The sequence below is a fragment of the Methylobacterium sp. Leaf89 genome (genome assembly GCF_001422215.1).
Classification (GTDB): domain Bacteria; phylum Pseudomonadota; class Alphaproteobacteria; order Rhizobiales; family Beijerinckiaceae; genus Methylobacterium.
Genome location: NZ_LMML01000011.1, coordinates 78257 through 125929, shown reverse-complemented (window position 1 = coordinate 125929; position 47673 = coordinate 78257). Strand labels below are relative to the sequence as shown.

Genomic DNA, 47673 nt, shown 5'->3' with positions numbered 1-47673 from the left:
CGCCGACGCTGGCTCTTTCGAGCGGCACCCTGGCCAAGGACGGGACCCTCACCGCCACCTTCAGGGGTGACGCGCCGGCCGGTGCGATCGTCAAGATCTACGACGGTGCGCAGCTCGTCGGGCAGGCTGTGAGCGGCGCCGACGGCGCCTACGCCCTCAAGATCCCGGGCGTCACCGCGGGCAGCAATGTCTTCACCGCGACGGCCACCGACGCCGCGGGCCACCTGAGCAAGGTGTCGACGGAGGTCGTCGTCGAGGTCGGTACCGCGGCGGACATCCTCGGGCGCATCGATGCCATCGCGGCGAAGACGGACCTGGCGGGCGTCTACCTGACGGACAAGCACGTGTTCACCGTGTCCTCGGTCGCGCAGATGCAGAGCATGAACGCCCTCGACAAGGAGGTGCTCGCCAAGATCGACGGCGGATACCAGTTCCAGTTCTGGAGCGGGACGGCCGACAATCGGACCATGACGCGCTACGACGCCGACGGCACGCTGGTGAACAGCTACACGGCCTTGACCAAGGACGGAGTTCTCGTCCGCGAAACCTTCGTCGATGCGACCGAGGCGGCCAGCTACGCACGCGAAGTCTACCAATACGGCATCACCGGCAAGAGCTACACCACCATCTACCAGGCCTACGACAAGGCCGGCAACGTCGTGCTCACGACCCGCAGCCACGCGGACGGCACCCTGGACTACTGGTCGAAGGTGGATGCCAGCGGAACGCTGACCAAGGTCTACGACGCCGCCGGCAAGCTCAAGTCCACGAATCTCGCCGGCAGCGACGGCGTCACGGTCGCTTCCAACTACAACGCCGCCGGCGACCTCGCGAACAAGACCACGACCTACGCCGACAAGTCGACCGACACGCAGATCTTCACCAACGGTGTCCTGACGAACGAGTTCGTGACGCATGCCGCCGGCAGCCTGGTCATGAAGGAGACGTTTACCTACAACATCGTGGGGCAGTCCTACGTCGCCCTGCACCAGAGCTACTCGGCCGCCAACCAGCTCCTGACCGAATTCAAGACCCGGGCGGACGGCTCGTACGACACCATCACCTGGCTGGCCACCGACGGCTCGACCCGCACGCGCATCTACGACGTCGCCCAGCGTCTCACCTCCGAGAAGATCGTGCTGGCCGACAAGTCGACCGATGTGAAGACCTACGTCGCCGGCGTGCAGACCCGCGAGGTCATCACCCGCGCCGACGGCACGAAGGAGGCCTGGGACTTCGGCATCTCCGGCAAGGCCTATGGCAGCATCCACCGCTGGTACGACGCCTCGGGCAAGCAGACCAAGCTCGAATACGTGGCCGAGAAGTGGGTCGACACCAAGTTCGCCCCGGTCCTGGGGCTGGGCACCGAGCCGGCGCCGACCCTGGCCATGGTGCAGGGCCGCGGCGCCCATGCGGGAATCGGCCCCGTGATGGGCCCTGCGCCGACGGCGGAGACCCAGATGGTCGGCGGGGCGCTCGTGGCGGTGCTGAAGGGCGAGGCGCTCGCGGGCTCGGCCGTGATGATCTACGACAACGGTCAGCCCATCGGCACGACGACGGCCGCGGCCAACGGCAGCTACAGCTTCAAGACGGCCGGACTCAGTGCCGGTCCGCACGTGCTCAGCGCCGCGACGCTCACCGAGGCCGGCCTCCTGAGCAAGAACTCCGACACGGTCGCCGCCTACGTCATGACCTCCGCGGAATTCGTGAAGCAGATCGGGGCGATCGGCGCCACGGCGGGGCTGGCCGGCGTCTGGCTCACGGACGGCAACGTCCTCACCGTGCCGGCCGGGCGCGTGGCCCAGTATGTCGAGCGCTACGGCGCCGCCCTCAAGGCGATCAAGGGCGATGGCTACAGCTTCGCGGTGAAGAGCGGCACGCCCGACAACCAGACCGTCTCGTCCTACGATTCCGCCGGCACCCTCCAGGACGTGGTGACGCGCTCCTACAAGGATGGACGCCTCGTCAAGGAGACGGTGGTCCACAACGAGGCCGACGCGGCCTATGCCCGAGAGGTCCACCAGTACGGGTTCACCGGGAAAAGCTACGTCGAGACCTATCAGGGCTACGACACGGCCGGAAACCTCGTGCTCTCGACCCGCAGCCACGCCGACGGCAGCCTGGACTACCAGGCGGTGCGCGAGGCGGACGGCACGACGACGATGCGCTTCTTCGACGCCAAGGGTGTCCTGGCCTCGACCACCGTCGCCGGCACCGACGGCAGTTCGAAGACCGTCACGGTCGACGCCGCCGGCCACGTCACCTCGGTCAACGAGGTCCACGCGGACAAGTCGGCGGTCGCGACGGTCTATGACGGCGCGGCGGTCAAGTCGACGACGGTCACGCACGCCCCGGGCGAAGCCATCGGCAAGGAGGTCTTCGAGTCCGGCATCAAGGGCCTCGCCTACACGGCCACCCACACCTCCTACGATGCGGCCGGAAAGGTCGTCGCGATCGAGCGGACCGACGCCGACGGACACCTCGTCTCGACGCTGAAGACCGGCGCGGACGGCACGACGACCACGGAAAGCTACATCGGCGGCGTGCTGGACGAGCAGATCGTCAAGTACGCGGCCGGCGCCTCGATCGCCAAGATGGTGTTCGACTTCACGCCGCAGGACGCGACGCACGCCTCGCTGGGCACGGCCTTCGACGCCGCCGGGCGCACGCTCTACACCGACGCGCTGCACCGCGACGGCAGCCACGACGTGACGGTCCTGGCGCGCGGCGTCACGGTCGGGTCCTCCCCGTCGGACGACCACTTCACCAGTGCCGGCGCCGACACCTTCGTCTTCAAGGGCGGGTTCGGCCACGACACGATCTCGGGCTTCAACGCCGGCACGAGCTCGCTCCACGACGTCCTCCAGTTCGATGCGGGGGCCTTCCTCCACGACAACCCGATCTGGTCGGCGCGGGACGTCGGCAACGACGTGGTGCTGACCACCATCAGCCACGACACCGTGACGCTGCTCGGCGTCCACAAGGACCAGCTCGTGTTGAACGACTTCCTCATCGCCTGAGGCGTCGCGGCCGGGCTCGGGGGGCATCCGCGAGGCCGGTTTGCCCGGCCTCCGGGCGCTGGCCGGGCCGGACCCTACGGCGCCCCCGCCACGGCGGGGGCCGAACGCCGCCGCGCTACCGTCCGTCCCGGGCGCCGGCCCGAGTCGGCGCCCTGCCTCGGCGATCCCGGCCGGAGCCGCGCGACACGGAAGGGGGCGTCGGGATCGCTCGCGGCCCCCTGCCCCCGGCGTTGCGGCTGAGGGGCCGGGAAAGCGGAAATCCGCGCCGGGCGCGGAACGGATGTCGGGCTCAGGGATCGCCCCGCCGCTCGATTCCAACCGCTCACGCCCCCCCCGCGAAACCCCGGAGGCCTCCCGGCCGACGTCCGCGCCGGCGCCCGGGAAGGTCAGGCGCGGCGCGCGGGGGACGCCTCCGTGATCGACCGTGTCCCGGACGGTCCCGACCCGATCCGATCCGATCCGACCTGGGCCCCGTGACCACGAGCCCGAAGACCGGGACGAACCCGCCGCCGGCCGGCAGGGCCAGGGTCGGGCGGTGCGTCAGGGGTCTGCCGCCGAGCAGGTCCGGGGCCGTTCGGATCTCACGCGCGCGGCGCGGACTCCCGGTGCCCCAGGCCGTCCGGCCGCGGGGCCGTCGACGCACCGGGGCGCGTCGGGGCCCCGCCGGGGTGGAGCACCCGGAGGGCGACGCAGGCGAGCACGGCCAGGGCCAGCCCGAGCCCGAGGGGCACCCCCGTCAGGTCGGCGACGAGGCGCGGCAGGGCGAACAGGGGCGTCGCGCACAGGAGGGCCCGCTCCGGCCAGCGCAGGCCGCCGGCGTCCCGGGCCGCCAGGACGAGGAACAGGGTCGCGGGCACCAGGGGCGCGAGGTCGTAGACCGGCAGGTAGGGCGAGAGCAGCGGCACCGCGGCGAGGAGAGCGGCGGCGCGCAGGGGCGCGGGCGTCGGCCCGCGCCAGCTGCGCAGCGCCAGCGCCAGCGCCGCCAGGGCGACGAGGCCCTGGAAGGCCCAGGCGGCGGCCATCGTGCCGCCCGCGAGCCGCACCGCGCCGAAAGCGCTGGCGTTGACGTCGAGGCCCGCCCCGGCGTCCCGGAGGATGATCTGGTTGGTGGTGCCGAGAGTCTGGAGGAAGCCGATCCAGGGCGCCGGGCCGAACGCCGCCAGGGCGGCGGCGGCGAGGGCGAGCATGGTGGCGAGGCAGGCGCCCAGGCAGGCCCGACGGCCGGTGGCCAGGAGCAGGAGCGGCGCCAGCACCGCGAAGTGCGGCTTGTAGCAGAGCAGCCCGAAGCACAGCCCCGCGAGCCAGGGGCGCCGGTCCACCAGGGTCGCGCCCAGGGTCAGGAGCGCGGCGGTGAACAGGGCGTTCTGGCCGTAGACGAGCGTGCAGAAGACGAGCGGATGCGCGAGCGCGATCCCGGCCCCGTCGCGGCACCCGGCCGCGAGTCCCATCGCGAGGGCGAACAGGCCGACGGACAGCGCGGTCCAGAGCCAGAAGGCGGCCTGCGGCTCCCACACCGCCAGGGCGGCGGCCGGCAGCAGGAACACCGGCGGGTAGTGCCAGGCGAAGCGGCAATCCGGCCCGAACGCCGCCTTCAGGTTCGCGAGGTGCACCGGCAGGTCGTAGGGCTCGCCGGCGCGGCCCTCCAGCGCGGCCCGGCCCGCGACCCAGATCTGGCTGAAATCCACGCCGAGCACGTCGCCCCGCCAGTTCCGCCGCGGCTCGGGGCCGGTGCCGTACAGCACCGCCACCACTCCGAGGGTCAGGGGCACGAGGATCCAGGCGGCGCGCCGGGCAAAGGCCAGGAGGCGCGCATCGGAGCCCACCAGGTCCGCGAACGCGGCGCGCCAGGCGCCGCGCGGCGCAGGCGCGGTTGCGTGCCGTCCCGTCATGGCCATTCCGATCACACGCACCAGGAACGCTCCGGGGCACGGGCGGCCGCGACGACGGTCCCGACCCGGGCGGCCGGAGGCTGTGTCCGCCCGGCTTCAGTAAGGCCGAAAGCGCTTAACAAACCGCGCCTGGCCCGGGTGGATGCGGTCCGGCCGGCGCCCCAGCGGGCCGCCAGGGTTCCGTCGGTCAGGTGGACCGTTGCGTCGCCGAGCCCGGTGGCGAGGCCGGTGGGCAGGGCGCCCGCGAGGGTGCGCCGGATGCAGAGAAGGCTCGTCGGGCCGATGGGCGCGGCGATGGACAGGCCCCGGCTCGCGCCGGCCGGCAGGGCCGTGGCGATGACGCTCACGGCGCCCGCCACGGGCGCCTCATCGACCTCCGTGTGGTCGTGGGCGACGAATCCCGCCCGTGGCGCGACCGTCGCGAGGGTCGCCTCCGGGGAGCCGATCGGCCCGCGCTTCAGGGCCGAGGAAGCCCGGGCTCAGGCGAGATCGGGCCCGTCGTTCCGTTCGTCGGCCCGCGTCGCGGTGCAGGACAGGACGACGACGGCGCTGGCGCAGAAGGTCCTGATGGCGGGATCCTCCGAAACGCGGACAGTCTCGGCAGGTCCGGAAGGCACGGCCGCGGCCGTTCCGGTCGCTGCCGGCTCCGGCCGGTGCCCCGGCCCCGTCGAAAAAGCACCGTCTCGCCAGGGGTTCGCCGCGTACCGCGCGACCGGCCGGGGACCGCCCGCCGCACCGTCCTCCGCGGGCGGAGGGACCTGCCGCCGGCCCCGCGCCCGGCTCGGGCCGGCGACATCCCCCATTCGGAGGATACCGCCGCCGGTTTTGGACTGATATTGGTCTTATCAAGATCAGACACATCATCAGTGGGGCGGGCCGATGCGGGAAACTCTGATCGACCGGATCTATGAAGCGGCCGGCACGCCCGAATTCTGGCCGGACGTCCTCCAATGCTTCGGAGAGACGGCGCATTCGGATGGCGGCGTGCTCATGGTCCTGCCGCCCGCGGGCACGCCGCGCTGGATCGCCTCCCCGTCCCTCGAGCGCCGCCTGCGGCATCACACCGACGCCGCGTCCTGGCGGGGCAGCGGGCGCACGGCGCAGTGGCGCGCCCTCGCCCAGGGGAGCTTCGTCCGCGACGTCGACCTGCTGCCGGGTTCCTATGACGGCCGGTCCTCCCGGGTCGACGAACCGTTCTGGCAAGTGGGGACGACGATCCCCCTCCCCACCGGCGACGTGGCGATCGTCACGGCCGAGCGCCGGGCCGAGGCCGGTCCGCACGAGGCCGGCCTCCTGCCGCGCCTCGATGCCCTGCGGCCGCATCTCGTCCGCGCCTGCCGGCTCGGGGCGCGATTCGGCTCCGGGCGGGCCCGCACCACCACCACGGCCCTCAACCGGATCGGGCTGCCGGCCGCGGTCCTGTCGGCCTCGGGGCGGGTCCTGGCCATGAATGCCCGCCTGGAGCAGCAGGACGAGATCCTGCCCTCGGGCCAGCATGGCGGCCTCCTGTTCAAGAGCCTGGCCAACAGCAAGCTCCTGCAGGACGCGGTCGCCGACGTGGTCGCCGGCCGGCGCGCGGCCCAGACCATGCCGGTGCGCGGCTACGCCGACCGCCGCGCCCACATCGCCCACATCCTGCGCTTCGACCGGCACCCCGGCGACGTCTTCGACGCCTCGGCGGTGCTCCTCATCCTGGTGCAGGTCGGCGCCCGGGCGGCGCCGGATGACGGCCTCCTCCACCTGCTGTTCGACCTGACCCCGGCGGAGGCGCGCCTGCTCCAGGCCCTGGCCGGGGGCCTTCGCCTGCAGAGCTATGCCGAGAGCGTCGGCGTCCAGACCAGCACGGTGCGGACCCAGCTCACCTCGATCTTCAACAAGACGGGCACCAAGCGGCAGGCGGAACTCCTCAGCATCGTGGCCTCGCTCTCGATGTTCAGCGGGCCGTCGGCCCCGTGCTGAGGCCCGCGTCGCCGGAGGCGGCGTCCGGCCCGGCCCCGTCCAGGAAGGCCTCCAGCGCGGCGGCGGTGGGGAAGGCGTCGAAGGCGCCGAACTGCGCGGTGGCCAGCGCCCCGCAGGCCGCCGCCCGCCGCAGGGCCGCGCCGAGGGGCGCCTTCGCCAGCAGGGCCGCCATCAGGCCGGCCGCGAAGGCATCGCCCGCCCCGACCGTATCGACGGCCGCCACCGGGAAGGCCGGCTGGCGCAGGGGCGGCAGGCCGGGGCGGAACGCGACCGCGCCGCGCTCCCCCAGGGTGACCACGAGGTGGTCGAGGCCCCCGTCGAGGAGGGCGGCGATGGCGGGCGTCGGGCGCCGCGTCTCGGCCAGGGCCTCGGCCGGGCCGAGGCCGAGCGCGGCCGCCTCGATCCCGTTGACGACGAGGAGCGTGGTGTCGGCCAGGATCGCGGGGTCGAGGGGGCGCATCGGCGACGGGTTGAGCAGGGTGGGCAGTCCCCGCGCCCGGGCCAGGGCGAAGGCCTCGCGGATGGGGGCATCCGGGGATTCGAAGGTCGCCGCCACGAGGTCGGCGGCCGCGACGCGGTCGGCCGCGGCCCGGACATCCGCCGCCGTCAGGGCGAGGTTGGCCCCGAGGCAGACCGCGAGGCAGTTCTCGCCCGCCGGATCGACGAAGGCGACGCCGGCGCCGGTCGAGCCCGCATGCGGCACCAGCATGGTCTCGGGAAAGCCCACCTGCGCGAAGGTCGAGCGGACCACCGGGGAGAACACGTCCGCGCCGACGGCGAAGAGCCCGTCCACCCCGACGCCGAGCCGGTGCGCGGCCAGCGCGAGGTTGAAGCCCTTGCCGCCGGGCTCCGCGCGGAAGGCCGAGCCCCCGAGGGATTCGCCCGCCTGCGGCAGCCGCGGGACCTTGACCGAGCAGGCGATCACGAAGCTGCCGATGACGAAGACCCGCATGGAGCACCCCGGCCCGATCCGATATAAGTATTCGTACCGGAGGTCGGACGGACGTGCGCCCCAGAAATCCAACGATACACGGCGATGTCGCGCCGGATCCGGCGGCCGGTGATCGCCCCTCGGTGCTGTCCCTCCTGCGGCTGCGCGCGGACACCGCCATGCCGCTCTACCGGCAGATCGAGGGCCAGCTGCGCGAGCTGATCCTGTCGGGCTCCCTGCCGCCGGGCGTCATCCTGCCGGCCGAACGGCAACTGGCCGACAGCCTCGGCGTCAGCCGCGTCACGGTCCAGCGCGCCTATGCCGAGCTCAGCGACGAGGAGCTCCTCGTTCCCCGCGGACGCTCCGGCTTCCTCGTGCGCCACCGCCCCGAGCCGGTGCGCCCGGGCATGGACCGCCTCAAGGGCTTCACCGAGGAGATGCGGGAGCTGGGCAAGATCCCCTCCTCCCGCATCCTGGAGCGGGTGGTCGCCGAGGACCGCTCGATCGCCTCGATCTTCGGCCTGCCCTCCACGGCCCCGTTCCTGCGGCTGACCCGCGTGCGCTCCGGCGACGGCGTGCCGATGTCCCGGGAGGTGGCCTGGTACAACATCCGGGCCGTGCCCAGCCTGGAGACCGGCGACCTCTCCGGCTCGGTCTACGCCTTCCTGGCCGAGCACCCGGGCGGCCGCCTCGTGCGTTGCGAGCAGACCGTGGAGGCGACGATGCCGAATGCGGCCGAATGCGAGATCTTCGCCTTCGCCCAGCCCCTCCCCTGCCTGCTGATCAAGCGCCACAGCTACAACCGCGACGCGGTCATGATCGAGTATGTCGAGGGCCTGTTCCGCGGCGACGCCTACCGCTACCGCCTGAACCTGAGCACCTGATCCGGGCTCCGCTCGATCGAGGCGGTGCCCGGATCGGCAAGCCTGCGCGGCCCTTGAGCGAAGCCCAGATCCGGTCTCCCGAGGGGATCGAACGGATGGGCCGGGTCCCTCCTCCGGTTGGTTCCTGCGGCGCCCCTCACCCCAACCCTCCCGCACACGGGAGGGGGGCCGTTCCGCACGTGCCAACCGAAGCGATCAACCGGACGCGGTCGGCGGCGCGGCCGAAGGGCCGTGCGCCGCGTCCGCAGCCTCGGACGCCTGTCCGCCAGAATTCGCGCGAAGCATCTAATCATTTTTCGTTATTCAAAGAACCAAAGGTTTGATTTTACTCGTTGTCCCGCTGCGGTACGTAAAATTGAACGAAAAAACGGCAGCGTTATCGTCTAGTGGCGAACGGTTGTTCTGGCGGCCTGATCTTTACTGACGCTCGTCTGGCTTCTCCGGAGCGCGCATCGGACCCTGTCCGCGTCGATAGATAAGCTGTGGTCGTCGTTGTTCGTATTTTTCTGTCGTAGGGAGACAGGGACGCCATGTATACGATTGACGGTAATCTCGGGGAATGGGCGCCTTCCGACCGTCTGAATCCCATCGACGGCGGGCCGATGGATTACGGCCTCTACGGGCACATCGAGAGCGGCGTGGCGACCTTCGCCATCACGGCACCCGCCGGGACCGCCATCGGAACCTTCACCACGATCTGGCTCGACACCGATGCCAACACGGCGACCGGATACCAGATCTTTGACCTCTACGGCGGCTACGACTTCAACATCAACATCGCGCCGGACGGGCAACCGTATCTCTATACGGGCGTCGACGGGGGGACACTCGTTTCGGTCACGCCCCTCACCCACGCCTACAACGCCGATCGCTCGGTGCTGGAACTCAGCCTCCCGACGGCCCAGATCGGCGGGCCGACCAGCCTGAACGTTTTCGCGGACGTCAACAACGCGGTCTTCATTCCGGGCGATTACGCGGCCGGCCCCTACACGATCGCTGAGACCAATCAGCCCGGAGACCTGACGCTGTCCGGGCTGACCGACGGCAATGCGTCCGAAGGCACGCCCATCGTGGCGACCCTCACCGATGCCGATGGCCTCGTGCCCGGTGGGCCGGCGCTCTACACCTTCTTGGACATCGTCGCGAATCAGGTGCTGCAGGCCACCGATTCCAACAGCTACACGCCGACCTACGGCGACAGCGGCAAGATCATCGCCGTCACGGTCACCTACACCGACGCCCTGGGGCACGCCGACTCGGCCTCGGCCTCGGCCGGCAGCGTCACGGACGTGGACCGCGCCGGCAGCGTCCTCCTGTCGGGCTCGGTGGCGGAGGGCCAGACCATCAGCGCCAGCCTGTCGGACCCCGACGGTCTCCCGGCACCGGGGGGCGTGACTTACGCCTTCCAACTCGACGGCGGCACGGTCGAGACCAACAGTTCCGGCCAGTACACCCTGGGCTATGGTGATGCCGGCAAGGGGCTCTCGGTGGTCGCCACCTACACCGATGGGCAGGGACATGCCGGCATCGCCTCGGCTGTCGGCGGCACCGTCACGGACGTGGACCGCGCCGGCAGCGTTCTCCTGTCCGGCTTGGTGACGGAAGGCCAGACGATCAGCGCCAGCCTGTCGGATCCCGACGGGCTCCCGGCACCGGGCGGCGTGACTTACGCGTTCCAGTTCGACGGCAGCACGGTGGAGACCAACACCTCCGGCGCGTTCACCCTCGGCTACGGCGATGCGGGCAAGGTGCTCTCGGTGGTGGCGAGCTACACGGATGCGCAAGGGCACGCCGGCATCGCCTCCGCCGTGGGCGGCAGCGTGGCGGACGTGGATCGCGCCGGCAGCGTCCTCCTGTCGGGCTCGGTGACGGAAGGCCAGACCGTCAGCGCCAGCCTGTCGGATCCCGACGGGCTCCCGGCGCCGGGCGGCGTGACTTACGCCTTCCAGCTCGATGGCAGCACGGTCGAGACCAACACGTCCGGCGCGTACACGCTCGGCTACGCCGATGCCGGCAAGGTGCTTTCGGTGGTCGCGAGCTACACCGATGGCCAGGGCCACGCGGACATCGCCTCGGCCGTGGGCGGGAGCGTCACGGACGTGGACCGCGCCGGCAGCCTACTCCTGTCGGGCTCGGTGGCGGAGGGCCAGACCGTCAGCGCCAGCCTGTCGGACCCGGATGGGGTCCCGGCGCCGGGCGGCGTGACTTACGCCTTCCAGCTCGACGGCAGCACGGTCGAGACCAACACCTCCGGCCAGTACACGCTCGGCTTCGGCGATGCGGGCAAGGTGCTCTCGGTGGTCGCGAGTTACACCGATGGGCAGGGACATGCCGGCATCGCCTCGGTCGCCGGCGGCAGCGTGGCGGACGCGAACCAGGCCGGCAGCGTCCTGCTGTCGGGCTCGGTGACGGAAGGCCAGACCGTCAGCGCCAGCCTGTCGGACCCGGACGGGGTCCCGGCACCGGGGGGCGTGACTTACGCCTTCCAGCTCGACGGCAGCACGGTCGAGACGAATACGTCCGGCCAGTACACCCTCGGCTACGCCGATGCCGGTAAGGTCCTCTCGGTGGTCGCGAGCTACACCGATGGCCAGGGCCACGCCGGCATCGTCTCGGTTGTGGGTGGCACCGTCACGGACGTGGACCGCGCTGGCAGCGTCCTGCTGTCTGGCCTGGTGACGGAAGGCCAGACGATCAGCGCCAGCCTGTCGGACCCGGACGGGGGCCCGGCACCGGGGGGCGTGACTTACGCCTTCCAACTCGACGGCAGTACGGTGGAGACCAACACGTCCGGCGCGTACACGCTCGGCTACGCCGATGCCGGCAAGGTGATATCGGTGGTCGCGAGCTACACCGATGGCCAGGGCCACGCGGACATCGCCTCGGCCGTGGGCGGGAGCGTCACGGACGTGGACCGCGCCGGCAGCGTCCTCCTGTCGGGCTCGGTGACGGAAGGCCAGACCGTCAGCGCCAGCCTGTCGGACCCCGACGGGGTCCCGGCAGCCGGCGGCGTGACTTATGCCTTCCAGCTCGACGGCAGCACGGTCGAGACCAACACGTCCGGCCAGTACACGCTCGGCTACGCCGATGCCGGCAAGGTGCTCTCGGTGGTTGCCAGCTACACCGATGCGCAGGGCCATGACAGTGTGGTGGCGGCTGCGGGCGGCACCATCACGGACGTGAATCGCGCCGGCAGCGTCCTCCTGTCCGGCTCGGTGGCGGAGGGCCAGACCGTCAGCGCCAGCCTGTCGGACCCGGACGGGGTCCCGGCGCCGGGGGGCGTGACTTACGCCTTCCAGCTCGACGGCAGCACGGTCGAGACCAACACCTCCGGCCAGTACACCCTCGGCTACGCCGAGGCCGGCAAGGTCCTCGCGGTGGTTGCGAGCTACACCGATGCGCAGGGCCACGCGGACATCGCCTCGGCGGTGGGTGGCACCGTCACGGACGTGGATCGCGCCGGCAGCCTGCTCCTGTCGGGCTCGGTGACGGAGGGCCAGACCGTCAGCGCCAGCCTGTCGGACCCGGACGGGCTCCCGGCGCCGGGGGGCGTGAGCTACGCGTTCCAGCTCGACGGCAGCACGGTCGAGACCAACACGTCCGGCCAGTACACCCTCGGCTACGCCGAGGCCGGCAAGGTGCTTTCGGTGGTTGCCAGCTACACCGATGCGCAGGGCCACGCGGACGTCGCCTCGGCCGTGGGCGGCAGCGTGGCGGACGGGGACCGGGCCGGCAGCCTGCTCCTGGCCGGCCTCAGCGATGGCCGGGCCGTCGAGGGACAGAGGCTGACCGCCCGGGTGACGGATGCGGATGGCGACCCGGCGGCCGGCAGCGTCGCCTACGACTTCAAGCTCGACGGGATCGTCGTCGAGACGAACAACACCGGCGTCTATACGCCCGGCTATCAGGATGGCGGCAAGGCGCTCGCCATCGACGCGACCTACACCGATGGTGCGAACCATCCGGGACTCGCGTCCCAGACGCTCGGGGCGATCGTGGACCTGGGATCGCGCGACGCCGTCACGTTCGCGTTCGCCTTCGACGCCTCGCAGGTCCGGATCGAGCAGGGGCGATCGTTCGTCATCGATCCGAGCGGACTGTCACACGACGTCACCGGGATCTCCGAAATCAAGTTCACCGATGGGACCATCGTCGAGAACGATGCCAGCCCGCTGGTCGACGACCTGTTCTACTATGGCAGCAACAAGGACGTCTGGCGGGACGGCATGGATGCCGACACGCACTACGCCCAGTTCGGCTGGCTGGAGGGCCGCGATCCGAACGCGGAATTCTCGACGACGGGCTACCTGGCGGCCAATCCGGACGTCGCGGCCGCGAAGGTGAATCCCCTGACGCATTACGAGACCAACGGCTGGAACGAGGGCCGCGATCCGTCGCTCGGCTTCGACAACGAGCTGTACCTCGCCCGGAATCCCGACGTGAAGGCGGCGGGCATGAATCCCCTGGTCCATTACCTCGCTTTCGGCCAGGCCGAGGGGCGCGAGACCTATGCCGCCGTGGGCCGCGCGCTCGACCTGAACACGCACCCGGGCTTCGACGCGGAATACTACCTGCTGTCCAACCTCGACGTCGCCCAGGCGGCGCTCAAGGCCGGCGGGGACAGCTTCGCCTTCGCCTACCAGCACTACGAGACCAACGGCTGGCACGAGGGCCGCGATCCGAACGCGATCTTCGACACCCAGGGGTATCTGGCAGCCTACCAGGACGTCGCCGCCGCCAACATGGATCCCCTGGCGCACTATCACGACTTCGGCTGGAAGGAAGGGCGGGATCCGTCCGCCGGCTTCCACACGAACGCCTACGAGGCGGCCAACCCGGACGTCCGGGCCGAGCAGATCGACCCGATGCTGCACTACCTGCAGTTCGGCGCGCTCGAGGGCCGATCCCCCCTGGGCTGACGGCCTCGGGCGGCTGGGAGGCCCCGGCCGCCCGAGCGGCGCTTGCGGTGAGGGCGGGCCGCCCGAGCGACCCTCCGCCCTCAGCGCAAAAGGTTCGTCTTCGCCAGGTCGAGGACCGAATCCCCGCGCCCGCTCATCACCGCCCGCAGGACGTAGAGGCTGAAGCCCTTCACCTGCTTGCCGTCGATCTTCGGGGGCATCGAGAGTTCCTGGCGGGCCACCACGCAGTCGAGGAGAGCCGGGCCCGGATGGGCCATCACCGCGCGCACGGCGTCCTCGAGTTCGGCCGGGTCCTCGACCCGGACGGCATGGATGCCGGCGCCGCGGGCCATGGCGGCGAAGTCCGGGTTGTCGAGGGACACGCCCGTCTCGATGTAGCCGGCGGCCTTCATCTCCAGCTCGACGAAGCCGAGGGTGCCGTTGTTGTAGACCACGATCTTCAGGGGCAGCTTCTGCTGGCGCAGGGTGAGGAGGTCGCCCATCAGCATGGTGAAGCCGCCGTCGCCCGAGAGCGACACCACCTGCCGGTCGGGATAGGCCGATTGCGCGCCGATGCCCTGCGCCATGGCGTTGGCCATCGAGCCGTGGACCCAGGAGCCGATCAGCCGGCGCCGGCCGTTCATCTTCAGGTAGCGCGCCGCCCAGATCGTCGGGGTGCCGACATCGGCCGTGAACACCGCATCGTCATCGGCCGCCTCGCTCACCAGCTTCGTCAGGTATTGCGGGTGGATCGGCGGCTTTGCCGATTTCAGGCCGAACCAGCCCTTGGCGGGCGCGCCGGTGGCGAGGTCGTCGAGGTCCTCGCGCGCCTTGGCGTAGTGCTTCAGGGCGGCGTCGAGATGCTTGCGCTCGGTCTTGACGGTGAGCTTCGGAAGGAGGGCCCGGAGGGTGTCGTCCACGTGGCCGACGAGGCCGAGGTCGAGCTTGCACCGGCGCCCGAGCTGGCCGGGGCGGATGTCGACCTGCGCGATCGTCGCGTCCTGCGGGTAGAACTGCCGGTAGGGGAAGTCGGTGCCGAGCATCAGCAGGGTGTCGCAGGACATCATCGCGGCGTAGCCCGACGAGAAGCCGATCAGCCCGGTCATGCCGACGTCGTAGGGGTTGTCGTACTCGACCACGTCCTTGCCGCCGAGGGCATGCACGATCGGACTCTTCAGGGCCTCGGCCAGTTGGAGCAGCTCGGCATGGGCCCCGGCGCAGCCGCGTCCGCACAGCAGGGTGATCCGCTCCGAGCCGTTCAGCAGCGCCGCGAGCGCGTCGAGCTCGGGCTCGGCCGGGCGCACCACGGGCCTGGGCGGGATCAGCCCCGCATTGGGGGCGACGCCGCGGGTGGGCGCGTCCATCAGGGCGACGTCGCCGGGGATGATGACCACGGCGACGCCGGAGAGGCCGATCGCCGCCCGCATGGCGTTCTCCAGCACCTGCGGCAGCTGGGAGGCGTCGCCCACCATCTCGCAGTAGTGGCTGCACTCGCGGAACAGCTCGCCCGGATGCGTCTCCTGGAAGTAGCCCGAGCCGATCTCGGACGACGGGATATGGGCCGCGATGGCCAGCACCGGGGTGCGGGTGCGGTGGCAATCGTAGAGGCCGTTGATCAGGTGGACATGGCCCGGCCCGCAGGACCCGGCGCAGACCGCGAGCTTGCCCGAGAGCTGGCTGTCGGCCCCCGCCGCGAAGGCCGCCACCTCCTCGTGGCGGACATGGACCCAGTCGATGGTGCCCCGGGCCCGCAGCGACTCGGTCAGCGCGTTCAGGCTGTCCCCGACGATGCCATAGATCCGCTGGACGCCCGCCTGGTCCAGGGTGTCGACGATGAGGTCCGCGACGGTGACGATCTTCATGGCGCTCGGCTCCGGTTGTCCCCCTGCCGAACCGGATGCCGCACCCGGCGGTTCCAGCCGAGGGTTGTGTCCCACGCGCAGCTGTCATCCGGGGGCGTTGGCGCGGGGCGCGACCTCGTCGCGACCCTCGGCGTATACGCTGCGCGGTTTCCGGCCCCGACTTTTCTCGCGAATGCGGGCAATTTGAGCGACCCGGTTAGGCCGCCCTTGGCGCGGGCCGCCGAATCTGGGCTGTCCGATCTGTCTCGAGATCCGTCCCATGCAAGACCGCCGCGCCGAACCCCGGATCCTGTCCGATGAGACCGGCAGCATCACTCTCGACGAACACACCGAGATCGCCTGCCTGGTCCATGATGTCTCCCTGGGCGGGGTCAGGATCACCCTTCCGGATGCCGCCCGGGTGCCGAGTCCCTTCCTGCTGACGGCGCCACCGCTGGACGGGACCAAGCTCTGCCACGTCGTCTGGCGCACCGACGAAATGATCGGTGTGCAATTCCGCTGACGATCCGCCCGGCGGATCGTGGATACCGAGTCGTAACCACTGGGACTCTACCTTCGCCTCGACCACAACCACATGGCACCCCCGATGGAAGAGAGACGATCCGAGCCCCGCTCCCGCACGTTGCTGACAGGCAAGATCGCGTTGCAGGGTGGCGGCGTGATCGACTGCACGCTGCGCAACCGCTCCGCGTCCGGCGCCCGGCTCCGGGTCGCCAGCGTGGTCGGCATTCCCGACCGCTTCACGCTGCTGCTGGAGCTGCAGGGCGAGCGCCGCCCGGCCCGGGTCGCGTGGCGCAAGCCGGGTGAGATCGGCGTCCAGTTCCTCGACGAACCGGCCCTCTAGGACCGGCGGGCTACCAGATCTCGAGGACGGCGAGGCGGTCGGTGGCCGCCACCGTGGGGACCTGCATCGGTGCCAGTCCCGTGACGCTGACGACGCCGTCGTCGCCGAAGCGGTGCAGGCGCAACCGCCGGGGCGGGCTCGAAAGATGGAGCGCCACGGGGCGCGGCGCGCTGTCCGGGCGCGGCGCCCGGGCGTTGCGGTCCCAGCCGTCGAGCCCGAGCCAGACCGGCACCAGCAGGGCGCCGTCCGCCCGCTGGAAACTCGTCGCCACCAGATCGGGCACATCGACCGGCAGCACGACCCCGATGCGGTCTCGGGACGCCGTCGCGTCCTCCGCGCGGCCGCCGAACAGGCGGATCAGGCTCCGAACGGCGGCGAAGGACGCGCTCGGCGTGCCGTCATGGGCGATCAGTCCGAACCGGCTCTCCGGATCGGCATCGCCCCCATCGAACGCGGAGATCAGCTCGTAGAGATAGGTCCGGCGTACGCCCTGCAGGTAGCTCCACAGGAGGAGGCGCGGCAGGTAGCGGGCGCGGAGAGCTTCCGAGACCGGCAGGTGGGCGCTCCGGGTGGCCAGCGCCGTGTGATAGCCGGTCTCGGTGACGATGACCGGCGCGGTGCCGAAGACCGGCCGGACGGCCGCGAGGAAACCGCCGAGACTGCCCGCCCCTCGGGTTTCGGGATGCTCCAGCCCCGGATAGGCGTGGACGTTGGCGAGATCGACCGAGGCGGACAGGTTCTCCGCGGCGGCGATGTTGGCCTGGATGTAGCTCGGCCCGGCCACCCGGACGGTTCGGTGCCGCGGGGCGTCCCGCACCGCGCGGAACAGCGCCGCCTGATGCTCCGCGGACAGGCGGGCAAGGCCCGGACGCGCGGCCACCGGCGGCTCGTTGCCGCCCTCCACGACGACGAGCCCGTCGTCGGCCCAATCGGCGATCTCGGCGAAGCGCTCCGGCGGCACGCGCGGACCGGGGGTCAGGCCGTCATAGAAGACCAGGCTGAAGCGGTAGCCCCGGCGGGCGAGCCCCGCGATCCGCTCGAACTGCCCGGCCGGCTCCGTGCCGACGAGGACGATGTCGTCGCGCAGGTGGCGCACGCCGAGGTCGTCGAGGGCGGCGGCACAGTCGGAAAAGCGCGCGACGTAGGGCGAGCCGCCATGGCCGAGATGCACGTTGATGCCGATGGCGTCGATCAGGTCCTCGCAGCGGTGCGCCGGCGCGGGTGCGGCCTCGATCCGCGATGCGAAGGCCCCCGCCCCAAGGGCCAGGGTCGCCCGGCGGGTGAGCCCGCTCACGCCAGGCTCGCCAGAACGGTGGCCCGGGAATCGGTCTCGACGGGTTTGTGCGCTTCCGTGCGGGTCGCCCGGGCCTCCTGAACCGCCGTCAGGAGGTCGCGCAGGTGATGCCCGAGCAGGGCCTGCGCCGTGGCCGAGCTGAAGTTGTGGTCGACTTCGGGCACGATCGCCACCGGCGCGCCGAGGTGCCGATCGGCCCGACCGGGCGCGCGGCCGAGATAGCGGTGGAGGGCGGCGAGCCCGGGGTCGCCGGCGCTGTAGACCAGGCGGATCTCGGCGCCCCGTCGCCGCAGCCGCGCCACCCGTCGGGCGACGGAGCCGCCGGGGGAGATCGGGTTCACGAGGCGCCGCAGCCGCCGGACGGCCGCATCGAGGCCGCGCTTGGCCAGGGTCGCGCCGATCGCCCGCACGTGGATCTCGCCGCGCAGGAGCCGCCGCCAGGTCGCGCCCCGCTTGAGCAGCGCCGCATAGGTGCCGGTGCTGCCGAACGTCTGGCGGATCACGGCGTCGACGTCCTGATCCGGGTCCCAGTCGAAGCAGTAGGGGTTGATCAGGAGCGCCCCATCGACCCGGGCGTCGCGGCAGAGGGCCTGGAACGCCGCATGGGCGCCGCTGCAATTGCCCATGAGGACGATGGGGCCTCGGACCTCGGCGAGGTGATCGAGGGCACGGCCCACATCCGCGAAACCGTCGGGGGCGTAGGGCGGCCTGCGACCGTCCGACCGGCCGCCGCTGTCGCCGATGCCCGCGAGGTCGAAGCGGAAGGACGGAATGCCGTCCACCGCGAGCCTGCGGGCGAGCGTGGTGGTCTGCCGGCCCCACCCCGAATGCACGGTCATGCCGGTGGAGACGAACACCACCGTCGGCGCACCCGGATCCTGCCGCCGGGGCGTACAGCTGATGCCGAACAGGTCCGGCTGGAACCGGGCGGGCGCCTCGGACCAGCCGGGGCCGACGAGGTGCGCCGGGCCGAGATCCAGGGGAATGGCCGGACCGGCGATGGTGACGCCGTCCGTTGCGAAGGCGGTGATCCGATTGAAATCCGCCTCCGGGACCTCGGCGAAGATCGGGTCGCCGACGAGAAGCGGAAGGCCCGGCAGCGGCCCCGTCTCGACGGCGCTGCCGAGCGCCGTCAGCCGTCCCGCCAGCGTCCGGGTCTCCGGTGCGAGAAGCAGGGTTCGCGGGGCCGGCGCGCGGGTGATCGCGCCGGCGTCGAGGGCGCCGACATCGGTCAGGAAGGCTGCATCCATGCGAAAGCCCCCGACCGACAGGCCGTCCGGATCCGCCTTCGGGGCCGCGCCCTCCGCGACGCCGCCCACCGTCCGGGCGCGAAGCCGCATCTCGCGGAGATAGGCGCGTCCGGTCGCGGCCGGTGCCAGCAGGACCAGGCGGTCGACGCTCTCCTCCTGGGCCGCCAGCAGGGCCAGGTTGGCACCGAGGCGCAGGCCGACGAGGACGATCTCCGTGACGCCGGTCGTCTCGCGCAGGAAGCGCATCGCCCGGCGGATCGCCGCGACGTTGGCCGAAACCCGCACCTCGCCGGGATCGCCGGAGTTGCCCTCCCCCGGATAGTCGAACCGCAGGGTCGGGCAGCCGGCCGCGGCGAGTCGATCCGCCAGGGCGCGCCAGGGGCGATGGGCGGCCATCTGCTCGAACCCACAGGCGCCGCACAGGAGCACGCCGCGCCGGCCCGCGGCCGGGTGGACCCATCCGAACAGGTCGTCGAAGGTCACGGGCATGGCGGCGTCGGGCGCCGCGTGCGTCTCGTGCTCGGGGCGGACCTCACGCGTCATGACCGAACCTCACGCTTTCGCTGCTGTTGAGGGCCGCGACCGCGCCCTGCGGGAGCCGATGGCACCCGGGGAAGCGAACCAGCCGCTCTGTCCCCGGTGCCAGGTGGAAGCCGCTGTCGCAGGGCCGCGCCGCGGAGCTCCGCACGCTCACCCCGAGGGCGAGATGGTCGGTTCCGATGCGCAGGGTCGGCACGGATGCACCGGCCACGGGTTCGACCCGCAGGCCGATCGCCTCGGGAGTGACCGGCCGGAGGCCCGGAAAGTGGAAGCTTTCGGCGACGACCGCGCCGTCCGCATCGGTGAGACGGGCATGCGCGAGGTCGTGGATGCGGGGGCCGAAGCGGTAGCTGTCGGTGGCATCGAAGAAGCGGCCGAGCATCTCGGCGGAGGAGAGGGTCAGCGAGGCGCGCGGGTCGACCGTGATCCCGCGTTCGGCCCGGGCCGCGACTTTGCCGGTGCGATCCGCGAAGATCAGCCCCAAGCGCAGGTCGACCGGCCGGGCGGTCTCGTTGTGGACATGGAGGTGGAGACCGCTCAGGCCCTCGTCCGACAGGGTGACCTGCACCGGGCGGAAGGCGCGCTTCAAGGCGTACCAGCCGGATTTCGGGGTTTGGGTCCAGTCGATCACGCCCCAGCCGGTGCCCGGCCCGAGGTCACGCAGGAACCAGACGAGGCCGCCGGCAGTCGGCGAGCGCGCCCGGCGCCACTCGGCGAAGGTCGCCTCCATCACCTCGGCCACGGCGGCGCGGCCGAGTTCGAGGTAGCGCTCGGGATCGGCGGCGCGCAGGGCGGCGGGATCGACCCCGTAGAGCAGGGCGACATAGTGGTCGCGCACCTGCTCGAAATCCCAGTCGGCGCCCCGGTCGCGGGGGATGCCGCGAGCCCAGAGCGGATCGGCGGGCCCCATCTGCCTGAGCGTCGCCGGTTCAGGCGGGTTGGCGAAAGCGAGGCATTCGCTGGCGAATCCCACCTCGGCCCGGCGCGCATCCTCCAGAGGGCGGCGATAGGCACCGACGCCGTAATAGTGGGTACAGCCCGCGCTCGGCGAGAACGGTAGGTCGCCGCCCGAGGGCGAGTTCGGTACCACCACGAGGTCGGGACGGGTGCCGGTGACGAGTCCCGGCAGCGTCTCGGTGCAGAAGGCGTCGGCCCAAACCGTCCGCGGCGCCCCGAGCATGGCCGCCTGCTGCCAGACTTCGCTGCCGCCGCAGATCACGGCGAGGCAGGGTGCGAGCTGAGTCCGCTCGAGGATCCCCGACACTTCCCGGTCGAGGCTGGCGGCAAAGCCGGCGGCGTCGTGCGGATAATCGAAATTCGCCAGCATCAGGTCCTGCCAGACGAGGATGCCGGCGGCGTCGCAAAGGTCGTAGAACTCGGGCGAGGGATAGAGGGTGGCGCCGGAGACGCGCAGCATGTTCATGCCGGCCTCGCGCGCAAGGTCGACGAGGATGGCGCCATCCTCGGTGCCGAGGCCGACGAGGTCCGGGGGGGTCCAGTTGGCACCCCGACAGAACACCGGCACGCCGTTGACGGCGAGCGCCAGGCCCTCCGCGAAGGGTCGTGCCAGCGACAGGCTGCGAAAGCCCGTCCGGCCGAGATCGACCGTCGTGCCGTCGATTTCCACGCGCACGGGATGGAGGTGGGGCGTGCCGTGGGTATGGGGCCACCAGGGCGCCACGCCGGGCAGCGCCAGGATTCCGGTGAACAGATCGGGCTCGGATTCCGTCAGGGTGACCGCGCGCCCGGCGCAATGCAGCGTGACCGATGCGGGATGGCCGTCGATCCGCAGGCGCGCGGACAGCCGGCCCACGTCGCCGTCATAGGTGGCCCGCAGGTCGGCTTCCGCCAGGCCGCGGCGCAAGGGCTCCACCGTGATCGGGCGGTAGGGACCCACGAGGTCGATGTCCAGGCACCAGCCCGGCATGAAGCCGAGGAGGCTCGTTCGGACGTGGCGCAGGGAGCCCGGCGTGATCATGCGGGGGCGCCAGCGCCCGCGTTTGCCCGGGCGGTCGAGCTCCGTCTTGAGCGACCGGAAGCAGAGGCCGAGCTCGGCCCCCGGCCGGAGATCGGCCTCGACGGCGTAGGCCTCGAACATCGAGCGGGAGACCAGCACGGGCATGCCGTCGAGCCACACCTCGGCGAGGGTCGCCAAGCCCTCGAAGCGCAAGCGCACGGCACCGCTTTGGGTCAGCCGGGTCCGGTACCAGACGTCCTGGTCATGAATCAGCGTCGGTGCCGACTCCGACCAGCCTCCGGCGTCCCGCAGGGCCGCGGCGACGGTTCCGGGCACCGGGGCGGGGATCCAGTCCGCCGCCTCCGACAGGTCGCCCGGGCCGGCCCAGGCGCCGGGCGGCGTCAGGGCGAGCCGCCAGGGGCCGTCCACGGCCTGCGGGACCACACCGTCGATGGACCGGATCCTGGCCACGCTCCGCCCCTATCGATCGAGCGCGCGGTCGAGGGCTGCGAACACGTCCGCGTAGGTGGCCGCGAGCCGGTCGAGACGCGGCGCGAGACCGTCGGCACTGCGGCGGTGGAAGGCCCGTGCAAGCTGGAACTGGAAGGCCTTGGCCTCGACGGCGAGGCGCGCGGCCGCGTCCGAGGCTGGAGCGAAAGGCCCCGCAGCTGCCGCTTCGAGCCAGGCGAGATGGCTCGCGAGCATCTCGAAATTCGCTCCGAGCTGGCGCGTGGTGTTGAAGGCGTAGGCGTGAAAGACCCCGAGGGGGCGCTGGACCAGGGCAGGCGCCGTCCGCGCGAGGGCGTCGCGGAACGCCAGGACCGGATTGTGCGCCGGCGCCCGCGTACGGTGGCGCCGTAGCAGGTCGAGGGCGGCGCCCGGCAAGTCGGCCGGGCTCATGGGGGACGCGACCGCCTTCACGAACTCCGCGTAGGGCGGCAGCACGGCAGGTCCGAAGATGCCGTGGTAATTGTCGCCGGAGAGCCGGAAGCGACCGGCATTGTGAAGGTAGTCGAGCTCCCGGGTTTCGGGGTCGAGGGCCAGGATACCGATCGTGGTCTTGCCGTGCTCCCGGCCGTAGGTGGTGCCGGAAGTATCGGGCAGGTGGATCGCGTCCACTTCCACCAGCACCGGGCGGCCCTGTTGGACCTGGATCAGGGCCTGCGCTTCGAGGGTGTCGTAGACCGCGAGCTCCAGCACCTCGATCCCGTAGAGCCGCTCGAGATCGGCCGCCGGCGGCTTGAAGAACGTGAACTGGTCGCCCTCGAAATCCTGCCGCAGGGTGAAGCCCAGCATCGCCTCCGGCACGAGGCCGCGCCCGTGCAGGAGTTCGATCCAGAGATCGACGTAGCAGTTCGTTTCCGGCCAGTTGCGGTCGGCCGCATGGAGCAGGTGCGGCGCGTAGAGCGTCTCGGGGGCGAGCCCCTGCGCCGGCCGGAGGCGTGCGGCGGTCACCGGATCAGCCCCACAGAGTGATGCGCACGGCATCCGGCCAGGCGGCAAGGTCCAGGCCGTGATGGCGCAGGAGCGCCAGGGTGATCCGTTCCAGGCCGAAGCCGACGCAGGCAGTGTGCGCGACGCTGCCGTCGGCTTGGCGCAGGTTCCAGGTCGTTCCGAAATGGTCCTGATGGTAGTTGAAGCTGAGGCAGGCGGTCGGCTTCTCGACGCTGTTCACCGGCACGTTCAGCTCGAACTTCAGGTTCTGCTGGCGCTGGTTGTTGGCGAGCATCCGCCCGGCCCGGCCGAAAAACGGATCGTTGGCGACGTCGATCGCCAGCGGCAGCAGGAGGCTGCGGATCATCTCGGTGCCGCGGGCGAGCCAGGATTCACGGAAGGCCAGCACCTGCTCGGGGCTGCCCATGCGCACGTATTCGCGCATCCGGAAGAGCTGCATCCGGGTCGGCTCCAGGCTGGGTTCGCGCCGGAAACAGTACGATTGCAGGTCGAACAGGCCGCCCTCTTCGGGCAGGCGGCCGCGCGCTGCGGCGGCCGGGTAGAGGGGGTAGCAGGCTGCGGGGGTGAGCACGATGTCCGTCGCCTGCTGGTGACCGGTCCAGTCGCTCCGGGCTTCGACGCAGGCGAGAAGCTCGGCATGCTCCGCCTCGTTGCCGCAGAAGCTGTGAATGGTGCCGGCGAGGTTCGGGAAACCCTTGAGGTAGCCGCTGCGCTCGAAGGCTGGCCGGCTCATGCCGGGGGGAAAGCGCATCACCTCCGCCCCGTCCGCCGCGCCGAGGCGGCTGATCAGGCGCTCGAGGGCATCGACGACGCTCTCGAAGGCGCCGCTGCGGCCGTAGAGGCCGTCGACGCCGGTGCGTACCAGGAGGCCCTGGTCGAACAGGCGGTCGAGGAAGCTCGGGACGCCATCCGGGGCCTCGTCGAAGATTTCGGCGGCGCGGGAATCTGCCCGGGGAGAGAAGGTCGAGTCCATCACGCGCTCATGAGCTGGCCGCCGCCCTTCTGCACGAGCAGAAGCTTGGCGGTGTTGGCGAGGATGCGGTCGTTTCCGATCATCAGCGGCGCCGACAGGACGTCGCGCAAGGGCCGGCCGAGGCTGAAGGGCGTGCCGTTCTTGTAGCCGGCGAGGCCGACGATCGAGAGGGCGCGCTGCACGATGTCGACGGCCATCTCGGAGGCGGTCGTCTTCAAGTTGTTCAGCATGACGGAGAAGCCGATCGACCCGATGGTGTCGACGTCTCCCTGCGCGTCCTCGTAGCGGCGCAGCGCCGACACGATGGCGGCCCGCATCGCCTGGAGGGCGTTCGAGACTTCCGCGAGGCGCAGGGCCGTCGGCGGCACCTGACCCGGCTGGCGCCGGGCCTCGGTCTGCACGAAGGTGCGGGCGCGGTCGACAGCGGAATTGGCGATGCCGAACCAGACGCTGCTCCACAGGAGGTGCGAGGAGGCCAGCATCGACTGGGCCGCGATCTCCGCGAAGGGCTTGGGCAGGATCTGCTCGACGGGAATGTCCCGGGCCTCCAGGCGGAAGCCGTCGCTGCAGGTGCCACGCATGCCGAGAGTGTCCCACACGCTCTTGCGCTCCAGGGAGACCTGGTCGGCGAACAGGGCCACCAGCACTTGGTCGGAGCCCGCGGCCTCCGGGTGGCGCCGGGCAGTGGCGAGGATCAGGTCGGCCTGCGTCCCGTAGGAGATCACGGAGGCGTCTTTGCCGAGGGCGAAGACGCCGCCGGTGGTCTCGACGGCGCAGAAGCTGGTGCGCAGGTCGCCGCCGATCCCGGCCTCCGTGGTCGAGGAGGCGACGAGGAGCTGCTCCTGGGCGATCCGCTCCATCAGGTGACAATGCCACGCGCTGTCCAGGCCGTGGGCCACGAGGCTCGCGACCTTGATGTGGTGCATCGCGAACACCATCGCGGCACTGCTGCACGCTTGCCCAAGCATGCAGCACAGGTCCGCGATCTCTCTCAGCCCGGCCCCTTCGCCACCGAACTGTCTCGGGATCTGCAGGCCCAACAGGCGCTCCGCCTTGAGGGCCGTGACCGCTTCCAGGGGGAAGCGGCCGTCTCGGTCAACGGCGTCGGCATGGAGCGCCGCGATCGTCGCCGCCCGCTGCGCGCGCTGGGCCAGGGTGCTCATGCGGCCTGCGGATGGAGGACGGTGGCCACGGTCTCGCGGATCGCAGCGATCGACGCGAAGGACTTGCGGGTCAGGAACTCGTCCGGGAACTCGATGCCGAACCGCTCCTCGAGGGCCAGCATCAGCTGGACCGAACCGAACGAGTCGAGGCCTCGATCGAACAGGCTGTCGTCGTCGCCGATCTGTTCGGCGACCGGCGCGAGCACCTCATTGGTCGCGAGGATCTCGCGGATGTCCTGGGAGGTGACCAAGGTACGGCTCCTTTCTAAGCAATAGCACATGTATTGGCTGGCAATTTGAATTGTCAAACAACAAGGGCTACGATGGTAAATACCGGGCTCTGTTGTGGGTGATCGGGGTGGTCGATGGCCGACGCTCCGATGCTCACCCAACGCGCCGGTCTTCTAATCGATTTTCGTACCAATCCTAGAGGAAGGCGACTTTACAGGCGCTTTCCCCAAGATCCTCCGGCTCGGAAATTCACCGGCATTCGCATCGTCAGGGACAACACCTGATAGCGTGGTAAACAAAGTCTCGCAATAATTGACAAAAGGCGGAACGATTCAGGATAATGCCTGGAATGACGTGACTTTGCGGGCCGGCGCGCGCTCAGGTTCGACGATCAGGCGTTGATCGGGTCCGCTCCCGTTCGGCGGACGCACACGATCCTTCGGCGAGAGATGATCTACAACCTGCAGATCCTGCGCGCCCTGGCGGCCTATTCGGTCTTCCTGACGCATTTCGGACTGTACGCGGGCCCCATCCTGCCGAGGCCCGACGCGATGGCGTTCGGAGCGGCGGGCGTGGACGTGTTCTTCGTCCTGTCCGGCTTCATCATGTTCGTGAGCACGGCCGGGCGAAGCGAGACCCCCGGTTCGTTCCTGCTCCGTCGGGCGATTCGCGTGGTACCCCTCTACTGGCTCGTCACCCTCGGGCTGGCGCTGATCGCGCTTGCCGGACTGAAACCCATCGGCATCGTCGAGCTGCGGCCGGATTACGTGGTGCAGTCACTGCTGTTCCTGCCGTTCTCGCGGGGCGGCTACGTCGAGCCCCTCAATTCGGTGGGCTGGACGCTCAACTACGAGATGTTCTTCTATGCCGGCTTCGCCGCCTTGCTGCTGGTGTCGGACTTGCGCGCGAGGATGATCGGCCTGGCCGCCGCCTTCGGTGCGCTGGTCCTGCTCGGCCTGGCGCCGTTACCGGGCCTCTACTGGGCCTATTACACGAAGCCGATCGTGCTCGAATTCGTGGCCGGTGCGGCTCTGGGCTACGCCTATCTTCGCTGCGGGGCGCCCTCGCCCGGCTTCCCGGTCCGGCGGGCGGCCGTCGGCGCGCTCGCGGTCGCGGGCGCCCTCATCCTCGGTGGGCAGGCGGTGGCGGGCGCCCTCGGCGCCGATTTGGAGATGACGGGGTTCCTGCGCCCTCTCGTCTGGGGGAGCGCCGCGGCGCTCGCCGTCGGCGCGCTGCTTCTGCTGGAGCGGGGCGGCATCGTCCTGCGCTCGAGGTGGCTGTTCTCCCAGGGGAACGCCAGCTACGCGTTCTACCTGATCCACAATCTGATGTTGCATGCCGGCGCCAAGGTGGCGGCCGTTCTGGTGGTTCCCGGTCCCCTGCGCGTCGTCCTGGTCTTCGTCCTGGCCTTCAGCGCTTCCGTGCTCCTCGGGGAATGGCTGTTCCGCCGCGTGGAAAGGCCCATCGGGGCCGCCCTGCGGCGGTTGTGCGACCGGAGCCCGGGCCCTGGACCGCTGCCCGGCGCGGTTCCTTCCTGAACGAACGGACGCCGCGATGCGAAACCACCGTCTGTCTTGGCCCTTTCTAAAAACCTAATACGGGCAGGCTGATTTTCGATAAAAGCGTCCGCAGACTGTTATCTCTAAGTACTGATCGTGCGTAAGATGACTTCAGCACGTGGGTTTATCATAGTAGTTTAGTTCGAAGAGAGAATGCTCTCAGGGGTCGGTGTCATGCCGTCCGTCTGCGGAGGTTCTCTCGGTGTCCGGCAGGCCGGCGAGGATGTTTCGGATGCGTATAGCGATCGTTCACGACTGGTTATACGTGGTCGGAGGCGCCGAGCAGGTTCTGCGCCAGCTGCTGAAGATTTATCCGCAGGCCCATGTCTATACCCTGTTCGACTTCCTGCCCGAGTCCGCGCGGACCTATCTCGGCTACACGCAGGCGCGCACGAGCTTCATCCAGCGCCTTCCCCTCGCGCGCACGCGGCACCGGCACTACCTGCCGCTGATGCCGCTCGCCATCGAGCAGTTCGACCTGTCGAGCTACGACCTCGTCATCTCGAGCAGTTACGCCGTGGCCAAGGGCGTACTCACCGGACCGGACCAGCTTCACGTGTCCTACGTCCACTCCCCCATGCGCTACGCCTGGGATCTGCAGCACACCTATCTGCGGGAGAGCGGCTGCGCGAGCGGCGTCAAGGGCCTGCTCGCTCGTCTCATCCTCCACCGGATGCGCCTGTGGGACTACCGCACCGCCCCCGGGCCGAACGCGATCATCGCCAATTCCGGTTTCGTGGCGCGGCGGATCCACAAGGTCTACGGCCGCGGCGCCGAGGTGATCCCTCCGCCCGTCACCCTGTCCAGCCAGCGCTACGACGGACCGCGCGGGAACCACTTCCTGGTGGCGAGCCGCCTCGTGCCCTACAAGAACGTCGAAGCCGTAGTGCGTGCCTTCGCGCAGCTGCCCGGCCTCGACCTCGTGGTCGCCGGCACCGGTCCGGAGGCCGAGCGGCTGAGGGCGATCGCGACCCCGAACGTCACCTTCGCGGGGTTCGTATCCGACGAGGAGTTGCGCCGTCTCATGGCCACGGCCCGCGCCTTCGTCTTCGCGGCGGAGGAGGATTTCGGGATCATCGTTGTGGAGGCCCAATCGGAGGGCACGCCGGTCCTCGCCCTCGGGCGCGGCGGCGCTCGCGAGACCGTGCAGGCCCGTGGGCCGAACCGCACGGGCCTGTTCTTCGACACGCCCGAGCCCGATGCCATCGCGTCCTGCGTCTGCGACTTCATCCGCCAGGAGGACAGCTTCACCCGCGAGGCCTGCCGGAACCAGGCGGAGCCGTTCTCCGCCGATCTGTTCCGCATCCGCTTCTCGCGCTTCGTCGACGAACAGCTCACGATGCATCGCGCCGCCTGCGAGCCACGCCTGCGCACCCTCTCCCGGCTCGAGGCCGTTCCCCGCTTCGAAGCCGTGTCCTGAGGAGCGGCGCGCATGTCCCTCCTCACCCTCGACATGCCCGACCGCGCGCCGGCCGCCGGGCGCGTACCCGAGCAGGACCGCGAGCGCGGCGGCGCGCTCATGGCGCCCCTCCTCAAGATCTGGCGCCGCCGCGTCCTGTTCGCGACCGTCTTCGTCGCCGTCCTCGGGCTCGCGGTGGGCATCCTGTTGCGCACGCCCGCCCAGTACGTGGCGACCGGGTCCGTCATCGTGGCCGAGCCGGAGCCGGGCGCCAGCAACGCCTCGATGGCCTGGATTCAGAAGCTCGGCGATCCGGCCGATCTGGAGAGCCAGATCCTGGTGATCCGCTCGCCCCGCCTCATGCGTCTCGCCGCCGAGAGCGGCCTCGCCGAGGCGGTGATGTCCGAATGCCGTGAGACCGTCACCCGTGGGCATCCCGACCGGATCACGGAAAAGAAGGATGCCGTCTGCGCCAAGCTCGGCGCGGACCGCGACGCGCTCGTGGAGTATCTGCAGAAGCGCTACATGGTCGGCAGCGCCGGCCGCTCCCGCGTCATCGCCATCGGCTACAAGTCGCCGCTGCCCGAGGTGGCGCAGACGATGACCAACGCGCTCATCAACGCCTTTCTGGAAGACCAGCGCAACGCGCAGGCCTCGAGCCGCAAGGCGGCCACCGACTGGCTGTTCACCGAGATCAAGCAGCTCGACGCCTCGATCCGCGACGACGAGGCGCGCATCCAGGCCTTCCGCCGCCGTAAAGGCCTCGTGAAGGGTGCGACCGGTCCGATCAGCGCCGAGCGCCTCACCGGGATCAGCCAGCAGCTCGCGGCCTCCGAGGCCGCCAAGGCGGATGCCGCTGCACGCCTGAAGGAGATCGAGGCCGACCGTCGACGCGGCTCCGACAGCGCCCCGGCGGTGCTCGCCAGCCGCGCCGTAGGCGACCTCAAGCAGCAGATCAGCGGCGTCAGTGCGCAGCTCGCCAACCAGAGCACTCTGCTCGGCCCGAACCACCCGACCGTTCGCGCCCTGCAGACCGAGCAGGCCAGCCTGCGCGCCCGGATAGACCGGGAACTCGCCAACGTCGCCGACGGCCTGCGCAAGACCTATGAGGCCTCGAACAGCCTGGCCCGCTCCCTCCGCGCCCAGATGGACGCCGCTAAGTCCGAGGCGGCCGCTGCCATGGACGACGAGGCCTCGATCGAGGGCATGGTCCGCAACGCGGAGATCAAGCGCGCCCGCTATGCCGACCTCGTGAAGCGGGCGAGCGAGCTGGAGACCGAGCGCCGCATCCTCACCGGCAGCACTCGCTTGGTCAGCCTCGCCGAAGTGCCCCAGGAGGCGTTCTCGCCCAAGCCCGTCCCGTTCCTGGTCGGGGCCGTCGTACTGGCGACCGTGCTCGCCGCCGGCGCCGCCCTCCTGCGCGATCTCGCCGACCGCCGGGTCCGCACGCCCGCCCAGCTGGTGGCCGGCACCGGCGCCCCGGTCTTCGCCCAGCTGCCCTGCCTGGATGCCGGCGGCCTGATGGGCCGCCTTTCCGACCGGCGCCGCGAACTGCCGCTGGCCGAAGCCCTGCAGCGGGCGCAGGCGGATCCCGGCATGCGGAACGTGCTGCGGACCCTCCACGCCCACCTGTTCCTGGCGGGCGGCGACGGCTCGCGCACGGTGCTGGTGACCTCGGGCAAGCCGCGCGAGGGCAAGTCCTTCACGACCTTCGCCATCGCCGGCCTCAGTGCCGCGAGCGGTCGCCGTGTCCTGGTGATCGAGTGCGACCTGCGCCGGCCCAACTTCGAGGCCTCCCTCGGTCTGGGCCGCAGCCCCGGCCTCGGCGGCGTCCTGCGCGGCGAGATCGACGCGGCGGCGGCCGTCATCGCCAAGGACGGATTCGACGTCATCCCGGCCGGCGTTCCGACGCCGGACTCGACCGAGCTTCTGATGAACCACCGCATGGCGAACCTCCTGCGTTGGAGCCGGCGCTACGACCTCGTGCTCCTCGACAGTCCGCCGACCAGCCTGCTGATGGATGCCTGCATGCTCGCCCGCCACGTGGACGGCGTGCTCTGCTGCACCCGTGCGGGCCGCTCGCAGCTGTCCGATACGATCGAGACCGTGACGAGCCTGCGTCAGGCCGGCGGCGCCGTCCTCGGCATCGCCATGACGATGGTCAAGCCCGGCGGCCAGCCGGCCTACGAGGCCATGCCCCTGTCCTTGCCGCATCGTACGGGAGCCGCCTGATGGCCGGGACGCTCTCGACCGCGACCGGTTCCGAGCGGGCGCGCACCGCGCATCCGGTGGAGGCGCGGGCGGCCCAGCCCCGGGTGCTGTTCGTCAGCCACACCGGCACCATGTCCGGCGCCGAGCTCGTTCTGCGGGACGTCGTGCGGGCCTGGCCCGGCTCCCAGGCCTTCCTGTTCGAGGGCGGCCCCCTCGCCGACGCCCTGCGAGAGGCCGGTCTGACGATCCGGCTCGCAGCGCCGGGCGCCGACCTCTCCGGCCTGCGCCGGGACGTCTCCCCCTGGCGCGCCCTTCCGGTGCTCGGCAGCCTCGCCCGTTTGGCGCGGGACCTCGCCCGGGCCGCGCGCGGCTGCGACGTGGTCTATGCCAATTCGCAGAAGGCCTTCCTGCTCGCGGCCCTGCCGGCCCGTCTCGTCGGCCGCCCCCTGGTCTGGCACCTGCACGACATCCTCGACGGCGCCCATTTCGGCCCGGCGCAGCGGATCGTGCAGGCCCGGCTCGCCAATGCCTGCGCGGCGTGCGTCATCGTCCCCTCGCGGGCCGCGGCCGAGGCGTTCGTGCAGGCGGGCGGACGCCGGGACCGGGTGACGGTGGTGCCGAACGGCCTCGACCTGATCCTCGACCCGCGCCCCGTGGCCGAACTGCGCACGGAGCTCGGCCTGCCCGCCGGGCCCCTCGTCGGCGTGTTCAGCCGTCTCGCACCCTGGAAAGGGCAGGACGTCGTGATCGAGGCGCTGGCTGAGATGCCGGGCCTGCGCTGTCTGGTGGTGGGCTCTGCCCTGTTCGGCGAGGATGGCTACGCGGCGGGCCTGCGCGACCTCGCGGCGGCCCGCGGCGTCGCCGACCGGGTCCTGTTCCTGGGCCAGCGCAGCGACGTGCCTCGCCTGATGCAGGCCGTCGATGCGGTGGTTCATCCCTCCGTGGACCCCGAGCCGTTCGGCCGGACCCTCGTCGAGGCGATGCTGGCCGGCGTGCCAGTGGTCGCCACCGATGCCGGCGCTTCCAGCGAGATCCTCGACGGCGGCGCCCTCGGCACCCTCGTACCGCCCCGTCGCCCCGACCGCATCGCCGCCGCCCTCGCCGAGATCCTGGATCGCCCGGAGGCCTTCGCGGAGCGCACTCGCCTGGCTCGCGAGCGGGCCCTCGCCCGCTACGGCGCCACCCGGATGCAGGACGACCTCGCCGACCTGATCCGCCAGGCCGCCGCTCGCCCGTGACGCTGACGGACAATCCCCCCATCCGGAGCCGCCGAGCCACGATGACCCGCGTCCTCGTCAACATGCCGAGCCAGCATGGCGGCCGCCCGTCCGGCGTGGCGTTGGTTGCCTTCCGGGTGATCGCCGGGCTGCTCGACCGGGGCACCGTCACCGTCGTCTTGCGCTCGCCCTGGACCCGCGCGCAGCTGCCCGAGGCGATTCGCGACCGGGTCGCGGTCGTGACCGTGCCGCGCCCGCGCCTGATGATCCTCGACGTCCTGCGCCAGGCCGTCACCGTCCCGGCCCTGTGCCGGGCGGAAGGGATCGACCTGGTCTTGAACGCCGATCCCTACGGTGCGGCCTTCGGCGGCCGGGCCCGCGTCACCGTCGTGCACGACCTCTACTTCCGAACCATCCCGGACTGCACCGGGTGGCGCGAGGCGCTCACGACGGACCTGATCTTCCGGCTGGTCCTCGGCAACAGCGCCCGGGTGATCGCAGTCTCGGACACCACCCGGGACAGCCTCGGGCAGTTCTACCCCTCCCTGCGCGAGCGCGTCCGGAGCGTGCCCTCGGCGGCCATGCTCGATGCGTCGGCGTCGGGCGGGATCGCGCCCGAAACCGCGCGGGGCGCCTACGTTCTGGCGGTGGGCAACGCCACCCACAACAAGAACTTCGCCGCCCTGGCGCAGGCGGCCGCGGCGCTCTCCCAAACCCATCCCGACCTTGCCATCGTCCATGTCGGCGAGGACGCGCAAGAGACCATCGCGGCGGCCCTGGCGGGGGCGCCGGTGCGGCTGACGCGCCTGTCGCGCATCGGCGAGGATCGCCTCGCCGCTCTCTACCGGGACGCCCTGTGCCTGTGCGTACCCTCCTTTGCCGAAGGATTCTGCCTGCCGGTGCTGGAGGCGCAGACCCTGGGCTGCCCGGTGTTGTGCTCGGACCGCTCGGCGACGCCCGAGATCGCCGGGAATGGTGCGCTCACCTTCGATCCCGCCGATCCCGCTGCGCTCGCCGCGGCCCTGCGCCGCCTCCTGCACGAGCCCGACCTGCGCGCCGACCTGATCGCGCGGGGCCACGCCAATGCCCGACGCTACGACTGGGCCGAGACCGCCCGGCGCTACGAGGGCGTGCTGCTCGAGGCCTTGCGGGACGCCGCCCGCCCAATGTCCGCCGGGGAGGCCTCGGATGCGCATCCTGCACCTTAGCTCCCTCTACGCCCCCGAGCAGGTCGGCGGCGCCGAACTGATGGTGGAGACCCTGGCCCGGACCCAGGCCGGCCTCGGCCATGCCGTGGCGGTGGCCTGCGCCTCGCGCCGGGTGGAGGCGCCGACCCTCCAGGACGGGGTCACCGTCTACCGGACCGGCCATGGCACGCCCTTCCACAGCCTCGACTGGCCGCAGCACGGACGCCTCGACCGCCTCCGCTACAAGCTCGCCACGCAGTGGAACCGGAAGACGGTGATCCGGATGGAGGCGGCGGTCCGCGCCTTCGCCCCCGATGTCGTCAACACCCACTCGATCTCGGAGATCACCCCGGCCGTCTGGCCGATGCTCCGGCGCCTCCATATTCCGGTTGTCCACACGCTTCACGACTTCACCAGCCTGTGCACCAACGGCGCGATGGCGAAGCACGGACGCGCCTGCGCCGGCCAGCATTTGAAGTGTCGGCTCTACGCCGAGCCGCACCGCCGCTGCCAGCGCGCGGTCTCCGCCGTCGCGGCGGTCGGCACCGACATCCTGGACAGGCACCTGGCGGCCGGGTTCTTCGCGGAGATTCCCGACTCGCTTCGCCGAGTGATCTGGAACCCGATCGCCTCCGGTGGCCCCTCCGCTCGTCCGCCGCGCAGGCCCGGCGATCCGGTCGTCTTCGGCTCCCTCGGCCGCATCGAGGCCTCGAAGGGCACCGACGTGTTGCTGGCGGCCTGCCGCCACCTGCCGCCCGAGGGGTGGCGCCTCGTCGTCGCCGGCCGGGCTGCGGATGGGCTCGCGCGATACCGCGCCCTGGCCGAGGGGTTGCCGGTAACGTTTGTCGGGTATGCCGAGAAGGATGCCTTCCTCGACACCATCGACTGTCTCGTCGTCCCGCCGGTCTGGCCGGAGGCGTTCGGCCGGACGGTGGCGGAAGCCTATGGTCGCGCCGTGCCGGTGATCGGAACCGCCGTGGGCGGGATCGGCGAGCAGGTCGGCGCCGGCCCCTGGCTCGTCCCTCCCGGCGATGCGTCCGCCCTGGCCACCGCGATGGCGCGGGTCGTGGCGGCGCCGGAGCGCCTTCCCGAGGGCCTGTCCCGCGCCGAAGCCGTTCGCTCGGGCACCGACCCCGACGTCGTCGCCGGCGCCTATCTCGAGTTCTACGCCGCCGTTCGCGCTGGCGTCGCGACCTCCCCCCATCCTCTCCCGCCGGTGGCCTTCTCCGAGCCCCCGCGTCTCGACGAGTGTCGCCCATGACCGCTTCCATGATGACCGCGTCCGAGATGGCCACCGCCGCGATGACGGCCCCGGGCCTCACCCGCGCCCAGCTGGCCCCGTCCGCCGCCCCGGCGCTCGCGGTGCGCGGCGCGGAGAGTGCCGCACGGATCGCCGCCACCGGGCCGCTGCGCATCCTACATCTCAGCGCGCTCTACCCGCCCTACATCGTTGGCGGCGCCGAGCGGTCGGTGGAGCATCTCGCCGAGGAGCTGGTGACGGCCGGCCACACGGTGGCGGCGGCCTGCATCGCCCGGGAGGCCGAGCCCAAGATCGTGCGCAACGGCGTCACCGTCTACCGCATGGCCCACAACAACGATTTCTGGCTGGAGGACTGGCCGAAGGCGACGCGGGTCGGCCGCACCTGGGCCAAGCTGAAGCAGCAGTGGAACTTCGCCATCGCCGCGGAGTTCGGCCGCGTCCTCGACGATTTCCGGCCCGACATCGTCAACACCCACTCGCTTCTCGACGTCTCCACCCTGGTCTGGCGGGAGGCGGCCAAGCGCGGCATTCCGATCGTCCACACGGTCTGCGAGTACGACCTGATCTGCGGCAATGCCGCGATGTTCCGGCACGGCAAGCCCTGTACGCACTGGCACCTCGGCTGCAAGGTGGTGAACGCCACCAAGCAGATCACCAACCGGGCGGTGGGCGCCGTGGTCAGCGTCGGAACCGAAATCCTGAAGACCCACGTGACGCACGGCCTGTTCCGCCACCTCGCGCCGGAGCGCCGCCGGGTCATCTACTATTCCTGCACGGTGCCGGACGGCGACCCAGAGGCGCGGCGGCGGATCGACCGCACCGGTCGGCCGATGACCTTCGGCTATCTCGGCCGCATCAACGTCGAGAAGGGCGTCGGCACCCTCGTCGACGCATTCCGCGCGGTGGGCCCCGGCGACTGGCGCTGCCTCGTGGCCGGCCAAGCGATGGACGACTCGATCGACCGCTTCACGGCGCAGGCCGAGGGGCTGCCGATCGAGTTCGTGGGCTGGGCCAAGCCCGCCGACTTCCTCAGCGAGATCGACGTGCTCATCGTGCCCTCGTTCTGGGCCGAGCCCTCGCCGCGGACGATCTACGAGGCCTACGTCATGGGCGTGCCGGTGATCGGCGCGGCCTCGGGCGGCATCCCCGAGCTGATCGGCGAGAACAACGCCGAATGGCTGTTCACGCCGGGCAACGAGGCCGAGCTCGCCGACCGAATCCGGGCCGTGATCGCCCGCGGCCGCGTCGGTCTGCCGGACGAGCGCAGCTTCCAGCACGTCATCCGGGAATCGACCTCCGAGCGCGTGGCGGAGAAGTATCTCGATCTCTACGCCGAGCTTGTGGACGAGCGCCGGGCCGACCGCGCGTGAGCGCCACCGCACTGCTTCCGGGGCAGGCCGCCACCGCCCCGGCCGCCCTCGGGGTCACCGACGAGCCGGACGTCTCCGGCCGCTCCTTCGCGGCGGCCCGCTGGGTGGCGCTGGCCTCCGTCGGCAACGTCGTCCTCAGCTTCGGGGTATTCCTGGTCCTGGCCCGGCTGATCGAGCCCGCCCAGTTCGGGCTCGTCGCCGTCGCCGCCGTGTTCATCGACATCCTGCAGATCGTCGCCCGCGGCGGCCTGCCCGACGCGGTGGTCCAGCGGGCCGATCTCGACGAGGCCTTCGCCGCTACCGCCTTCTGGGTCACCCTGGCCTCCAGCGTCGTCTACGCGGCGGCCCTCGTCGCCCTGTCCTGGCCGATCGCCTGGCTGCTCGACCTGCCCGAGCTGCGGCCCGCCCTCTGCGCGCTCTCCGCCTGCTTCGTGATCTCGGCCCTGGGCGCGATCCACGAGGCGCGGCTCCAGCGCAGCTTCGGCTTCCGCAAGCTTGCCCTCCGGGCGCTCGGCGCGAACCTCCTCGGGGGCGCCGCCGCTCTGGCCCTGGCGCTCGCGGATTACGGGGTCTGGAGCCTCGTGGTCCAGCGCCTCGTCGCCACCGGCGCGACCACGCTCCTGACCTGGGCGGCGATGCCCTGGGTCCCGGCCCGGCGCCTGGATCTCGCGGCGGCCCGGCGCCAGATCGCTTTCGGCTCCCGGGTCTTCTCCACGAATCTGCTGCTGGTCTTCTCGATCCGCAGCCAGGAGGTGATCGCCGCCTATTTCCTGTCCACCGCCGATGTCGGCCACCTGCGCCTCGCCTGGCGCTGCATCGACCTCGTGAGCCAGGTCGCGGTGATCCCGTTCTCGGCGGTCGCGCTGACCACCTATGCCCGCCTGCAGGACCGACCGGCCGACCTCGCCGCCGCCTTCCACGACTTCACCCGGACCTCCGCCTTCCTGGCGCTGCCGGCCTTCTTCGGTATGGCGGCAGTGGCCCCGACGGTGATCCCGTTCCTGTTCGGCGAACAGTGGCACGACGCGGCGCCGGTCCTGCGCATCCTGGCGCTGCTCGCGCCGGAATTCGTCGTGACCTCCATGCTGTGGATGATCTTCACGGCGCTGGGCCGCAGCGGCACCGCCCTGAAGCTCGCCGGCGCCCAGTTCGGGATCGGGGCCGTGACGGCGATCCTCACCGGACCGTTCGGCCTGTCGGCCCTCGTCATCGGCCACGTGGTCCGGGCCTACCTGTTCTCACCCCTGATCGTCGCGCGGGCCGGGCGCTTCGTGCCGGTGAGCAACGGGGGCCTCGTCGGGGTGCTGCTGCCCGCCACGGCCTGCGCCGGCGCCATGGCGGCCCTGGTCTTGCTAGTGCAGGAGCCCATCAACGCGGCCCTCGGCGACCGACTCGGCCTCGTCGCCTGCGTGACCCTGGGCATGATGGCCTATGGCACCCTCGCCCTTGTCTTCCTGCGTCCCACCGTCCGCGCGGCGCTCGGGTTCTTCGTCCGCCGCGGCGGCTGAGCCACCGGCCTCCCGGCACCTGCACGCTTCGCAAACCTTTGCGCGCCAGAGTGCACGCGCGGGCGGAGGCATGCCCGGGCCGGGCACGCGGCGTCTTCTCGGGGGCCGGAGCGATGACGGGACCAGCGGGGCCGATGGCGGCCGGGATGCGGCGGATGCGGGCGGTGCCGATCATGGCCGACCGTGCGGCCGTGTTCCTGCTCGGGGTCGCCCTGCAGCTCAACGTCCTGACCTCGAGCTTCGGGCTTCCCTTCCAGCGCCTGTCGGACCTCCTGCCCTTCCTGCTGATCCCCTGGTTCGGCCTGCGCCGCGCCGTGATCGCCGAGGGGCTGCGCCAGGCTGTCCCGATGGGGGCCGTCGGAATCCTGATCGCCCTCTCGCTGGTGCTGAAGGCCGAGATCCAGGCCGGCGACGTCTACCTGACCCTCGTCCTGCTGCTCTACTTCGTCCTGGCGATGATCCTGCTTGTGATGTTCCGCGACCGGAGCCTGGAGAACGCCTTCTGCTGGGGCCTTCTCGCGGGCCTCGGCGGCTCGCTGGTCGTCCTGCTGCTCTCGTCCTCCGGTTTGCCGCTGGACCGCTTCGGCCTCGGCGTCCCGACCGATGGCCTGGACGAGGAACTCAAGCTCTTCGTCGAGGACAAGCAGGGCGGCCTCTGGGCTTCCGGCAACGAGACCGGCCACGTCTTCGCCCTCGGCGGGGCGGCGGCCCTGCTGCTGAGCCTGCGCTACCGCTTGAACCTGATCTACCTTGCCTATTTCGCGGCTCTGCTGGCGAGCTTTCCCCTGACCAACAACCGCTCCGGGCTGTTCATGCCGGTGCTGATCCTGCTGGTGCTGATGCGCCGGAGCATCCGGCTGCAGGTGGTGCTGCCCGTCCTCGGGGTGCTCGGGATCCTGCTCATCGGCTTCTCGATGACCGGCGAGATCCCCCTGCCCCAGAAGTTGGCGCAGTCCATCGAGACGCGCTTTGCGGGCGACGGCAACGTCTCGGGCAATGCCGACGAGCGCTTCATTTCCGGCTTCACCGCCCTGCAACTCGTGGCGGAATACCCGTTCGGTGTCGGCGAGACCACGCGGCGCGAAGAACTCCGCGCCCTCACCGGGCTGGTGACGCCGCATAACGGCTTCATCTCCCTGGCGCTCCAGAGCGGCATCGCGACGGCGCTGCTCCTCCTCGCCGCCCTCGTGCGCATCGCCCGCGCACCCGCCGCCGCCGGTCCCTTCGTCGCCTACACGGCCCTGTTCCTCGTGCCCTCGATGATGTTCGAGGAATTGTCGGTGAACCAGTACTTCCTCTTCTTCATGGCGGTGCTTCTGGCCTCGCTGGTCGTGCGGTCCGGTTCGGAGCCGGCAACCGGGCGCTAGGGGTACGGGCGGCACGTCGGCCGATCCGGTCGCCCCAAGGTTTTCGTGCGGTGCCCACTTCTACCGGTGTCGACCTCCCTGGGTGTCCCCCCGCACGCGGGTTGCCAAGGCAGCGTTGACCTGTTCCATCCGCTAAAATAGATTATAAGCATAATCTTAAAGCGGCGGATGGTCCGGCTGCGGAGGATGCGTCATGCAGAAGTGGTTCGCACCCGGTCTCGCGTCCCTCGCCCTCGGCGCCTGCTCGCCGGCGGAGACGGCGGTGAGCCCGGAACCGCCCCTCGTTCAGGTGGCCGAGGTCGTCCGCGGTTCCGGCGCGGTCGCGCGCTACACCGGGGTGATCCGGGCCCGGACCGAGAGCAACCTGGGCTTCCGGGTCGGCGGCAAGATCTTCGAGCGCCTCGTCGACCCGGGCGACCGGGTGCGTCGCGGGCAGCCCCTGATGCGCCTCGACCGCACCGACTTCACCCTCGCCCTCGACGCCGCCCGCGCCTCTGCCGAGGCGGCCCGGGCCCAAATGATCAAGGCCAAGGCGGACGAGGAGCGCAGCCGCAGGCTGGTGGCCGACGGCTGGACCTCCCGGCAGACCTACGACCAGAACAAGGGCGCGGCCGACGCCGCCATCGCCCAGCTCGCTCTTGCCGAGGCCCAGGCCAGTCAGATCCAGAACCAGGCGGGCTATGCCGAACTCCAGGCCGATGCCGACGGCGTCGTCATGGAGGTGCCCTCCGAGCCCGGCCAGGTGGTCGCGGCCGGCCAGACCGTGGTCAAGCTCGCCCGCGACGGGGCGCGCGAGGCGGAGGTGTTCCTGCCCGAGGGCAGCCGGCGCGCTGCCGAGGGAGAGGCCTCCGCCACCCTCTACGCCGAGGGCGCGGCGACGTACCCGGCGCGCCTGCGCGAACTCTCCGCCACCGCCGATCCGGCGACGCGGACCTACCGGGCGCGCTATATCCTCTCGGGCGGGGGCGAGGCCGCCCCACTGGGCGCCACCGTCACCCTTCAGCTCATTGATGCCGCGGCGGCCCGCGTACCGCGCGTCGAGGTGCCCCTCGCGGCCCTGTTCGACCAGGGGCACGGCATAGCGGTCTGGCGCTACGATGCCGCCACCGAGACCGTGCGTCCGCAGATCGTGCAGGTCGCTCGCCTGGGCGAGGAGCGCGCCGAGATCGTCGACGGTCTGAACCCCGGCGACCGGATCGTGGCGCTCGGTGCCCATCTCCTCACGGCCGACCAGCGGGTGCGCCCGGCGCCCGCCAGCAGGACCGGGGTGGTGCGATGAGCGGCCTCAACCTCTCCGCGCTCGCCGTCCGCGAGCGGGCCGTCACCCTGTTCCTGCTGATCGCGCTGACGGGGGCGGGCTTCTTCGCCTTCCAGAAGCTCGGGCGGGCGGAGGACCCGGCCTTCACCGTCAAGGTCATGACGGTCTCGGCCGCCTGGCCCGGCGCCACGGCGGAAGAGATGCAGCGCCAGGTCGCCGACCCCCTCGAGAAGCGCCTGCAGGAGCTCGTCTACTACGACCGGGCGGAGACCACGGTGCGCCCCGGCCTGATGGTGACGAAGGTCATCTTCAAGGATGCGATGCCTCCGGCCAAGCTCCAGTCGGAGTTCTACCAGGCCCGGAAGAAGCTCTCCGACCAGGCCTCCAGCCTGCCGCGCGGCGTGATGGGGCCGCTCTTCAACGACGAGTTCTCGGACATCTACTTCGCCCTCTACGCCGTACAGGCCAAGGGTCTGCCACACCGCCAGCTCGTGCTGCACGCCGAGGACCTGCGCCAGCGCCTGCTGCGGGTGCCGGGCGTGGAGAAGATCAACATCCTGGGTGAGCAGACCCAGAAGATCTTCGTGGAGATCTCCTACCAGCGCCTCGCCACCCTCGGCATCACCGGCCAGCAGCTGCTGGCCGCGCTGGCTAACCAGAACGACGTCACCCCGGCCGGCTTTGTCGAGGCGGCGGGACCGCGGGTGTACGTGCGTCTCGACGGGGCCATCGACGGCCTCGACGCCATCCGGAATCTTCCCGTGGCCGCCGGCGACCGCAGCCTCAAGCTCGGCGACATCGCCGAGGTCAGGCGCGGCTACGAGGATCCCCGGACCTTCGCGATCCGCAACGACGGCGACCCGGCCCTGATGCTCGGCCTCGTGATGAAGCCCGGCTTCAACGGGCTGACGCTCGGCGCGGCGCTCAACGCCGAGGAGGTGGCGATCCACCACGAGACGCCGGTGGGCATCGCCTTCACCAAGATCACCGATCAGGCCAAGGTCATCGACGACGCCATCCACGAGTTCATGGTCAAGTTCTTCACCGCCCTCGGCGTGGTGATCCTCGTCTCCCTGGTGGCACTCGGCTTCCGGGTCGGCATCGTGGTCGCGCTGGCCGTGCCGCTCACACTCTCGGCGGTGTTCGTCGTGATGATGGTCACGGGCCGCGATTTCGACCGCATCACGTTAGGCGCCCTCATCATCTCGCTCGGCCTCCTCGTCGACGACGCCATCATCGCCATCGAGATGATGGTGGTGCGCATGGAGGAGGGCGCCGACCGCATCGCGGCGGCGACCCATGCCTGGAGCGCCACGGCCGCGCCGATGCTCACCGGCACCCTGGTGACCATCGCGGGCTTCCTGCCCGTGGGCTTTGCCGCCTCCACGGCAGGTGAGTACGCCGGCAACATCTTCTGGGTGGTGGCCTTCTCGCTGATCCTCTCCTGGATCGTGGCCGTGACCTTCACGCCCTATCTCGGCGTGAAGCTCCTGCCGAACATCCAGCGCGTCGTGGGGGGACACGAGGCGATCTACGCCACGAAGACCTACGCGCGCCTGCGCCGCGTCGTGCGGATGTCGGTCGACCACAAATGGCTCGCCGCCGGCATCACCGTGGGGCTGTTCGCCCTCGCCTTGGCGGCGATGGGCAAGGTCGAACAGCAGTTCTTCCCGAATTCCGAACGCCCCGAGCTCATCGTCGAGGTCACGCTGCCGGCGGGCTCGGCCTTCGCCACGACGGAGGCCAGCGTCAAGCGGATCGAGGCCGCGGTGCGCGATCTGCCGGAAGCTGGCGCGATGACGAGCTACATCGGCCAGGGTATGCCGCGCTTCGTGCTCTCCTTCGATCCCGAGCTTCCCGATCCGGCCTTCGCACAGATCGTGGTGCAGACGGCCGACGCGCAGGCGCGCGACGTCCTCAGGGGCAAGCTGCGCCGACTCGTGGAGGACGGCCGCTTTCCGGAAGCCCGCGTGCGGGTGCTCCAGATCGTGTTCGGCCCACCCATCCGCTTTCCCGTCGCCTTCCGGGTGGTGGGGCCCGACCTCGACGTTATCCGCGGCATCGCCGCCGAGGTTCGGGAGGTCATGGCGGCCAATGCCAACATGCGCCTCGTCCATCTCGACTGGGGCGACAAGACCCCGAGCCTGCGCCTCGCCTTCGACCAGGAACGTCTGCGCCTCATCGGCCTGACCCCGAAGGAGGCCGGCCAGCAGCTGCAGAGCTACCTCAACGGCACGCCCGCCACCCAGGTGCGCGAGAACCTGCGTTCCGTCGACGTCGTCCTGCGCAGCCCCGGCCCCGAGCGGCGCTCCCTGGGCGAGATCGGAGACCTGACGCTGACGACCAGGGACGGTCGTCAGGTGCCGGTCTCGCAGGTGGCGCGCCTGGAGAGCCGGACCGAGGACGCGGTGCTCAAGCGCTACAACCGCGAGACCTACATCCGCGTCCAGGGCGACGTGCTCGACGGCAAGCAGCCGCCGGACATCCATGCCCAGGTGTTTCCCCTCCTGGCGCCGATCAAGGCCAATCTCCCGCCGGGCTACCGCATCGATACCGCGGGTGCCGTGGAGGAGAGCGAGAAGGCGATGATGTCCCTGGTGGCGGTGTTCCCGATCATGCTGATCGTGACGCTCACCGTCATCATGATCCAGGTCCGCTCGTTCGCCACCATGTTCATGGTCTTCGCCACCGCCCCGCTGGGCCTGGTGGGCGCAGCACCGACCCTGCTGCTCTTCCACCAGCCCTTCGGCTTCAACGCGATCCTCGGGCTGATCGCCCTGTCGGGAATCCTGATGCGCAACACCCTGATTTTGGTGGACCAGATCCACCACGACCAGGCGGCGGGCCTGGGGGATTACGACGCGATCGTGGAATCCACGGTGCGGCGCGCCCGTCCCGTCATCCTCACGGCGGCGGCGGCGATGCTGGCCTTCATCCCGCTCACCCACTCGGTGTTCTGGGGGGCGCTGGCCTACGTCCTCATCGGCGGCGTCGGGGTCGGCACCCTGCTGACCCTCCTGTTCCTGCCCGCCCTCTACGCCCTTTGGTTCCGGGTGGCGCGCCAGCCGCGCGACGCGCGGGGCGCCACCGAGACGGCGCCGCAGGGGGCCGGAACCTGACGCAGGCGCGGGGCGAGATCCCGGCAGCGGTGGTATAAGCGTATCGCGCCGGGCTTGCCCGAGACCGCGCGGGCCGTCTGCCGATCCGTACCCTGTTCCCCTCGGCGGGCCGGCCGATGCGGACCTGTATCGATGACGGCCCGCATCTATATAAGACCGGGAAGGCAGCGGGAGAGCCGGAGATGCCGAGAGTTTCGCAGGAGCAGGCCAAGCTCAACCGCCAAAGGGTCGTCGCGGTCGCCGCCGCCCTGTTCCGGGAACGTGGCCTGCACGGGGTGGGGGTGGCCGACATCATGGCCTCGGCCGGCCTGACGCATGGCGGCTTCTACGGCCAGTTCGCCAGCAAGGATGCGCTGGCGGTCGAGGCGTTCGACGCGGCCCTCGGGGAGGACCGGCGGGGCGCGCTGGACATGCTCATCGCCAACTACCTGTCCGTGGGCCACGTCCAGTCGCCCGGCATGGGCTGCCCCCTCGCCGCCCTGGCCAACGACGTCGCCCGCGAGCCGGCGGGGAGTCCCCTGCGGGGACGCTTCACCCATGGGGTCCGACACCTCGTGGGCCTGCTGTCCGAGCTCTCGCCCCAGGGTGCGAAGGAGCGCCGCCGCCAGCGCGCGCTCGCCAAGTTGTCGACCCTCGTGGGCGCCGTCGTGCTGGCACGGGCGGTGGACGATCCGAGCCTCGCCGAGGATCTCCTCCGGGCCGCACGGACCGCCGCAGGCGAGCGCGGCGACCCACCGACCCCCGACAGCGCGTCGCCGCACTGAACCGGCACCGACGCGTCGCCTCCCGGGGCAGTCCGGGACGGACGGAGCCTTACGCCGGACGCGGCAGCTTGCAGCTGTCGAGAGCGTTCAGGGCCTTGGCGCGGGCGGAATCGTTGAAGTAGCCGGTGCTGCGGTAGCCATCGAGCTCGCTCTTGTCGAGGCTTGCCAACGTCTGGTTCGCGTAGCAGCCGCAGGGGCGGGCGAGGGAGACCTCGGAGACGTTCTGCAGACGGGCCTGGGTGACGGTGCAGGCGTGACGCACGCGGCCGGTCAGGTTGCTGGTGGAGGCCGTCTTCAGCGCCGGATCGGGAGTGTAGCCTTCGAGCGACGCGGTCGGGCCGGACTTGTTGGCGTTGCAGGCGGCGACGAGCGAGAGCAGGCCGGCGGCGAGCAGGAGCCGGCCGGTGCGCGGGGCGATGGAGCGCATGGAATGATGGGTCCGTGAAAGCGATTCGGGAACGAACCGGTTTCACGTCCGGGCCCCCGCCGCGCAAGGGCGCCGGGGCCACACTGGGACGGCAAACGCCGAAGCTTCCGGGAAGCTTCGGCGCGCCGGTTTGGTCGACCGTGTCCGAACCCCGAAGGATTCAGCCGACGATGTCGGAATCCTGGAAGAACTGGGCGATTTCCGCCTTGGCGTTCTCGAGGCTGTCGGAGCCGTGGACGGTGTTCTCGCCGACCGACTCGGAGAAGGTCTTGCGGATGGTGCCCGCGTCGGCGTTGGCCGGGTTGGTGGCGCCCATCACTTCGCGGTACTTGGCGACGGCGTTCTCGCCCTCGAGCACCTGCACGACGACCGGCCCGGAGGTCATGAACTCCACGAGCTCGCCGAAGAAGGGACGCTCCTTGTGGATCTCGTAGAACGTCTCGGCCTGGGCGCGGCTCATCTGGATGCGGCGCTGGCCGACGATGCGCAGGCCCGCCTTCTCGATCACGGCGTTGACCGCGCCGGTCAGGTTCCGCTTCGTGGCGTCGGGCTTGAGAATGGAGAAGGTGCGCTCGGTGGCCATGGTCCGTCCGGTTGTGATCGCTCAGCCGAAAATGGCTTCGGCGCCGGGCTTATAGCCGGCAGGCCCCCGGCCCTCAACCCGAGGCGCGAACGCGGGGGATAACCGGAGCGCGGCCGCGGGTTTTCCCGCTGCCATGGCTTTGGCGCAACAGCGCCGGAAATTCGCCCGAATGCGGACGCCTCCTGTGGCCAGACGAACACGGCCCTGCCCCCGCGCCGGGTCGCTTGCCGATCCCCTTGCCGACTCTCTGGCCGCCGGCCTCCCGCCGCAGCCACGCCACACGGAGACCTGGACATGCGCGTCGCCCTCACCGCCGCCCTCATCCTCACCGGCCTCGCCCCCGCCTTCGCCGCCCCGGCCCAGGACCCCTCGGGGACCTGGCTCACCGGGGACGGCCGCGCCAAGGTCCGCATCGACCGCTGCGGCCCGGGTGCCGCCAACATCTGCGGGAAGGTGGTCTGGGCCAAGACCGCGACCAACGAGGACGGGACCCCGCGCACGGACATCAAGAATCCCGATCCAAAGAAGCGCGGCCGCCCCGTGCTCGGCCTAACCCTCATCGACAACCTGAAGCCCGAGGAGGCGAAGTTCTCCGGCGAGATCTACAACGCCGACGAGGGCAAGATGTATCAGGTCAGCCTGGAGCGAGAGAGCAGCTCCGAGCTGTCGGTCTCAGGCTGCCTCCTTAAGGTCCTGTGCGGCTCGCAGACCTGGACCCGGGTGCCCGACGTGAACCAGCAGGCCTCCGCTGCCACGCCCGAGTCGGCGCCCGCGCCCCGGCCCGCGCCGAAGGCCGCCAAGGCCGCCCCCGCGAAGGCGCTCGCGGCGCCGGCCGAGTGACGCCAGCGGCGTGACGCGTATCGGGTGACGCCTCCGCTCAGACCGCCGCGAATCCCCGCTGAACGGCCGGCCGCGCCATGACGCGGTCGAGCCAGGCCCGCACGTGGGGCACGCTGGCCAGCTCGATGCTCTGCTTCTCGTGGTACTTGGCCCAGGGCAGGATCGCGATGTCGGCGATGGAGAAGTCGCCCGCCACGAAATCGCGGTCCGCGAGGTGCCGGTCGAGGACGCCGTAGAGGCGCTGGGCCTCCGCGGTAAACCGGTCGATGGCGTAGGGGATCTTCTCCTGCGCGTAGATGCGGAAATGGTGGACCTGGCCGAGCATGGGCCCGAAGCCGCCGACCTGCCAGAACAGCCACTCGTCCACCGCCACCCGGGCGCGCTCGTCGGCCGGGTAGAGGCAGCCGGTCTTGCGCCCGAGATATTGCAGGATCGCACCGGACTCGAACACCGTGATGGGGTCGCCCCCCGGGCCGTCCGGGTCGACGATGGCGGGAATCTTGTTGTTCGGCGAGATTTTCAGGAAGTCGGGCGCCATCTGGTCGCCGCGGCCGATATTCACCGGCACCACCCGATAGGGCAGTCCGCACTCCTCCAGCATGATCGGGATCTTCCAGCCATTCGGCGTGCTCCAGGTGTGCACGTCGATGGGTTTTCCCGGCGCGTGTGCCATGCTGATGTTTCCGACCCTGTTCAGGCTCGCCCGACCCGCCGAAACAATCGGGAACGCGAGCGGATGGTTGCAGACTCCGTGCCACCGCCACAACACGTGACACGAGCGGTGGATCGCGTCGACACCCGTACAGATGGCACTTGCCCTCGCCCGGGGTTGTGGCTGTGATGCGCCCGGCCCGCCGCACGGCGGCGCCCAAGCGTCCCCGGGGGTCGTCATGCTGTCGTTCCGTTCGCGTCACACCCGTGCTTTGTTCGCGGGCTTGCTGCTTCTGGCAAGTCCCCTCCTTCTGACAAGCCCGTTCGTCGCGGGCGGTGCGCTCGCACAGGCCGCGGCGGCAAAGCCCGCCAAGGAGCTCAGCGTCGGCCAGAGTGCCGCGCGCGAGCGCCAGAAGAAATGCGGCGCCGAGTGGCGCGCCCTCTCAGTCGCCGAGAAGGCCGCGCAGGGACCGAAATGGCCCCAATACTACAGCAAGTGCGTCAAGCGCCTGAAGCAGATGAAGGCCTGAGGGGATCCGGCCGCGCGCGGGCGTCCGCGGGCGGCCGACATCGTGTGCGGGGCCGGGCGGCCCCTTTCGCGGACCGCCAAGGAACGTAAGCCTGGCCGTCCCGGTTGCCGATCCTGACAGGCGGATTCCGGACGGACGCGACGATGCGGGAACGGCAGGCGCTGCAGCGCGCGGTGGCGGTGATGGCCCTGGTCCCGGTGGCCTCCGGCCTCTACGGCGTGCTGTTCGGGCTGAACGGGATCGGACGCGGCGGCCTCGTCGACGTCTCCGCCGACAGCCACTTCCGCTACCTCTCCGGCCTGCACATGGGCATCGGCATCCTGTTCTGGACCTGCGTGCCCGGCATCGAGACCAAGACCACCCTGTTCCGCTTCCTCACTCTGGTGGTGGCGCTGGGCGGCCTCGCCCGCCTCCTCGGCTGGGCGCTGACCGGATTGCCGTCGTTCCTGATGCTGGCCGCCCTGGCCGTCGAACTCCTCGTCAGCCCGCTGCTCTGCCTGTGGCAGGCCCGGGTCGCGGCGCGTGCCGCCGACGCGATGCCCGGCGGGGTCATCGGGTGAGCGCCCTCGCCGACAGCCCGCCCCGCATGCCGGACCGGATCCTCGCCGCAATCGAGCGCGTGGTTCCGAAGCCCGCCGCCTGGGCCTTCGCCGTGCGGATCTGGCTCGCCATGATCCTCGCCCTCTACGCGGCCTTCTGGCTGCAGCTGTCGAGCGCCTCCTCGGCGGCCGTCTGCGTGGCGATCCTGGCCCAGCCCAAGCGCGGGCAGGCCCTGTCGAAGGCGCTCTACCGCTTCCTCGGCACCCTCGTGGGGGCGGCCGTGGCCATCGTCCTGATGGCCTTGTTCGCGCAGGACCGGGTGGTGCTCCTCGTCGCCTTCGCCACCTGGCTCGGCCTGTGCGTTTTCACCGCCCACTTTCTGCAGGACACCCGGGCCTACGGGGCCATGCTGTCGGGCTACACCGTGGCGATCATCGCCATCGCCCATATCGACACGCCGCAGAGCACCTTCGACGCGGCCGTGGACCGGGTGGCGGCGATCACCCTCGGCATCGTGGCGATCACCGTCATCAACGACGCCCTCGGCTCGCCCAGCATCTGGCGGACGGTGCGCGACGCCCTGGGCGACGCCCTCGCGGAAACCCGGGCCTTCGCCCGCGAGACCCTGACCCGGGGCGATCCCGGCTCCGAGCGGACCGCCGCGCTGATCCGCAAGATCGCCGCCCTGCGGGGCGACGCCAGCGCGATCGCGGGCGAACGCGACGACGGGCC

The 47673-nt window shown here is 70.9% G+C and carries 36 protein-coding genes; 22 read left to right on the top strand and 14 right to left on the bottom strand.

Features of this window, described 5'->3' with window-relative positions; genetic code table 11:
- Positions 1–3020 (top strand): Ig-like domain-containing protein (locus ASF18_RS06235; RefSeq protein ID WP_162239162.1); only part of this gene is annotated, 3020 nt, incomplete at its 5' end.
- 581 nt (positions 3021–3601) lie between these two features.
- Here ASF18_RS06235 and ASF18_RS06230 read toward each other — a convergent pair.
- On the bottom strand, positions 3602–4909 hold the full coding sequence (locus tag ASF18_RS06230; RefSeq protein ID WP_244472598.1) for a glycosyltransferase family 87 protein: 1308 nt from the start codon (positions 4907–4909) through the stop codon (positions 3602–3604).
- A gap of 11 nt (positions 4910–4920) precedes the next feature.
- Positions 4921–5268 (bottom strand): hypothetical protein, encoded by a 348-nt coding sequence (locus tag ASF18_RS24230; protein ID WP_056350226.1) that lies wholly within the window; start codon positions 5266–5268, stop codon positions 4921–4923.
- Between the two features lie 520 nt (positions 5269–5788).
- Between ASF18_RS24230 and ASF18_RS06220 the strand changes: the two genes are divergently transcribed.
- Positions 5789–6868, top strand: a complete 1080-nt coding sequence (locus tag ASF18_RS06220; RefSeq protein WP_056350225.1) for a transcriptional regulator — start codon at positions 5789–5791, stop codon at positions 6866–6868.
- On the opposite strand, the gene ASF18_RS06215 is transcribed toward ASF18_RS06220, so the two are convergent.
- Complete coding sequence (locus ASF18_RS06215) at positions 6843–7820, bottom strand: PfkB family carbohydrate kinase (protein ID WP_056221638.1); 978 nt, start codon at positions 7818–7820, stop codon at positions 6843–6845. The two genes, ASF18_RS06220 and ASF18_RS06215, sit on opposite strands and share 26 nt — an antisense overlap.
- A 158-nt stretch (positions 7821–7978) precedes the next feature.
- Here ASF18_RS06215 and ASF18_RS06210 point away from each other — a divergent pair, with 158 nt between their 5' ends.
- Complete coding sequence (locus tag ASF18_RS06210) at positions 7979–8683, top strand: GntR family transcriptional regulator (RefSeq protein WP_244472601.1); 705 nt, start codon at positions 7979–7981, stop codon at positions 8681–8683.
- A gap of 530 nt (positions 8684–9213) precedes the next feature.
- Positions 9214–13602, top strand: coding sequence for a hypothetical protein (locus ASF18_RS06205; protein ID WP_056350223.1), 4389 nt, complete (start codon positions 9214–9216; stop codon positions 13600–13602).
- 80 nt (positions 13603–13682) lie between these two features.
- On the opposite strand, the gene poxB is transcribed toward ASF18_RS06205, so the two are convergent.
- Positions 13683–15443, bottom strand: coding sequence for a ubiquinone-dependent pyruvate dehydrogenase (poxB, locus tag ASF18_RS06200; protein WP_056350220.1), 1761 nt, complete (start codon positions 15441–15443; stop codon positions 13683–13685).
- 259 nt (positions 15444–15702) lie between these two features.
- Between poxB and ASF18_RS06195 the strand changes: the two genes are divergently transcribed.
- Both ASF18_RS06195 and ASF18_RS06190 read left to right on the top strand, forming a co-directional pair.
- On the top strand, positions 15703–15945 hold the full coding sequence (locus tag ASF18_RS06195) for a PilZ domain-containing protein (RefSeq protein WP_056350219.1): 243 nt from the start codon (positions 15703–15705) through the stop codon (positions 15943–15945).
- Positions 15946–16017: 72 nt separating this feature from the next.
- Positions 16018–16287 carry a PilZ domain-containing protein gene (locus ASF18_RS06190; RefSeq protein ID WP_338011825.1) on the top strand — a complete coding sequence of 90 codons (270 nt, stop codon included), beginning with the start codon at positions 16018–16020 and terminating at the stop codon, positions 16285–16287.
- Positions 16288–16297: 10 nt separating this feature from the next.
- On the opposite strand, the gene ASF18_RS06185 is transcribed toward ASF18_RS06190, so the two are convergent.
- From ASF18_RS06185 to ASF18_RS06155, 7 genes are read right to left on the bottom strand one after another with little or no spacing between them, the layout of a single operon-like run.
- Positions 16298–17581 (bottom strand): hypothetical protein, encoded by a 1284-nt coding sequence (locus ASF18_RS06185; RefSeq protein WP_056350217.1) that lies wholly within the window; start codon positions 17579–17581, stop codon positions 16298–16300.
- Positions 17578–19374, bottom strand: a complete 1797-nt coding sequence (locus ASF18_RS06180) for an alpha/beta fold hydrolase (RefSeq protein WP_056350215.1) — start codon at positions 19372–19374, stop codon at positions 17578–17580. The genes ASF18_RS06185 and ASF18_RS06180 overlap by 4 nt, the downstream gene beginning before the upstream one ends.
- Positions 19364–21799, bottom strand: coding sequence for a glycoside hydrolase family 2 protein (locus ASF18_RS06175; RefSeq protein WP_056350213.1), 2436 nt, complete (start codon positions 21797–21799; stop codon positions 19364–19366). The genes ASF18_RS06180 and ASF18_RS06175 overlap by 11 nt, the downstream gene beginning before the upstream one ends.
- A 9-nt stretch (positions 21800–21808) precedes the next feature.
- Complete coding sequence (locus ASF18_RS06170) at positions 21809–22783, bottom strand: DUF1839 family protein (RefSeq protein ID WP_056350211.1); 975 nt, start codon at positions 22781–22783, stop codon at positions 21809–21811.
- A 4-nt stretch (positions 22784–22787) separates the two neighbouring features.
- Positions 22788–23756 (bottom strand): amino acid--[acyl-carrier-protein] ligase, encoded by a 969-nt coding sequence (locus ASF18_RS06165; protein WP_082487155.1) that lies wholly within the window; start codon positions 23754–23756, stop codon positions 22788–22790.
- A complete protein-coding gene (locus ASF18_RS06160) occupies positions 23756–24919 on the bottom strand; it encodes an acyl-CoA dehydrogenase family protein (protein WP_056350209.1) in 1164 nt (387 codons plus the stop codon). The genes ASF18_RS06165 and ASF18_RS06160 overlap by 1 nt, the downstream gene beginning before the upstream one ends.
- On the bottom strand, positions 24916–25170 hold the full coding sequence (locus ASF18_RS06155; protein ID WP_244472596.1) for an acyl carrier protein: 255 nt from the start codon (positions 25168–25170) through the stop codon (positions 24916–24918). The genes ASF18_RS06160 and ASF18_RS06155 overlap by 4 nt, the downstream gene beginning before the upstream one ends.
- A gap of 429 nt (positions 25171–25599) precedes the next feature.
- Between ASF18_RS06155 and ASF18_RS06150 the strand changes: the two genes are divergently transcribed.
- The 12 genes from ASF18_RS06150 to ASF18_RS06095 all read left to right on the top strand — a co-directional run bounded on the left by ASF18_RS06150 (position 25600) and on the right by ASF18_RS06095 (position 43370).
- Positions 25600–26688, top strand: coding sequence for an acyltransferase (locus ASF18_RS06150; RefSeq protein ID WP_056350206.1), 1089 nt, complete (start codon positions 25600–25602; stop codon positions 26686–26688).
- A 253-nt stretch (positions 26689–26941) separates the two neighbouring features.
- Positions 26942–28129: a glycosyltransferase gene (locus ASF18_RS06145; protein WP_056350204.1), complete on the top strand. Its 1188-nt coding sequence runs from the start codon at positions 26942–26944 to the stop codon at positions 28127–28129.
- A 12-nt stretch (positions 28130–28141) separates the two neighbouring features.
- Positions 28142–30340 carry a polysaccharide biosynthesis tyrosine autokinase gene (locus tag ASF18_RS06140; protein WP_056350201.1) on the top strand — a complete coding sequence of 733 codons (2199 nt, stop codon included), beginning with the start codon at positions 28142–28144 and terminating at the stop codon, positions 30338–30340.
- 110 nt (positions 30341–30450) lie between these two features.
- Entirely contained in the window at positions 30451–31557 is a 1107-nt protein-coding gene (locus ASF18_RS06135; protein WP_056350279.1) for a glycosyltransferase family 4 protein, read from the top strand.
- A 41-nt stretch (positions 31558–31598) separates the two neighbouring features.
- On the top strand, positions 31599–32744 hold the full coding sequence (locus tag ASF18_RS06130) for a glycosyltransferase family 1 protein (protein ID WP_056350199.1): 1146 nt from the start codon (positions 31599–31601) through the stop codon (positions 32742–32744).
- Complete coding sequence (locus ASF18_RS06125; protein ID WP_056350197.1) at positions 32725–33984, top strand: glycosyltransferase family 4 protein; 1260 nt, start codon at positions 32725–32727, stop codon at positions 33982–33984. Before ASF18_RS06130 ends, ASF18_RS06125 begins: the two co-directional genes overlap by 20 nt.
- Positions 33981–35354 (top strand): glycosyltransferase family 4 protein, encoded by a 1374-nt coding sequence (locus ASF18_RS06120; RefSeq protein ID WP_244472595.1) that lies wholly within the window; start codon positions 33981–33983, stop codon positions 35352–35354. Before ASF18_RS06125 ends, ASF18_RS06120 begins: the two co-directional genes overlap by 4 nt.
- Entirely contained in the window at positions 35351–36862 is a 1512-nt protein-coding gene (locus ASF18_RS06115; protein ID WP_056350195.1) for a lipopolysaccharide biosynthesis protein, read from the top strand. Before ASF18_RS06120 ends, ASF18_RS06115 begins: the two co-directional genes overlap by 4 nt.
- Positions 36863–36975: 113 nt before the next feature.
- Positions 36976–38229 (top strand): O-antigen ligase family protein, encoded by a 1254-nt coding sequence (locus ASF18_RS06110; RefSeq protein WP_056350193.1) that lies wholly within the window; start codon positions 36976–36978, stop codon positions 38227–38229.
- A 193-nt stretch (positions 38230–38422) separates the two neighbouring features.
- Positions 38423–39508, top strand: coding sequence for an efflux RND transporter periplasmic adaptor subunit (locus ASF18_RS06105; protein WP_056350191.1), 1086 nt, complete (start codon positions 38423–38425; stop codon positions 39506–39508).
- The gene (locus ASF18_RS06100; protein ID WP_056350190.1) at positions 39505–42606 is read left to right on the top strand and encodes an efflux RND transporter permease subunit; all 3102 of its coding nucleotides are present in this window, start codon (positions 39505–39507) and stop codon (positions 42604–42606) included. Before ASF18_RS06105 ends, ASF18_RS06100 begins: the two co-directional genes overlap by 4 nt.
- A gap of 182 nt (positions 42607–42788) precedes the next feature.
- Positions 42789–43370 (top strand): TetR/AcrR family transcriptional regulator, encoded by a 582-nt coding sequence (locus ASF18_RS06095; protein WP_056221574.1) that lies wholly within the window; start codon positions 42789–42791, stop codon positions 43368–43370.
- Between the two features lie 49 nt (positions 43371–43419).
- Here ASF18_RS06095 and ASF18_RS06090 read toward each other — a convergent pair whose 3' ends face one another.
- Positions 43420–43797: a hypothetical protein gene (locus ASF18_RS06090; RefSeq protein WP_056221571.1), complete on the bottom strand. Its 378-nt coding sequence runs from the start codon at positions 43795–43797 to the stop codon at positions 43420–43422.
- A gap of 160 nt (positions 43798–43957) precedes the next feature.
- Positions 43958–44380 (bottom strand): nucleoside-diphosphate kinase, encoded by a 423-nt coding sequence (gene ndk / locus ASF18_RS06085; RefSeq protein ID WP_056221568.1) that lies wholly within the window; start codon positions 44378–44380, stop codon positions 43958–43960.
- Positions 44381–44674: 294 nt separating this feature from the next.
- Between ndk and ASF18_RS06080 the strand changes: the two genes are divergently transcribed.
- Positions 44675–45220 (top strand): DUF2147 domain-containing protein, encoded by a 546-nt coding sequence (locus ASF18_RS06080; RefSeq protein ID WP_056350187.1) that lies wholly within the window; start codon positions 44675–44677, stop codon positions 45218–45220.
- Between the two features lie 37 nt (positions 45221–45257).
- Here the strand turns inward: ASF18_RS06080 and ASF18_RS06075 are convergent, their stop codons facing one another.
- The gene (locus ASF18_RS06075; protein WP_056221562.1) at positions 45258–45893 is read right to left on the bottom strand and encodes a glutathione binding-like protein; all 636 of its coding nucleotides are present in this window, start codon (positions 45891–45893) and stop codon (positions 45258–45260) included.
- 250 nt (positions 45894–46143) lie between these two features.
- Here ASF18_RS06075 and ASF18_RS06070 point away from each other — a divergent pair, with 250 nt between their 5' ends.
- The 3 genes from ASF18_RS06070 to ASF18_RS24580 form a co-directional block, all read left to right on the top strand.
- The gene (locus ASF18_RS06070; RefSeq protein ID WP_056350277.1) at positions 46144–46401 is read left to right on the top strand and encodes a hypothetical protein; all 258 of its coding nucleotides are present in this window, start codon (positions 46144–46146) and stop codon (positions 46399–46401) included.
- A 143-nt stretch (positions 46402–46544) separates the two neighbouring features.
- Positions 46545–46961 (top strand): DUF4345 domain-containing protein, encoded by a 417-nt coding sequence (locus tag ASF18_RS06065; protein ID WP_056350275.1) that lies wholly within the window; start codon positions 46545–46547, stop codon positions 46959–46961.
- Positions 46958–47673: FUSC family protein (locus tag ASF18_RS24580; protein ID WP_244472594.1), on the top strand; the 716-nt coding region annotated here is incomplete at its 3' end. The genes ASF18_RS06065 and ASF18_RS24580, both read left to right, overlap by 4 nt.

Bases quoted from the DNA above. Each gene is read 5' to 3' on its own strand.
- ASF18_RS06230 (WP_244472598.1), bottom strand. From the start codon at position 4,909: ATGACGGGACGGCACGCAACCGCGCCTGCGCCGCGCGGCGCCTGGCGC.
- ASF18_RS06220 (WP_056350225.1), top strand. From the start codon at position 5,789: ATGCGGGAAACTCTGATCGACCGGATCTATGAAGCGGCCGGCACGCCC.
- ASF18_RS06215 (WP_056221638.1), bottom strand. From the start codon at position 7,820: ATGCGGGTCTTCGTCATCGGCAGCTTCGTGATCGCCTGCTCGGTCAAG.
- ASF18_RS06210 (WP_244472601.1), top strand. From the start codon at position 7,979: ATGCCGCTCTACCGGCAGATCGAGGGCCAGCTGCGCGAGCTGATCCTG.
- ASF18_RS06205 (WP_056350223.1), top strand. From the start codon at position 9,214: ATGTATACGATTGACGGTAATCTCGGGGAATGGGCGCCTTCCGACCGT.
- poxB (WP_056350220.1), bottom strand. From the start codon at position 15,443: ATGAAGATCGTCACCGTCGCGGACCTCATCGTCGACACCCTGGACCAG.
- ASF18_RS06195 (WP_056350219.1), top strand. From the start codon at position 15,703: ATGCAAGACCGCCGCGCCGAACCCCGGATCCTGTCCGATGAGACCGGC.
- ASF18_RS06190 (WP_338011825.1), top strand. From the start codon at position 16,018: ATGGCACCCCCGATGGAAGAGAGACGATCCGAGCCCCGCTCCCGCACG.
- ASF18_RS06180 (WP_056350215.1), bottom strand. From the start codon at position 19,374: ATGACGCGTGAGGTCCGCCCCGAGCACGAGACGCACGCGGCGCCCGAC.
- ASF18_RS06165 (WP_082487155.1), bottom strand. From the start codon at position 23,756: ATGGACTCGACCTTCTCTCCCCGGGCAGATTCCCGCGCCGCCGAAATC.
- ASF18_RS06160 (WP_056350209.1), bottom strand. From the start codon at position 24,919: ATGAGCACCCTGGCCCAGCGCGCGCAGCGGGCGGCGACGATCGCGGCG.
- ASF18_RS06150 (WP_056350206.1), top strand. From the start codon at position 25,600: ATGATCTACAACCTGCAGATCCTGCGCGCCCTGGCGGCCTATTCGGTC.
- ASF18_RS06145 (WP_056350204.1), top strand. From the start codon at position 26,942: ATGCGTATAGCGATCGTTCACGACTGGTTATACGTGGTCGGAGGCGCC.
- ASF18_RS06140 (WP_056350201.1), top strand. From the start codon at position 28,142: ATGTCCCTCCTCACCCTCGACATGCCCGACCGCGCGCCGGCCGCCGGG.
- ASF18_RS06135 (WP_056350279.1), top strand. From the start codon at position 30,451: ATGTCCGGCGCCGAGCTCGTTCTGCGGGACGTCGTGCGGGCCTGGCCC.
- ASF18_RS06130 (WP_056350199.1), top strand. From the start codon at position 31,599: ATGACCCGCGTCCTCGTCAACATGCCGAGCCAGCATGGCGGCCGCCCG.
- ASF18_RS06125 (WP_056350197.1), top strand. From the start codon at position 32,725: ATGCGCATCCTGCACCTTAGCTCCCTCTACGCCCCCGAGCAGGTCGGC.
- ASF18_RS06120 (WP_244472595.1), top strand. From the start codon at position 33,981: ATGACCGCTTCCATGATGACCGCGTCCGAGATGGCCACCGCCGCGATG.
- ASF18_RS06110 (WP_056350193.1), top strand. From the start codon at position 36,976: ATGACGGGACCAGCGGGGCCGATGGCGGCCGGGATGCGGCGGATGCGG.
- ASF18_RS06105 (WP_056350191.1), top strand. From the start codon at position 38,423: ATGCAGAAGTGGTTCGCACCCGGTCTCGCGTCCCTCGCCCTCGGCGCC.
- ASF18_RS06100 (WP_056350190.1), top strand. From the start codon at position 39,505: ATGAGCGGCCTCAACCTCTCCGCGCTCGCCGTCCGCGAGCGGGCCGTC.
- ASF18_RS06095 (WP_056221574.1), top strand. From the start codon at position 42,789: ATGCCGAGAGTTTCGCAGGAGCAGGCCAAGCTCAACCGCCAAAGGGTC.
- ASF18_RS06090 (WP_056221571.1), bottom strand. From the start codon at position 43,797: ATGCGCTCCATCGCCCCGCGCACCGGCCGGCTCCTGCTCGCCGCCGGC.
- ndk (WP_056221568.1), bottom strand. From the start codon at position 44,380: ATGGCCACCGAGCGCACCTTCTCCATTCTCAAGCCCGACGCCACGAAG.
- ASF18_RS06080 (WP_056350187.1), top strand. From the start codon at position 44,675: ATGCGCGTCGCCCTCACCGCCGCCCTCATCCTCACCGGCCTCGCCCCC.
- ASF18_RS06075 (WP_056221562.1), bottom strand. From the start codon at position 45,893: ATGGCACACGCGCCGGGAAAACCCATCGACGTGCACACCTGGAGCACG.
- ASF18_RS06065 (WP_056350275.1), top strand. From the start codon at position 46,545: ATGCGGGAACGGCAGGCGCTGCAGCGCGCGGTGGCGGTGATGGCCCTG.